Origin of the sequence: Pseudomonas sp. Irchel 3E20, from assembly GCF_900187645.1 — a bacterium.
GTDB lineage: Bacteria > Pseudomonadota > Gammaproteobacteria > Pseudomonadales > Pseudomonadaceae > Aquipseudomonas.
Genome location: NZ_FYEE01000006.1, coordinates 1 through 57,018, shown reverse-complemented (window position 1 = coordinate 57,018; position 57,018 = coordinate 1). Strand labels below are relative to the sequence as shown.

Genomic DNA, 57,018 nt, shown 5'->3' with positions numbered 1-57,018 from the left:
TGAGTGCTGCCCGTAGCAAGTGGGCAAGCCCGCTTGCTACGGGGCGGCGGTTTATTTATCCAGCTCTTCCACCGCTTCTTGCAGTTCCTTACGTGACTTGGCCAGTTTGTCCTTGAGCTTGTTGATCTTCTCCGGGTCGCCCTTCTTCATCGCCTTGTCCAGGTCGCCCTGACGGCGACTGACTTCGTGCTTGGCTTCCAGCACTTTGTTTTCCCGTTCCTTTTTCAGCGAGGCGTCGGTGCAGTGGGCGGTCACTTCGCTCAGGGCTTTTTCCAGGCCGGCGAGCTGGTCGCTGTTGCCGTGGGCCTTGGCGTGTTCGATCTGGGTGGCGATGGACTGGCGCTTGGCGGCGCAGCCCGTGAGTTCCTGGGCGGGTTCAGCGGCCAGCAGCGGGGTGGACAGGCTGCAAAGCGTGATAAGGGCGAGCGGTGCAAGAAATTTCATAAAAGCTCCGTACAAAAAATAGTCTGGTCGTCTGCCAATGGCGATTGGAGCCGGTTGGCGGATGCGGGTTCAATCCGGCGTCTAGAAGCCTTCAACGCCGGCCATACGTAAATGTTCGGCCAGGGCCAGGACCTGCGGGTCGCGAAAAAAAGCGCTCAGTTGCGCCGCGCGCCCCGGGCCGATGCCCGGCTCGGCCTGCCACTGTTCGGCCTCGCGGCTGGCCAGGGCCTGCCATTGCCGGGGCAGGTTGGCGCCAGCGGTCGGCGGCATGCCCAAAGCCTTGAGCCAGCGTTCGAACGGGCGTTGCCGGGCACTGTGGAAACTGTTGAGCAGGCGCGTGCTGCTACGTGCGCCGAAGCCGGCAATGTTAGCAAGCTCTTGGGCGTCGAGGGTCAACCAATCGAGCAGGTGGCCGATTCGCCCGGCCGCCAGCAATTTCTCCCAAGTCCCCGGGCCGACATGCGCCAGGCCCAAGCCTTGTTTGCCACTGAGCCAGGTCAAACGAGCCAGGAACTGGCTTTCGCACCCCGCGCTAGGTTGCCAGCAGCTGAGGGCGTGGAAGGCCTGCGGGTCGGGCACCGGCAGGGCTAGCCGTTGCGGGTTGCGCCACAGCACGTTGTCCAGGCGCGGGATGGTCAGCCCCGCCAGGCTGATGGCCACATGGTCGCCGGGGCGGATGTCCAGGGCTTGCCAGCGCGCGAGGGAGCCGGCGCTGACCCGTTTGATCTGGCGGTCGTCGAGCAGCACCGGGGTCAGTTCCAGCACCGGGGTGATGCGCCCGGTGCGCCCGACCTTGAAGTTGACCTTACGCACTTCGGCCAGGGCCTGGGCGAAGGGGTATTTCCAGGCCACGCTCCAGAACGGGCTGCTGGCCTGCCAGCGCTCGGCGGGCGGGCGCCGGCTCTGGCGCAGCACCACGCCATCGCTGGCGAAGGGCAAGGCTGTGCGATACCAATGCTCGCGCCATTGCCGGGCCTGGGCAAAATCCTTGATGGGTTGGCTGTATTCGACGCTATCGGTGAAACCCAGTTGCGCCAGGCCGGCCAAGCGCTCGGGCAGGGTGGCGGGGCCTTGGGGCCAGTCCCAGACAAACAGGCCGATACCGCTGGCCTCGTCGGCGCCCAGGGTTTTGCGCGCCATCAACCCGGCCACGCGGCCGCGGGCGTTGCGGCTGCCGGCCTTGGCCTGCACGTGTGCGTCGAGGCGCCAGTAGAGTTCGCCTTGCAGCAGCAGGTCTATGTCCTTGGGCAGTTGCCGGGGGATGGCCGCAACCTGCAAGGCGTTGGCGGTCCAGTCCTGGCCGGTGTTGCCGTCGCCACGGCTGATGGCCTGCTGGAGCAGGCCCTGGCGGTAGATCAGGGTGACCGCCACGCCATCGACCTTGGGTTGCACCCAGACGTCATCGCGCGGGTGCAACCAGGCGCGCACGGCTTCGGCGTCGTTGAGCTTGTCCAGCCCGGTATGGGCGATGGGGTGCGCCACCGGGCCGCCCGCCGTGCGCAGTGGGTGGGTGGGAATGTCGGCGGGGGCGGGGAAGCAGCGACGCCATTGGTCGAGGCGGATGCGGCTCTGGTCGTAGAGTTCGTCGGCTACCAGCGCCTGGCCCTGGCGGTGGTAGCTGTCGTCCCAGTGGGCGATTTGCGTTTGCAGGGCGCCGATCTGTTCCCGGGCCTGTTGGGGCGTCCAGGACGGGCAGTCGGCAAGGGCTGGCAGGCAAAAAAAGGCGAGCGCCAGGCTGGCGCAAAACCGCAGGGGGCGAGGCATGGTGAGCATCCTTGCTCGGCTTGGGGGAGCCTGAAGCCTAGACCCGTCGCCCACAAAAAAGCCCCGCACGGAGCGGGGCTTTTTTTGCAGCGTATGTCGGCTTACTTCAGCAGGCCGCCGAGGGCGCTAACGCCGCTCTTGTCAGCTTTGGCCTGGGTTTCTTGCGTGACGCCGTCAACCTTCTGGTTGGCTTCTGCGGTCTTGTCGCCGACCACTTTGCAGCCTTTGTTGGCTTGCTCCAGGGCAGCCTTGTAACCGGCGGCCTTAAGGGTGTTGCCGCTGGCTTCGGCTTCGTCGAACTTGGCTTGCAGTTCGGCGGTTTTCTCTTTGCAGTTGCCGTCGGCAACGCCGATGTGGCCGGTCACTTTCGAGGTCAGCGAGCCCAGGTCCACGGCTTGTGCAGGCAGGGAGAACAGCGCGAACAGGGCAGCAGCAGGAGCGAGCAAGGAAATACGCATGAAAAACCTCAATGTTCGATCGCGCGCGCACAAATGATCTCGGATAAGCGCGTCGCAATATCCAAATGGAATAAGGATCCGAGTTGGCGCGGATTCTATTGGGCCATCATTGGGCCTGCAAGTGAGACATGTCGTTTAGCCATTAAAAAACCCCGCGCGGCATGCCGGGCGGGGTTTTCGGTGCAGCGAAACGGCGTTTACAGGCCGGCGGCGGTGCGCAGGTCGTTGGCGCGGTCGGTTTTTTCCCAGGTGAAGGTGGTGAAGGTGTCTTCGCCCACGGTCTTTTGCTCCGGGGTGCGGCCGAAGTGGCCGTAGGCCGCGGTCGCCTGGTACATCGGGTGCAGCAGGTCGAGCATCTTGGTGATCGCGTAGGGGCGCAGGTCGAACACTTCGCGCACCAGTTTGATGATCTTGTCATCGCTGATCTTGCCGGTGCCGAAGGTGTTCAGCGAGATCGAGGTCGGTTGCGCCACGCCAATGGCGTAGGACACCTGGATCTCACAGCGCTCGGCCAGGCCGGCGGCGACGATGTTCTTGGCCACGTAGCGACCGGCGTAGGCTGCCGAGCGGTCTACCTTGGATGGGTCTTTGCCGGAGAACGCGCCGCCGCCGTGGCGGGCCATGCCGCCGTAGGTGTCGACGATGATCTTGCGCCCGGTCAGGCCGCAGTCGCCCACCGGGCCGCCGATGATGAACTGGCCGGTAGGGTTGATGTGGAACTGGGTGTCTTTGTGCAGCAGTTCGGCTGGCAGCACGTGCTTGACGATCAGTTCCATCACGCCTTCGCGCAGGTCTTTGTAGGAAACTTCCGGGTTGTGCTGGGTCGACAGCACCACCGCGTCAATGCCCACCACCTTGCCGCCTTCATAGCGGCAGGTGACCTGGGATTTGGCATCCGGGCGCAACCACGGCAGCAGGCCGGATTTGCGGGCTTCGGCCTGGCGCTGCACCAACTGGTGGGAGAAGGTGATGGGTGCGGGCATCAGCACGTCGGTTTCGTTGCTGGCGTAGCCGAACATCAGGCCCTGGTCGCCCGCGCCCTGGTCTTCCGGCTTGGCGCGGTCAACACCCTGGTTGATGTCGGGGGACTGCTTGCCAATGATGTTCATCACGCCGCAGGTCGCGCCGTCGAAGCCGACGTCGGAGCTGGTGTAGCCGATGTCGGTGATGACATCGCGCACGATCTGCTCCAGATCAACCCAAGCCGAGGTAGTGACTTCGCCGGCGATGATCGCAACGCCCGTTTTCACCAGAGTCTCGCACGCCACACGGGCGAACTTGTCTTCAGCAATGATGGCGTCCAGCACCGCATCAGAAATCTGGTCGGCGATTTTGTCCGGATGCCCTTCAGACACGGACTCGGAGGTGAAAAGGGAGTATTCGCTCATCTCGATGGTTTCCTACTGTTTACCGATGGTGAGTGTCGCCAGCCGGCCGCTGAAAATGGCGGACCTGGATCTGGAAACCATTACGTAAGCCTACATAGAGGCTGTCCCCGGGAACGAGTCCCGCAGCGGTGGCCCAATGGGCCAGATCGTCCTGTTCAAACCCCAACCAAAGATCACCGCAGGCCTCCCTGGCCCAACTTTGGTTGTGACTGCATAACTCTGTCACCAGCAGGCTACCGCCCGGTTGCAGCAGATCGGCCATGCGCTTGAGGGCATCGGCGGGCGCGGCGAAATGGTGTAGCACCATGTTCAGCACCACGCAATCGGCTTGCAGGGCGACGCCGTTCAAGGCGTCGGCCAGTTGCAGGCGCACATTGCCCAACGCCTGGCGCTGGCACACCTGGCGCGCCAGTTCGAGCATCGCCGGGCTGTTCTCCAGTGCGGTGACCTGGCTGAAACGCTGCGCCAGCTCCGGCAGGAAACCGCCGTCGCCGGGGCCGACTTCAATGGCCGTGGCGCCTTCACTGAAGCTCAACTTGTCCAGCAGCGCCAGCACGCTTTCCCGGTACTGGGGCAAGCCGGCGATCAAGTCTTGCTGGGCCCGAAACTTCTCCGCAACCCGTGAGAAAAAATCCTGGCTGGCGGCGGCCCGTTGCCCGTGGACCTGGCCTATCCGCGAGCGCACTTCGGCGGGCAGGGTCAGGTTGTCCACTTCATCGAGCAACGCCGCGTGCAACTTACCCCCCAGCAATTCGGTGTGGGGCAGGGCGCGGCGATAAAAAATCGCATTGCCCTCGCGCCGTGTTGCCACCAGGTCGGCTTGGGCCAGCACCTTCAAGTGGTGGCTCATGCCGGACTGGCCGATGGCGAAGATCTGCGCCAGTTCCAGCACGCCAAACGAGTCGTTGGCCAGCGCGCGCAAAACATTGAGCCGCAACGGATCGCCGCCAGCCTTGCACAAGGCTGCCAGCTCATCGCAATCGTCATGACGAATTGAAGGCACGCGTAAATTCATAAGGCCGGCAGTCTAGTGACGGGCCTGTCGCCCCGCAAGGTCAATATCAAAAAGTTTTGATATTGCTCGATAAATGGCACTCCGGCAGTGCTGGCGGGTTCTACTCAAAGGGTGCGCAATGGTTTCAGCAGGCCCGGGGGCGGTTATCCACAGGAAAAAGTCGCCCCAGCGACTATCTGTGATTGCCCCAGAGCCGCCCCGTGAGGGAAAATGCTCGCCTTTTTTCCGTTTCGTTTTATTCAAACCCCCAGGAGATCAGCGATGCCCAGCCGTCGTGAGCGTGCCAACGCCATTCGTGCCCTCAGCATGGATGCCGTGCAAAAAGCCAACAGCGGCCATCCGGGTGCCCCTATGGGTATGGCGGATATCGCCGAAGTACTTTGGCGTGACTTCCTCAAGCACAACCCGAGCAACCCCTCGTTCGCCGACCGTGACCGCTTCGTGCTGTCCAACGGCCATGGCTCGATGTTGATCTACTCGCTGCTGCACCTGACCGGCTACGACCTGTCGATCGACGACCTCAAGAGCTTCCGCCAACTGCACAGCCGCACCCCGGGCCACCCGGAATTCGGCTACACCCCAGGCGTCGAGACCACCACCGGCCCACTGGGCCAAGGCCTGGCCAACGCCGTGGGCTTTGCCCTGGCGGAAAAAGTGCTGGCGGCGCAGTTCAACCGCCCCGGCCACAACGTTGTCGACCACCACACCTACGTGTTCCTGGGCGATGGCTGCATGATGGAAGGCATTTCCCACGAAGTCAGCTCCCTGGCCGGTACCCTGGGCCTGGGCAAACTGATCGCGTTCTACGATGACAACGGCATCTCCATCGACGGCGAAGTCGAAGGCTGGTTCACCGACGACACCGCCAAGCGTTTCGAGGCCTACAACTGGCAAGTGATCCGCAATGTCGACGGCCACGACCCGGAAGAAATCAAGACCGCCATCGAAACCGCCCGCAAGAGCGAGCAGCCAACGCTGATCTGCTGCAAGACCACCATCGGCTTCGGCTCGCCGAACAAGCAAGGCAAGGAAGACTGCCACGGCGCCCCACTGGGTGACGCGGAAATCGCCCTGACCCGTGAAGCCCTGAAATGGACCCACGGCCCGTTCGAGATCCCGGCCGACATCTACGCCGAGTGGAACGCCAAGGAAGCCGGCCTGGCCGTTGAAGCCGAGTGGGACCAGCGTTTCGCCGCCTACAGCGCCGAGTTCCCGGAGCTGGCCAACGAACTGGTGCGCCGCATGGCGGGCGACCTGCCGGCCGATTTCGCCGAAAAGGCCTCGGCCTACATCGCCGAAGTGGCCGCCAAGGGCGAAACCATTGCCAGCCGCAAGGCCAGCCAGAACACCCTGAACGCCTTTGGCCCGCTGTTACCTGAGTTCCTCGGCGGCTCGGCCGACCTGGCCGGCTCCAACCTGACCCTGTGGAAAGGCTGCAAAGGCGTTTCGGCGCAAGATGCCAGCGGCAACTACATGTACTACGGTGTGCGCGAGTTCGGCATGAGCGCCATCATGAACGGCGTCGCCTTGCACGGTGGCCTGGTGCCTTACGGCGCGACCTTCCTGATGTTCATGGAATACGCACGCAACGCGGTGCGCATGGCCGCACTGATGAAGCAGCGGGTGATCCACGTCTACACCCACGACTCCATCGGCCTGGGCGAAGACGGCCCGACGCACCAGCCCATCGAGCAACTGGCCAGCCTGCGCTGCACGCCGAACCTCGACACCTGGCGCCCTGCCGACGCCGTGGAATCGGCGGTGGCCTGGAAGTCGGCCATCGAGCGCAAGGACGGCCCGAGCGCGCTGATCTTCTCGCGCCAGAACCTGCAGCACCAAACCCGCGACGCCGGCCAGATCGCCGACATCGCCCGCGGTGGCTATGTATTGAAGGACTGCGCGGGCGAGCCTGAGCTGATCCTGATCGCTACCGGTTCCGAAGTGGGCCTGGCAGTGCAGGCGTTCGACAAACTGACCGAGCAGGGCCGCAAGGTGCGCGTGGTGTCGATGCCGTGCACCAGCGTGTACGACGCCCAGGACGCCGGCTACAAGCAAGGCGTGCTGCCGTTGCAGGTCAGTGCGCGGATCGCCATCGAAGCGGCCCATGCCGACTACTGGTACAAGTACGTGGGTCTGGAAGGCCGCGTGATCGGCATGACCACCTATGGCGAGTCGGCTCCGGCTCCAGCCTTGTTCGAGGAGTTCGGTTTTACCCTGGAAAATATCCTGGGTCAGGCTGAAGAGCTGCTGGAAGACTGAGCCAGGTTCTGTACTGCCTGTTCTGACGCCATCGCGGGCGAGCCCGCTCCCACAGGGATATGCACCGCCCGCCCCTGTGGGAGCGGGCTCGCCCGCGATAGCGTTGGTCAACACAACGCAACGCTGACTGACTTACATCGGTAATCGAGAACCCCATGCTCCCACCGCGTCCCTACAAAGTTGCACTCAACGGCTATGGCCGCATTGGGCGTTGCGTCTTGCGTGCGTTGTTCGAGCGTGGGGCGGCGGCCGGGTTTGAAATTGTCGCGATCAACGACTTGGCCGACATGGCCAGCATCGAATACCTGACACGCTTCGACTCCACCCACGGGCGTTTTCCCGGTGAGGTAAAGGTCGACGGCGATTGTCTGCACATTAATGGCACCTGCGTGAAAGTCCTGCGCAGTGCCACCCCCGAAGGCATCGATTGGAAGGCCCTGGGCGTCGATCTGGTGCTCGAGTGCTCCGGTGCCTACAACACCCGTGCCGACGGCGAGCGCTTTTTGGCCGCCGGTGCGCCACGGGTGCTGTTCTCCCAGCCGATGGCCAGCGAGGCGGATGTCGACGCCACCATCGTCTACGGCGTCAACCAGGATTGCCTGACCGGCGCCGAGCTGCTGGTGTCCAACGCCTCCTGCACCACCAACTGCGGCGTGCCGCTGTTGCGCCTGCTGGACCAGGCCATCGGCCTGGAGTACGTGTCGATCACCACCATCCACTCGGCGATGAACGACCAACCGGTGATCGACGCCTATCACCACGAAGACCTGCGCCGCACCCGGTCGGCGTTTCAGTCGGTGATCCCGGTGTCCACGGGCCTGGCGCGCGGTATCGAACGCCTGTTGCCGGAACTTGCCGGGCGAATCCAGGCCAAAGCCGTGCGGGTGCCGACGGTGAATGTGTCGTGCCTGGATATCACTCTGCAAACCGTCAGCGACACCGATGCCGGCGAGGTCAACCGTATCCTGCGCGAGGCTGCCACCGTGGGCCCGCTCAAGGGCTTGCTGGCGTACACCGAGCTGCCCCATGCCAGTTGTGATTTCAACCATGACCCCCATTCGGCCATTGTCGATGCCAGCCAGACCCGCGTTTCCGGCCCCAGGCTGGTGAACATCCTGGCCTGGTTCGATAACGAATGGGGTTTTGCCAACCGCATGCTGGACGTTGCAGAGCACTACCTGCACGTCGCTTCCAAACCACCTCAACAGTAATTCAGGAACTGCCCCCCATGACCGTGTTGAAGATGACCGACCTCGATCTGCAAGGTAAGCGCGTACTGATCCGCGAAGACCTCAACGTCCCCGTCAAGGACGGTGTTGTCACCAGCGATGCGCGAATCCTGGCCTCGCTGCCGACCATCAAGCTGGCCCTGGAAAAAGGCGCGGCCGTGATGGTCTGCTCCCACCTGGGTCGCCCGAGCGAAGGTGAGTTCAGCGCCGAAAACAGCCTCAAGCCTGTGGCCGATTACCTGAGCCGCGCCTTGGGCCGTGACGTGCCGTTGGTGGCCGATTACCTGGGCGGCGTCGACGTGAAAGCGGGCGACATCGTGCTGTTCGAGAACGTGCGCTTTAACAAAGGCGAGAAAAAGAACAGCGATGAACTGGCCCAGCAATATGCCGCCCTGTGCGACGTGTTCGTGATGGACGCCTTCGGCACCGCGCACCGTGCCGAGGGTTCGACCCATGGCGTGGCCAAGTTCGCCAAAGTTGCCGCTGCTGGCCCGTTGCTGGCCGCCGAACTGGAAGCCTTGGGTAAAGCCCTGGGCGCCCCGGCCCAGCCGATGGCGGCGATCGTCGCAGGCTCCAAGGTGTCGACCAAGCTCGACGTACTCAACAGCCTGAGCCAGATCTGTAACCAGTTGATCGTCGGCGGCGGCATCGCCAACACCTTCCTGGCCGCGGCCGGGCACCCGGTGGGCAAGTCGCTGTACGAGCCGGACCTGCTGGACACCGCCCGCGCCATCGCCGCCAAGGTCAGCGTGCCGCTGCCGGTGGACGTGGTGGTAGCCAAGGAATTCGCCGAGAGCGCCGTGGCCACCGTCAAGCTGATCGCTGACGTCGCCGAAGACGACATGATCCTGGACATTGGTCCGCAAACCGCGGCCAACTTCGCCGAACTGCTGAAATCCTCCCAGACCATCCTGTGGAACGGCCCGGTCGGCGTGTTCGAGTTCGACCAATTCGGCAACGGCACCAAGGTGCTGGCCCAGGCCATCGCCGACAGCGCCGCGTTCTCAATTGCCGGCGGTGGCGACACCCTGGCGGCCATCGACAAATATGGCGTGGCCGAGCAAATCTCCTACATTTCTACCGGTGGCGGCGCATTCCTCGAATTCGTCGAGGGCAAAGTGCTGCCCGCCGTTGAAGTCCTGGAAAGCCGGGCCAAGGCATAAGGCCCCCGGTGCCCCGGCAAAGGAGTGTTCACATGGTCAAGACATGCGCATTGTTGCTCGCCCTGGGGCTGCTGGCCGGTTGCGCCGGCGCCCAGCAGGCCAAGCGTGAGGAGGCGCAAGCCACCGAGCCCGAAAGCCATTGCTACCAGGCCGATTGGCAAGCCGAGACGGCACCGGTGATTAACAAGCGAGCCGGGACCCAGGCGCTGGACAAATACGACACGCCGGCCAAGGCCAAGGAACGGGGCTGCCCATGACGGGTCAGAACCTCCACGCATCACGAGGAACACCGATGAAAGGTTTTATCGCCCTGGCGGCACTGGCGTTGCTCGCCGGTTGTTCCAGCCTCGGCCTGGGCACAGCGCCAGCGCCGGACAACTGGACCACCTGGACCTGCGACAGCCAGGCCCAAGTGCAGTGGCGCTACACCGACAGCAGCCGCGAGCAGGTAGATGTACGCCTGGGCGGCGACGACCAGGTGCAGCGCCTCAAGCTCGAAGCCAGTGGCTCCGGCGCGCTCTACAGCAACGACAGGCTGGCGTTTCATCAAAAAGGTGACGAGGGCCTGGTTTACTGGGTTGCCACCGACGACTTGATCGGCCGCGGCTGTAAAGCGCCGTAAACGCTTGTGGCCATACCCTGCGGGAGCGGGCAAGCCCGCTCCCGCAGAAGTTATGCACAGCCGTTGAGCATTTCGCACCACCCCATTCGCAGGTCCGGCCTTACCCCCGATCTGCAATCACTTGAATAGCAGCCGCCGCTCCGGCAGGCTTGCACGATTAACGACCCTCGACCGGGAGATACACGAACAATGGCACTTATCAGCATGCGCCAGATGCTGGACCACGCAGCCGAATTCGGCTACGGCGTTCCAGCCTTCAACGTCAACAACCTTGAGCAGATGCGCGCCATCATGGAAGCCGCTGACAAGACTGACTCCCCGGTGATCGTCCAGGCTTCGGCCGGTGCCCGTAAATACGCCGGCGCACCGTTCCTGCGTCACCTGATCCTCGCCGCCATCGAAGAGTTCCCGCACATCCCGGTGTGCATGCACCAGGACCACGGCACCAGCCCTGACGTCTGCCAGCGCTCCATCCAACTGGGCTTCAGCTCGGTGATGATGGACGGCTCCCTGGGCGAAGACGGCAAGACCCCGACCGACTACGACTACAACGTGCGCGTCACCCAGCAAACCGTCGCCCTGGCCCACGCCTGCGGCGTTTCGGTCGAAGGCGAACTGGGTTGCCTGGGCTCGCTGGAAACCGGCATGGCCGGCGAAGAAGACGGCATCGGCGCCGAAGGCGTGCTCGATCACAGCCAGATGCTCACCGACCCGGAAGAAGCCGCTGACTTCGTCAAACGTACCCAGGTCGATGCCCTGGCCATCGCCATCGGCACCAGCCACGGCGCCTACAAGTTCACCAAACCACCGACCGGCGACGTCCTGGCCATCGACCGCATCAAGGAAATCCACAAGCGCATCCCCAACACCCACTTGGTGATGCACGGCTCGTCCTCGGTGCCGCAAGAGTGGCTGGCGATCATCAACGAGTACGGCGGCGACATCAAAGAAACCTACGGCGTACCGGTTGAAGAAATCGTTGAAGGCATCAAACACGGCGTGCGCAAAGTCAACATCGACACCGACCTGCGCTTGGCTTCCACCGGCGCCATGCGTCGCCTGATGGCCACTCATCCGAGCGAGTTCGACCCACGCAAATTCTTCGGCGCCACCGTGACTGCCATGCGTGATGTCTGTATCGCCCGCTACGAAGCGTTCGGCACTGCGGGTAATGCCTCGAAGATCAAGCCGATCTCCCTGGAAGCCATGTACCAGCGGTATTTGAAAGGTGAGTTGAACGCCAAGGTTAACTAAACTTTGCGTATTTATAAAAACCCGCCGCGAGGCGGGTTTTTATTTTCTAGCAAGGGTTAGGCTGCACCAAGGTTATGGTAATGATATTGCGAGTGGTCGTTCCGTTTTGTGCGTCTTCCACACTGCCGGTAAACCGCTCAAGTCCGTCAGCATCAAGTAAGGCGTCGTGGGCGTCGCTTAAGAAACTGCTCAGGCCCTTTGGCGGATTCTTGGCATCAAGTTCGACCGTTATCTTAAGGTTTTTTGTTTCAATCTCTTCGGTGGTTTTGGGGTATGTTTTCGACGCTTCGCGATTCCATATCTTTAATGCTCTTTATGTTTGCCTCTGTGTTCGGCTTGTTGGATGTGTCCAATCAGTAAAATAGATATCTGGATAGCTGCTGATTTATCTTTGAATCGGATCACAGAGGCTAGGCTGCCCCGCTAAGACTAAATGGAGGGGCTTCTCGGCTTCCTTGCTCCCCATTGAAACTAGCATATGGTTGTGCGCAGTTTACCTGTCATATTTACCGGTTTTTTATAGAGTTTTAGACGGGTTGTTATTCCAGTTTTGACAGTATGGCAGCGCTCAGCCATGTAGGTTATAAGCAAGTTTTGTGGATGAAGAGTAGAACTCTATAAGCCGGATTGGGTCTTTGGGGGTTGCCGGACTCTTGCGTTGAATTGTCATCGCGGATGGAGTTAAAGGGTATGTTGGTTATGTGCTAACAATATTAAAAATGTTGTTTTTCGGTTCATATTATTTCGTGTTCTTCATATTATGTACTTCCTGCTCAACGTTAGCTTGTGAGCGAGACTTGGGTTGTTCGTTGTACTGTGTATTAGAGGAGTGCTTGAAATGGCAGATATCAAAGGCATGTACGGCCGTATGGGCCAGGAAATGTACTTGGATCTATCGAATCCAATTTTAGGGGAAGTTCATGGTTGGGTGATGACACGCACCAGCCAAGTGGGGTTGCAGTTCAAACCAACGGCAAATCCCATTACGCATGGCTGGGGGATGAAATTTACGACGGTGGAAGGCGATAGAACTTATTCATGGAGCCTCAGTTTAAGTGAGGTGAGGTTGGCAGGGACGCGGAGTTTTACTTACCCTGATGGACTCGTCGAAGTTGAAAATATCGACTTTGTCAGGATTAATAAATTGCCGTGGACTTAAGTGTGGTTTTGCCATGTCATGTTTGACAAAGGGGATGGGTAGGTTTTTTTAATATATCCATCCCTTTTTTGCATCGACTCGCTTGTTTCATTATCAAGTACCCAGCGTTGCCCCCCCCTCCACACACCCCCAGCGCTTTTGTCGCACGCCAACCCCGCGCCCCATTGACTCAAATCACCCACTCCGGCCCTTGGCTGACCCATGGTTGAAGCAGACCAAAAACAGCAAAGGGAGCAGTACCGTGTTTAGACCGATGATTTTCATGTTGGGCATGGGGTTGGTGGCGAGTGCCTCGGGGATGGTGGCGAGCAACGAGCCCATTGTGCCGGTGCAACCGGTGAAGGTGGCGGATGCGGGCAAGGTGGAGTTGGGCAAGCAATTGTTCTTTGACCCGCGCCTGTCCAAGTCCGGGTTTATTTCCTGCAACTCGTGCCACAACCTGAGCATGGGCGGCAGCGACAACCTGCCGACGTCGATCGGGCATAACTGGCACCAGGGGCCGATCAACTCGCCCACGGTGCTCAACTCGGGGATGAGCATCGCGCAGTTCTGGGACGGGCGCGCCAAGACCCTGGCCGAGCAGGCCGGCGGGCCGATTGCCAACCCGGGGGAGATGGGCTTTACCCACAACCTGGCGGTGGACGTGGTGGCGTCTATCCCGCAATACCGCGAAGCGTTCAAGAAGGTCTACGGTAAGAACGCGGTCGATATCGAGCAGGTGACCGACGCCATTGGCGAGTTCGAGAAAACCCTGGTCACCCCCAACGCACCATTCGACCGCTGGTTGAAGGGTGATAGCAAAGCCATCAGCGCCACGGCGCAAACCGGTTATCAACTGTTCAAATCCATCGGTTGCGTGGCCTGCCACAACGGCGAAGCCGTGGGCGGCGGTTCGTTCCAGAAGATGGGCGTGGTCGAACCCTACGCCACCAAGAACCCCGCCGAAGGCGTAGCTGGCCTGACCGGCAAGGACGCCGACCGCATGCGTTTCAAAGTGCCGACGCTGCGTAACGTCGAGCTGACCTACCCCTACTTCCACGACGGCGCGTACTGGAAACTCGAAGAAGCGGTGGACGTGATGGCCCGTCTGCAACTGGGGCGCAAGCTGAGCACCGATGAAGTGGGCCAGATCGTGGCCTTCCTCAAGACCCTGACCGGCGATCAACCGGACTTCAAACTGCCGATCCTGCCGCCCTCTTCGGCGCAGACGCCGCTGCCGGTGCCGTTCAACTAAAGGCCGCAGCCCAGGCAGTAAGCCAGGTAAAGGCCCGGGTGGCGACGCTCGGGCTTTTTTGTACCTGGCCATTGGCGTAGATCGCACATCTGGAAACGACAATTCCTGTCCTACAAGATGGCCATTTCCTACCGTTAGTCGGCTGCCCACGGGTTTGGGCCCTTGAGGGCCGGGGCTTTCCTATTGCTTTCCCATAACCGGGTCTAGAGTGAAGGCTCAGTATTTGCCCGGTTTTCCGTTCGATCGCCGGCAGGACGCTCCGACAAGAGAAGCAGCATGGAATGCGCGCAGCCCAAGCCTGGTGACAGCAGTTCGGTCCTTTTGATAGTCGATGACTATCCCGAGAATTTGGTCAGTATGCGCGCGCTGTTGCAGCGCCAGGACTGGCAGGTAATGACTGCGGCCTCCGGGGTTGAAGCCTTGGGACTGCTGCTCGAGCACGAAGTCGACTTGGTGCTGCTGGATGTGCAGATGCCCGGCATGGACGGCTTTGAAGTTGCCCGCTTGATGCGCGGCAGCCAGCGCACGCGGTTGACCCCGATCATTTTCCTCACCGCCAACGAGCAGTCCCAGGATGCCGTCATCAAGGGCTATGCCAGCGGCGCGGTGGATTACCTGTTCAAACCCTTCGACCCGCAGATCCTCAAGCCCAAGGTGCAGGCGTTGCTGGAACATCAGCGCAACCGCCGTGCCTTGCAGCGCCTGAGCCATGACCTGGAGGTGGCGCGGGCGTTCAACGCCTCGGTGCTGGACAACGCCGCCGAGGGCATCCTGGTAGTGGACGAGGACGGCGTGATCCGCTTCGCCAACCCGGCGATCTGCCGTTTGCTCAACGCCACTGTTGGCGAGTTGCAGGGCACGGAGTTCATCGCTTTCCTGCAAAACCCCCACGTGCCGAATTGGGCGGATTCCCTGCTCTACGAAACCTACCGCCGAGGCGAAACCTGGCGCCTGCACGATGCCTTACTGCGTACCGCGCCAGGGCAGTTGCTGCCGGTGGCGCTGTCGTGTGCGCCGCTGCCGGCCGAGCAGAAGGCTATGGTGGTGACGGTGCTGGACATGTCGGTGGTGCGCCACCTGCACCAGCAACTGGAGTATCAAGCCGTCACCGACCCGCTGACCGGGTTGTTCAACCGCCGCGGTTTTTATCAGGCCGCAGAAAACCAATTGCTGCGCAACGAGCGCACCAGCACCACCTCGGTGCTGCTCTACCTGGACTTGGACGGTTTCAAGCGGGTCAACGATTGCCTGGGCCACGACGCCGGCGACCGGGTGCTGCGCTGGGTGTCGGAGCAGTTGAAAGGCAGCCTGCGCTCATTCGACATTTTGGCGCGCATGGGCGGCGATGAGTTCACCGCGTTGCTGGATCTGGAGTTCCCGGAGCAAGCGGCGAAAATCGCTGAAAAGCTCATCGAACGCCTGTCCATCTGCCAGCAAATCGAAGGCCTGGACATGACCCTGGGGGCGAGCATCGGCATCGCCACCTACCCCGATTGCGGCGCCAACCTCGATGGCCTTTTGCGCGCGGCGGATATCGCCATGTACGAGGCCAAGCGCGCCGGGCGCCAGCAATACCGCTTCTACGATCACGAAATGAACGGCCGCGCCCGCTCGCGCTTGATGCTCGAAGAAAGCGTGCGCACGGCCATCGAAAGCAAGGATTTCAACCTCGTCTACCAGCCCCAGGTGTCCATCACCGATGGCCGTTTGCGTGGTTTTGAGGCTTTGTTGCGCTGGCAGCACCCCAGCGTTGGCGATGTGCCGCCGGGGCTGTTTTTGCCGTTGCTGGAAGAGGCACGCCTCATCAGCCGCCTGGGCAGTTGGATCTACCAGCAAAGTACTGCCCAGCGCCGCGCGTGGAGCACCGTGTTCAACGATGACCTGGTGCTGGCCGTGAGCCTGAGCAGCACCCAGTTCGGCATGCCCAACCTGGTCACTGAGCTGCGCCAGGTGTTGGAGCGCCACGGCCTGCGCCCCGGGCAACTGGAGGTGGAGGTGACCGAGGACACCCTGGTGCGCAACCTGGACGAAACGCGCAAGCAACTGCGCCTGTTGCGCAACCTGGGGGTGCGGGTGGCGCTGGATGATTTCGGCTCGGGGGATTGCTCCCTGGCCCATCTGCGCGACCTGGACCTGGACACCCTCAAACTCGATCGGCACTTGGTGGCGCGGCTACTGGAATCGCCCCGCGACGCAGCCATGGCCCGCGGTGTCATTGAGTTGTGCAAGCAGTTCGGCCTGCTGGTGGTGGCCGAAGGGGTGGAAACCCTGGCGCAGTACGAGTGGCTGCACGCCCATGGCTGCGAGTACGTGCAGGGCTACTTGGTGGCGCGGCCGCTGCTCGCCGGGGACGCCAGCCAATTTCCCCTGGCCTTTGACTGGAGCGCAGTACGCGACTGAATTGGGTACACTGGCGACCTTTTACGCCCCGTTGCCGTCCCATGACCGCCCTTAAATACCTCCAGGCCTACCCTTTTGCGTTGCAGGAACAAGTGCGCCAGATGATCGCGCAGGATCGTCTTGGCGATTACCTGCACCAGCGCTACCCCGACAAGCATGCGGTGCAGAGCGACAAAGCGTTGTACAACTTCGCCCTGGCCCTCAAACAGGAGCATCTGCGCAACGCACCGGCCATCGACAAAGTGCTGTTCGACAATCGCCTGGACCTGACCCACCGCGCGTTGGGCCTGCATACGGCCATTTCCCGGGTGCAAGGCGGCAAGCTCAAGGCCAAGAAAGAGATCCGCATCGCCTCGTTGTTCAAAGACGCGGCGCCGCAGTTTTTGAGCATGATCGTGGTGCATGAGCTGGCGCACTTCAAAGAGTCGGACCATAACAAGGCGTTCTACCAACTCTGCGAGCACATGCTCCCCGGCTACCACCAACTGGAGTTCGACCTGCGGGTGTATTTGACGTACCGGGATCTGCCGCCAAAAACCATTCAGGAATAAGCCGATGGACGTGAGCAAGACCAAAAGCAGCTTTTACCGACGCCTCTACGTGGCGTACCTGATCGACAGCCAACTGGCCAGTAGCGTGCCAGCCCTCACCGAAGCCACCGGCATGCCCCGGCGCACCGCCCAGGACACCATCGCCGCCCTGGCAGACCTGGACATCGTCTGCGAGTTCGAGCAACAGGACGGTGCCCGCAACCACGCCGGGCGCTACCGCATCCGCGACTGGGGCGCCATCGACAAAGGCTGGATCACCCTGCACCTGGGGCGGATCAAGGCTGTGTTGGGCTACCCCTGAGCCCTACCGCTTGCTACAACGACGACACCCTGCGCATGCCGATATGGGGAATGCCGTCTTCGACATACGGCTCGCCTGCTACTTCAAAGCCGTAGTTGGCGTAGTAACCCTGCAAATGGGCCTGGGCCGAGAGGTAGATCGGCACTTCGGGCCAGTATTTTTCGGCCTGTTTGAGGCCCTGTTTCATCAGCTCATGGCCAAGGCCCTTGCCGCGGGTCGATTCGGCGGTCACCACCCGGCCAATCACCACGTCGCCGCCCTGGGACGTGGGGTCGAGCAGGCGCAGGTACGCCACCAACTCATCGCCCTCCCAGCCCATCAGGTGGCAGGTGTCGCCGTCCAGGTCCAGGCCATCGAGGTCTTGGTAGGCACACTTCTGTTCCACGACAAATACCTCGTCGCGCAGTTTGAGGAGGGCGTAGAGCTGTTCCTTGCCCAAGTCGCTGTGGTGTTTGCACACCCATTCAATGGTCATCGCTTCGTCCTGTAGGAAAACTTCCCTGGATACTAAGCGCCCCGTCGCGCCTTGTCTGCCGCTGCGGGGCGTCTGTTTTTGTGAGAGCAATCAAATTGCCATCATTCATTTTGCGCGGGGCTGACTTCTTTGTGTAATCTGCTGTGCAGCTTGCAAATAGCTGTGATGAGCTAAGGTTAAGGCCGCAGATGGGCCCGGCCACCGACGCATCGGTCTTCGGTTTGAGCTAAAAACACGCAGGGCACCCGCCCGCTAAGGACGTTTTAGCATGTCGCGATTGCATCGAGCCTTTGCTTTGATCGGATTGCTCTTGCTAGGGCAGCACGCGCACGGGGAAAAACTGCGCCTGGTGGCGGATGCCTGGCCCCCCTTTACCGACGCCACGCTGCTCAACGGCGGCTTGGCCACCGACATTGTCAGCACCGCCCTGGCGCGGGCGGGGTATGCCAGCGAGTTCGAGCAAGTACCCTGGGCCCGGGCGTTGCTGGGCATCGGCGAAGGTCGCTATGACGTGCTGGTCAACGCTTGGTTCAACGAGGCCCGCACCCATCTGGGGCAGTTCTCCGGCGAGTACCTGCTCAACCGCGTGCGCTTTCTCAAGCGCAAGGACGCGCCCATCGAATACAAGAACCTGCAGCAACTGCACGAGTACCCGGTGGCGGTGGTGCGCGGCTACGCCTATTCCCAGGCATTCGACGAAGACCCGGGGTTGCAGAAGGTGCCGGTGCACAACTTTTCCATGGCGGTGCGCATGCTCGCCGCCGACCGGGTCAAGCTGACCCTGGAAGACGAGTTCGTGGCGCGCTATCACCTGTCCCGCGAATCCCCTCGGGTGCGCAATGCGGTGGAGTTTTTGCCCAAGTCCTTGAGCGAAAACAGCCTGCACATTCTGGTCAGCCTGAAAAACCCCGAGCACCAGCAGATCGTCGCCGGTTTCGACCGCGAGATCGCGGCCATGAAGGCCGATGGCAGTTATCAGCGCCTCTTGCGCCAGCATGGGATGGCGCACTGAACCATCTCCTTGCAGGCGAGCCTGTGGGCGCTAAACCTCGCTCGTATCCTTGATGAGATGCGCCGCCAAGGTGCGCAGCGGCCCCAGTTGCCGGCAGATCAGCGCCAACTGGCTTTGCACCAGGCGCTGGCTTTCGTCGATGTCGTCGCTCATCTGTTCCAGCTCATTGGCCAGGGCTTCTTCGGCGTCGCTCTGGATGGCGATCGGTTGTTTGCTGGCCAGGCCCTGGGCGATTTCGTCGATGCTGGCCGCCAGGCGCACGCCCGCGCCTTCGATCAGGTGTTCGCGCACCTCGCCGGGCAGTTGGGTGTCGCGGTGCGCGCCCAGGCCCGAGAGGTAGCTGAGCAGGGTGTGGGACAGCACCAAAAAGCGAAAACCGACGTCCGCTTCCTTACGAAAATGCCCCGGCTCCATCAGCATGTTGGCCAGGGTGGTGGACAGTGCCGCGTCGGCGTTGTGGGCGTTGCGCCGGGCGAGGCGGTAGGCCAGGTCGTCGCTTTTGCCGTTGGCGTACTGCTGCATGATCTGGCGCAGGTAGATGCTGTTGCAGGTCAGGGTGTTGGCCAGCACCTTGTTCAGGCGCCGGCCCTGCCAGTCCGGCAGGAACAGGAACACCGCCAGCCCGGCGATCAGGCTGCCCAACAGGGTGTCGAACAGGCGCGGCAGGAACAGCCCATAACCGTCGCCCACTTGGTTGAAGCAGAACAGCACCATCAGGGTGATCGCGGCCGTGGCCAGGGTGTAGCGCGAGGTGCGGTAGATAAAGAACACCACCCCGGCGGCGATGGCGAAGCACGACTGCACCAGCGGGTTGGGGAACAGGTCGAACAGCGCCCAGGCCACGGTCAGGCCGATGGCGGTGCCGATGATCCGCTGCCCGAGTTTTCGCCGCGTGGCGCCGTAGTTCGGCTGGCAGACGAAGAGCGTGGTGAGGATGATCCAGTAGCCCTGGGACGGGTGGATCAAATGCACCATGCCGTAGCCGATGCTTAGCGCCAGCGGCAGGCGCAAGGCATGGCGGAACAGCAGCGAGGTGGGCGTCAACTGAGTGCGCAGGCGCGTCCACACGTCCTTGAGGTTGCGCGGCGAGCGGTCCAGCAGGCTGCTGTCGGTGGCGTCCGCCAGGCTGTCGGGGTTGCTGGCGTCGCTGAGCAAACGGTCGAGGGTGGCCAGGTTGGCCGCCAGGGCGCGCAGCGAGCGCAGCAGGCCGCGCCAGGCCGGGTTGCTCTGTATGCGCAGGTGTTCCAGGGACGCATCCAGGTCGCCCAGGGCCTGGGCGAAACTGGCGTCGTAGACGAACGGCTGGCGCAACTGGATCGACTCGGCCAGGGCCTGGCAGGCCTTGCCCTGCTGGCGCAACAGGCGCTGGCAGCGGAACAGCACGTCACTGTGGAAGAACGCCTCGGCCAGGGCGTTGTACGGGTAATGGGAAGAGCTGGCGCGTTCGTGGATGTCCTGGGCCAGGAAGTACAGCTTGAGGTAGCGGCTGACCTTCGACCCCGGCCGGCCATTGCCTACACGGTGCAGGATGATTTCCTTGGCGGCATTGAGCGCCGCCACCACTTTGCCGTTTTGCTGCGCCAGCTCCAGGCGCCGCGCCTCCACGTCCATCTGCCGGATCGGCTCGAACAGCGACGACTTGAGCTTGAGGTAGTAACCCAGTTCGCGAAACAAGCGCGCCAGGCTCTGCTGCACCGGTTGGTTGGAAAACAGCGCCTGCCACAGCACCGACAGCAACCCGTACCACGCCGCGCCCGCCACCAGCAGCACCGGCTCGTGCCAGAAATCGGTGACCGCGCCGCCGCGCTGATCGACGCCGATCATGGTGTACACCGACAAAATCAGCGTGGCCGAGGCAATCGCCCCATAGCGCTCGCCCAGGGCGCCGAGCATGGTCAGGGCGAAACTGGCCAGGGCCAGGGCGATCACGAAAACCCACGGGTAGGGGAACAACCACTCGACGGCGAATGCGGCGATGCTAAAGCACACCAGGGTCACGGCCAGGGCATTGAGGCGGCCCTGCCAACTGTCGTCGGTTTCGGCCAGGGCGCTGGCGATAATCCCCAAAAACAGCGGGATCAGCAGGCCCATTTCATCCTGATACCAGCACAGCGCCATGCTGCCGGTCAGGGCAATGAACACCCGCACGCTGTAGCTGAACTTATCCAGGGCCCAGAGGCGCCGCAGGGAGTGACGGAACGAGGTCGATGACATGAAGGGCAAAAGGCCTTGGCGGGCGGTGGGCTAAATTGGGCCAGTATGGACGCTGGCGCAATACTGGCAATCACATCCAACAAGCAAAATATGTTCCTGGGGTGGTTTTCTAGGGGAGGGTGTGTGGGAGCAACTGTCTTACCCCTACTCTTCGGCCATCGCGAGTAGGCTCGCGCCCATAGAAAAAAATGAAAACCCCACCCACACCACCGTTCAACTGTGGGAGCGGGCCCTGCCCGCGATGAGGCCATTACAGCCAACACCTGTCTACCCAGCAGTCATGCCGTTATCGCGGGCGAGCGCAGCGCCCCCCGGCTCGCGCCCACAGGGTTGGTGCTGCGCTTGCACCGGTGTCAGGCGTACTGCGCCGCCGCATACCCCGAGGCCCACGCCCACTGGAAGTTGAAACCGCCCAGGTGGCCGGTGACGTCCAGCACTTCGCCGATAAAGTACAGGCCAGGGCTTTTCAGCGATTCCATGGTCTTGGACGACACTTCGCGGGTGTCCACGCCGCCCAGGGTCACTTCCGCCGTGCGGTAGCCCTCGGTGCCGGCCGGCGCCAGGCGCCAGTTCGCCAGTTTCTCGGCGATGGCCGCCAGTTCGCCGTGGGTGTACTGCTTCATCGGTTTGGAGACGAACCAGTGGTCGGCCAGCAGGTTGGCCATTTTCTTGGTGAAGAGCTCCCCCAGCAGGGTCTTGAGTTCGCTGTTGGGGCGTTGGGCCTGTTGCTCGTTGAGCCACTGCGCCGCGTCGTGGTCGGGCAGCAGGTTGATTTCCACGCAGTCGCCCGGTTGCCAGAACGAGGAAATCTGCAAGATCGCCGGGCCGCTGAGGCCGCGGTGGGTGAACAGGATATTTTCGCGAAAGCTCTGCTCGTTGCAGCTGACCAGGCAATCGACTGAAGTGCCCGACAGCTCGGCGCACAGGTCTTTGAGTTGGTCGGTGATGGTGAACGGCACCAGGCCGGCGCGGGTCGGCAGCAGTTCGTGGCCGAACTGGCGCGCCACTTGGTAGCCGAAACCGGTGGCGCCCAGGGTGGGGATCGACAGCCCGCCCGTGGCGATCACCAGGGATTGGCAGCGCACCTCGCCCAGGGTGGTGGCGAGTTGATAGCCGCCGTCGAGTTTTGCGATCTGCTCGATGCTCGTGTCCAGATGCAGCTTGACGCCCGCCTGTTCGCATTCGTCCAGGAGCATGGCGAGGATGTCGCTGGCCTTGTTGTCGCAGAACAGTTGGCCGAGTTTTTTCTCGTGGTACGGCACGCCGTGCTTGGCCACCAGGGCGATGAAATCCCATTGGGTGTAGCGCGCCAGGGCGGATTTGCAGAAGTGCGCGTTGTGGGACAGGAAATTGCCCGGCTCGGTGTACATATTGGTGAAATTGCAACGCCCGCCGCCGGACATGAGGATCTTCTTGCCGGCCTTGTTGGCGTGGTCCAGCAACAGCACCTCGCGCCCGCGCCCGGCGGCGGTCAGCGCGCACATCAGGCCTGCGGCGCCAGCGCCGATGATGACGACTTGGGTAGAGCGCAAAGCGGTGTCCTCTTGGTGTCTGACTACAAACCTGACTGTGGCAGCGGGCGTGCTCCCACAGGGAAGGGGTTTTGCTATTACAAGATGCGCACGCGCAACGAGCGGCCCTTGATCTTGCCGTCGTTGAGGCGTTGCAGGGCCTGTTTGGCGATGCCGCGTTCCACGGCGACGAAGGCCTGGAAGTCGAAGATCGCGATTTTGCCGACCTGGGCGCCGGGGATGCCCGCGTCGCCGGTCAGGGCGCCGAGGATGTCGCCGGGGCGGACTTTGTCCTTGCGCCCGGCGCCAATGCACAGGGTGCTCATCTGCGGCAGCAGCGGTGCGCCGCCCTGGGACGGCAGGTTGTCCAGTTGGTCCCAGCTCAGGGGGGCTTTTTGCAACTGCTCGATGGCCTGGGCGCGGTGCGCTTCGGACGGTGCCACCAGGCTGATGGCGATGCCTTTTTCGCCGGCGCGGCCGGTACGGCCAACGCGGTGGATGTGGATTTCCGAGTCGCGGGCCAGCTCAACGTTAATGACCATGTCCAGGGCATCGATGTCCAGGCCGCGGGCCGCGACGTCGGTGGCCACCAGCACCGAGGTGCTGCGGTTGGCGAACATCGCCAGGACCTGGTCGCGGTCACGCTGCTCCAGGTCGCCGTGCAGGCCGACGGCGCTGATGCCCTTGGCGCTCAGGTGGTCGACGGTTTCCTGCACTTGCTGCTTGGTGAAGCAGAACGCCACGGTGGACACCGGGCGGAAATGCGCCAGCACCCGCACCACCGCGTCCATGCGCTCCTCGGGGGAGATTTCGTAGAAGCGCTGTTCGATCTGGCTGTCGTCGTGGAACGCTTCGGCCTTCACTTGCTGCGGGTCGCGCATGAACTTGGAGGCCAACTGCTTGATGCCCACCGGGTAAGTGGCGGAGAACAGCAGGGTCTGCCGGCGCTCCGGGCATTGGGCGATGATTTCTTCGATGGAGTCGTAGAAACCCATGTCGAGCATGCGGTCGGCTTCATCGAGGATCAGCTTATTGAGGCCGTGGAGCACCAGCGAACCCTTGCGCAGGTGCTGCTGGATGCGCCCCGGCGTGCCGACAATGATGTGCGCGCCATGCTCCAGCGAGGCGATCTGCGGGCCGAACGACACGCCGCCGCACAGGGTCAGGACCTTGATGTTGTCTTCGGCGCGGGCCAAACGGCGGATTTCCTTGGCCACCTGGTCGGCCAACTCGCGGGTCGGGCAGATCACCAGGGCCTGGCAGCCGAAAAAGCGCGGGTTGATCGCGTTCAACAGGCCGATACCAAAAGCGGCGGTTTTGCCGCTGCCGGTCTTGGCCTGGGCAATCAGGTCCATCCCTTTGAGGATCACCGGCAAGCTCTGCGCCTGGATCGGCGTCATCTGGGCATAACCGAGGGAGTCGAGGTTAGCCAGCATGGCGGCGGACAGCGGCAAAGTATTAAAAGCGGTGGCGATGGTGGTCACGGGACGGGCCTGCAAAACAAAATGTCGCGCAGTGTAACAGCCCCCCCGCGAACTTCTCGCATATTCCTGACGAGGGGAGAGGGGGCAGCCGCAAGCACTGAGCGACAAGCTCACCCCTTGCCGCTGCTGCTAATGCTCTATGTGCTCCTGAGCCGGCCGGGCGCGTTTTCCGTCCGTCGGCGAGAGTTGCAGGAATATCGCTGCCGCGAGCATGGCCATCACGCCGACGGTGAGGAAGGTCAACTGGAACGCGCCGAGCACGGTGCTGACTTCACCGCTGCCACTTTGCCCGGTAAAGCCGCCCAGCAGCGCCCCGGCGCAAGCCACGCCCAGGCTCAGGGCCAATTGCGCCACTACCGACAACAGGCTGTTGCCGCTGCTGGCGCTGGCGTCGTCGAGGTCGATCAGGGTCACGGTGTTCATCGCGGTGAATTGCAGCGAGTTGATCGCCCCCAGCACCGCCAGTTGCAGGAGCAACAGCCAGTAAGGCGTTTGCTCACTCACCAGGCCCATGCTCGCCAGCATCAGGCCCAGGGCCAGGGTGTTGCCGGTGAGCACCACGCGGTAGCCCAGGCGCTCGATCAACGGCCGTGCCACGGACTTGGCCAGCATCGCGGCGGCGGCCAGGGGCAGCATGCTCATCCCCGCCTGGGACGGCGAGTAGCCCAGGGCTATTTGCAGCAACAGCGGCACCAAAAACGGCAGTGCGCCGCTGCCCAGGCGTGCGAACAGGTTGCCCAGGATGCCCACGGCGAAGGTGCGGGTTTTGAACAGCGCCGGGGCGAACAGCGGCGTGTCCACGTGCCCGGCCCGCAGCCAGTACGCCGCCAGGCACGCCAGGCCGGCGAACAGCAACAGCATCACCCGCAGGTGGGGCAGGTGCAGTTCCCCCAGGCCTTCCATGGCGATGGTGATAAGCACCATGGCAGCACCAAACAGCAAAAAGCCGAAGCCGTCGAAGCGGGTGCGTTCGCTGCCGCGCAGGTCCGGGATAAAGCGCCACACCGCGTAGCAGCCGATCAGCCCCACGGGCAGGTTGATAAGGAAAATCCAGTGCCAGGACAGGTACTGCACCATCCAGCCGCCCGTGGTGGGCCCAAGTAACGGCCCGAGCAAACCGGGGATGGTGATGAAGCCCATGATGCGCACCAACTCTGAGCGCGGGTAGGCGCGCAGCACCACCAGCCTGCCGACCGGCAACATCAGCGCCCCGCCCAGGCCCTGCACCACCCGCGCGCCGATCAGCATGCCGAGGCTATTGGACAGCGCGCACAGCAACGAGCCGAGGCTGAACAGCAAGATGGCGCCGAAGAAAATCTTTTTGGTGCCAAAGCGGTCGGCGATCCAGCCCGAGGCCGGGATCAACAGGGCCACGGTGAGCATGTAGGCGATGATGACGCCCTGCATGCGCAGCGGGTCTTCGGCCAAGTCCCGGGCCATGGCCGGCAGCGCGGTGTTGAGGATGGTGCCGTCCAGGGACTGCATGAAAAACGCAATGGCCACCACCCACGGGATCCAGCGGGCGGTGGTGGCATCAAGGGCTGGGCGGTTGGGCATGGGGCCTCGCTGTTATCGGGAGTGTGATGCGCCGCCAATCTCCTGTGGGAGCGAGCCTGCTCGCGATAGTGGAGTGTCAGCCACCTAAGCGATCGACTAGCAGGCTGCTATCGCGAGCTGGCTCGCGCCCACCGTGCGGATCTTTCATGGAAATAGTGGTTTACAGCGTCAACGTCAACCGGCTCACCAGTGCCCCCGGCAGCAGCGCCGAGTCGGTGTGGCGCTGGCTGTAGGTGCTGGCCGACAGCAGCAGTTCGCGCTCGCGGGTCAGCGCCAGCAGGTGCGAGCCGAGCAGGCTGTAGGCGCTGTCGTCAAAACGCATGGTGCTGACCGGCGCCTGGATCTGGCCGTTTTCCACCCAGAACGTGGCGAAGCGGGTCATGCCGGTCATGCGTGCGGCCGGTTGGTCCGAGTAGTTCAAGTACCACAGGTTGCTGATGTACAGGCCGGTGCCCAATTGCTCCAGGATATCAGCCTGGGCCAGGGTGCCGGGGGCCATGCTCAGGGCACCGGGGCTTTCACCGCCGCCCGCGCCGTTGGCGCTCAAGCCGTACTCGGCGGCGCTGCGCGAGCTGACCAGTTGCGCTTCGGCCAGGCCTGCGCGGATCAGGGTCAGGTCGCTGCGCGGGTAGCCTTCGCCGGAAAATGCCGGGCTGAGGGAACCGCTGACCTTCTCTTCCAGGCTCAGCAGCGGGCTGAACGCCTGCTCACCGCCATACAGGCGCTGCAACGGGCTGCTTTTGCTGGCGATGGCCTGGGCGGAAAAACCGCCCCAGGCCAGCAGGCCGATGATTTCTTCCATGGCCGCCGGCGCCAGGTAAGCGCGGTATTGGCCCGGCGCCACGGCGTGCAAGGGCCGGCCCAGGTAGTCCAGTTGCTGGCGCGCCAGGGCAAAGCGCTGGGCGAAGGCCTCGTCGCTCCAGGCGTGGCCGGCGTAACTGGCCTTTACCGCTTCGCCATTGGCGTGGAACAGGCTGAAATCGAAGTTGAAGCTATTGGCCTCGTGCCAGCCAAAGGCCCCCGCCGAACTGGCGAAGCCACGGCTGACCGGCCCGGCGGCGTAGATGCCGACCAAATCCAGGCCAGCGGCGGCGCGGCTGATCTGCTCGACCACATGGCCGACGTCCGGCAGCAGCTGCGCCTGCACAGCTTGGCTGTGCCAGCCGTCGTGGTTGAGCAGTAGGTACGGGTCCGGCGCCAGCAGCGGCAAGGTTTCGCGCAGTTGCTGCAAGCCCTCGGCGAGGCGCTGGCGGTCCACGGCGGGGTCACCGGCCAGGGTGATCTCCAGGTCGGCGTGGCGCCCGCCATCAATCAGTTTCAGCCCTACGCTGGCCTGCTGTACCTGCCCGGCCTGGCGCACCTTGGCGTGGTTGAACCGCACGAAGGCCGAGGTTTCGGCGCTGTAGCTCAAGGTGAACTGCTCGGGTTCGCGCAGGGCACCGCGCAGCCAGGTCACCAGGTGGTTGAATTGTTCGGCCATCAGGCATCTCCTCCAAATACATCCACCTGGCTGAACACGCAGGCCGGCGAAGCATGGCCCACGCGGATCACCTGGTTCGGCTCGCCTTTGCCGCAATTGGGCGTGCCCAACACCTTGAGGGTGCTGGCATCGCCCACGGCGCTGAGGTTGCGCCAGAACTGCGCGGAAACGCCCCGGTAGTTGGGGTTTTTCACCACGCCCTTGAGTTCGCCGTTTTCGATCAATTGGCCCCATTCGCAACCGAACTGGAATTTATTGCGCGCGTCGTCGATGGACCAGGAGCGGTTGGTCGACATCAAAATGCCGCGCTCGATGCCCGCCACCAGTTGCGCCATGGAGTGCTCGCCCGGCTCGATGTTGAGGTTGGCCATGCGGTCGATGGGCGCACGGTTCCAGCTACAGGCGCGGCTGTTGGCCACCCCGTCGAGGCCAGCGCGAAACTGCGACAGCGCCCCGCCCATGGGCCGCAGCAGGCGCCCTGCGCGGATCAGGAATTCCTTGCGCGCCGGGGTGCCATCGTCGTCATGGCGGTAGCTGGCCAGTTGCTCGGGGATCAGCGGGTCGAAGGTCACATTGAGCAGTGCGGAGCCATATTGCAGGGTGCCGAAGTCATCGGCTTTGACGAAACTGGTGCCGGCGTAGTTGCGCTCGTCGCCCAGGATGCGGTCCAGCTCCAGCGGGTGGCCGATGGACTCGTGGATTTGCAGGATCATCTGGTCGGGGGTCAGCAGCAGGTCGCGCGGGCCGTGTGGGGTGTTGGGCGCGAGCAGCAGTTGCAGGGCCTGGTCGGCGATCCGCGGCGCGGCGCCGATCAGGCCGGCGCGGCCGAGCACTTCGGCGCCGCCCTGCTGGCCGAAGTTCTCGCGGCCCAGGGTGCGGGTCTGGCTGTCGCTGCCGTCATAGGCGGTGACTTCCAGGCCCGGGAAGATAAAACGCTGTGCCTGGCGCAACTCGGCGCCGGCGCTGTTGAGGTAGATCTGCTCGACGTGGCGGATACCCAGGCTCGCCTCCCAACTCACCAGGCGCTCGTCGCGGGGCACGGCGGCGGATTCGTCGGCCAGCACCTGGTAGCAGTCCTTGAGGGATGGAAAGGCCTGGTCGAGGTTGGGCGACAGGTAGTCGGCGCGCTCACTGGATACCGCCTGCTGGCGCAAATCGAGCAAGGCATGGGCGGCGATGGCGCGGGCCTGGTGCTCGGCACGGTCAAGGGCGGCTTGCAGCCCGGCCAGGGATAGGTCGTTGGTGGCGGCATAGGCTTCGACGCCGTTGACCCGGGCGGTGAGCATGGCGCCTTCATCGCGGCTCAGGCTCGGCGGTGCGGCGACGTTCTTGCGCACCGCCAGGTACTGGCCGGCCTCGCACACATGGCGCAGGGAAAAGAACTCGGCACCGGTGCGCAGGGCGGCGAAGTGCTTTTTGAGAGTAGGGTGGGCGGTGAACATGGGGCCTCCTTGGGGCTTTGGCGGCCTTGGGGGCCTTATCGCGGGCCAGCGGCGCTGCGCTGCGCTGGCCCGCGATGCTTTTTAGCATCAGACCGGGCAACCCTTGGCGCGCAGGATGGCGTCGAAGCGGTCCGGGTCCAGGGTGCCAGCCTCGATAGCGGCAAGCGTAGCCTGTTCGCGGGCCAGCAGGTCGTGGCAGCGCACCAGCAGCTCCGGCAACTCGGCGCGGGCGGCGGCGACTACGCCATCGCCGTCACCGATCATCAAGTCGCCCGGTGCTACCAGCATGCCGGCGCAAGAGATCGGTACGTTGATTTCGCCGCCGCCATCGGTGCTTGGGCCACGGTGCACGCCGCCGATGGCGTAGGCCGGTAGTTCGCCGGTCTGCCATTCGTCGAGGTCGCGCAGGGCGCCGTTGATGACCACGCCGACGATCCCGGCCTTGAGGGCCATGGCACGCATGATGCCGCCGAACACGGCGCGGGTCAGGTCGGCGCTGCCGTCGATCACGAGCACGTCACCGGGGCGGGCCATTTGCATGGCCTTGAGGATCATCAGGTTGTCGCCGGGGCGCACCCGCACGGTCAGGGCGCTGCCGAGCATCGGCGCATTGCCGTGGAAGGCTTTGAGGCCCAGGCCGCCGACATTGCGGCCCAGGCAGTCACTGACGGCCGCGGCGGGGATCTTGCTGAATTCTTTCAACCACTTCGGGTCCAGGGGCTCGACATTGGGGTTGATGAGATAGCCGGTGGGCCATTTGCTCGAAGAGACGACATCAAACATGAGAAAGCCTCGTGGCGGGGGTATTGGATGGGGCGGGGGTGAAGCGTGTGTGCGGCCTAGAGTAGGCCGGGGGAGGTTGTGGGATCAAGGGTGGTGGGGTGTGGGAATTAGGCGAGTGCTTGAGTGGGCCTTATCGCGAGCGGGCTCGCTCCCACCAGGAAATGGAGATTCCTGTGGGGCGAGCCCGCTCGCGATAGCCGCAACGCAATTACTGCGCGGTACGGCTCACTTCCCGCAACGGCTTGCCGCGCACCGGCGCGTCGCCTGCCACGTAATAGGCGGCGGTGCTGCGTGGCAGGGGCTGGCGGCCGCGGATTTTGTCGGCGATTTTCTCGGCGATCATGATCGTCGGCGCGTTCAGGTTACCAGTGGTAATCAGCGGCATGATCGAGGCATCCACTACGCGCAGGGCCTGCAAACCGTGCACACGGCCTTCGCCATCGACCACGGCCATCTCGTCGGTGCCCATCTTGCACGAGCAGGAAGGGTGGAACGCGGTTTCGGCGTGTTCGCGGATGAAGGTGTCCAGTTGCTCGTCGGTCTGCACGTCGATGCCGGGGCTGATTTCGCGGCCACGGAAGGCGTCCAGCGCGGGCTGTTGCATGATTTCGCGGGTCAGGCGGATGCCATCGCGAAACTCTTGCCAGTCCTGCTCGCTGGCCATGTAGTTGAACAGGATGCTCGGGTAGTCGCGTGGGTTCTTGGACGTGAGCTGGATGCGCCCGCGGCTGGGCGAACGCATGGAGCCCATGTGCGCCTGGAAGCCGTGTTCCTTCACGCCGTTGCTGCCGTTGTAGTTAATCGCCACCGGCAGGAAGTGGTACTGGATGTTCGGCCACTCGAAGTCCGGGCGGGTGCGGATGAACCCGCCGGCCTCGAACTGGTTGCTGGCGCCGATGCCGGTGCCGTTGAACAGCCATTCGGCGCCGATGGCCGGTTGGTTGTACCAGAGCAGCGAAGGGTACAGCGACACCGGTTGGGTGCAGGCGTATTGCAGGTACAGCTCCAGGTGGTCCTGCAGGTTTTCGCCGACGCCTGGCAGGTCGTGGACCAGCGGGATGTCGAGGCTTTGCAGCAGTTGCGCCGGGCCGACACCGGAGCGCTGGAGGATCTGCGGCGAGGCGATGGCGCCGGAGCACAGCAGCACTTCCTTGCGGGCGCGGGCTTCGACGCGCTCCTCGGCCGAACCCACCAGGTAGCGCACGCCGGTGGCGCGCTTGCCGTCAAACAGGATCTTGTCGGTCAGGGCGTGGGTGACGATGGTCAGGGTGTCGCGTTTCTTGGCGGTGTCCAGGTAGCCGCGGGCGGTGCTGGCGCGCCGGCCGTTGGGCGTGACGGTGCGGTCCATCGGGCCGAAACCTTCCTGCTGGTAGCCGTTGAGGTCTTCGGTGCGCGGGTAACCGGCCTGCACGCCGGCCTCGACCATGGCGTGGAACAGCGGGTTGTTGCCCGGTTTAGGCGTGGTCACGCTGACCGGGCCTTCGCCGCCGTGGTAGTCGTTGGGGCCGATGTCGCGGGTTTCCGCTTTGCGGAAATACGGCAGGCAATCCAGGTAGCTCCAGTCTTCCAGGCCCGGGTTTTTCGCCCAGCCGTCGTAGTCCAGGGCGTTGCCGCGGATGTAGCACATGCCGTTGATGAGCGACGAACCGCCCAGGCCCTTGCCACGGCCACATTCCATGCGGCGCCCGTTCATGTGCGGCTCGGGGTCGGTCTCGTAGGCCCAGTTGTAGCGCCGGCCTTGCAGCGGGAACGCCAGGGCCGCCGGCATCTGGGTGCGGAAGTCGAAGCGATAGTCGGGGCCACCGGCCTCCAGCAGCAGGACGGTGACGCCTTCGTCTTCCGTCAGGCGCGTGGCCAGGGTGTTACCGGCCGAGCCGGCACCGATGATGATGTAGTCGAATTCTTGGGACATGGGAACTCCGGGGGAGCTTTAAGCGGCAAGCTCCAAGCTTCAAGCTGCAAGAAAGAGCAGCGCGCTGTGCGTCAGGGATTACGGCAAGCCAAGCTGCGGTTACTGGCAGCTTGAAGCTTGCCGCTCAAGGCTGTTTAAAACACCGACGCGTAATCGCCCAGCTCGACCTGTACCGATTTGATGCGGGTGAAGTTGTTCAGCGAGCTGATCCCGTTTTCACGGCCCACGCCCGACTGCTTGTAGCCGCCGACCGGCATCTTGGCGTCGGATTCGCCCCAGGCGTTGATCCAGCAGATGCCTGCTTCCAACTGGTGAATCACGCGGTGGGCGCGGTTCAGGTCCTTGGTCACCAGGCCCGCGGCCAGGCCGAAGTCGGTGTCGTTGGCGCGGCGGATCACTTCTTCTTCGGTGTCGTAGGTGAGGATGCTCATCACCGGGCCAAAGATTTCCTCGCGCACGATGGTCATCTCATCGGTGCAGTCGGTGAACACGGTCGGGGCGACGAACGCACCCTTGGCCAGTTCGCCTGTGCTCAGGCGTTCGCCGCCGCACAGCACGCGGGCGCCTTCGGCCTTACCCTTGGCAATGTAGCCAAGCACGCTTTCCATGTGGGCGAAGCTGACCAGCGGGCCGAAGTTGGTGTTTTCGTCTTCCGGGTTGCCGATGCGGATGCGCGCCACGCGCTCGACGATCTTGGCCTCGAACGCGGCTTTGAGGTGGGTCGGCACGAACACGCGGGTGCCGTTGGTGCACACCTGGCCCGAGCTGTAGAAGTTGGCCATCATCGCGGTGTCGGCGGCGCGGTCCAGGTCGGCGTCGTCGAAGATAATCAGCGGCGACTTGCCGCCCAGTTCCATGGTCACGTCCTTGAGCGAGGAGCTCGAAGCGCTGGCCATGACCTTCTTGCCGGTGTCGGTGCCGCCGGTGAAGGAGATTTTTTCGATGCGCGGGTGCTCGGTCAGCCAGGTGCCGACTTCCCGGCCGCTGCCGGTCAGTACGTTGAACACGCCGTCGGGCAGGCCGGCTTCGGTGTAGATCTCGGCCAGTTTCAGGGTGGTCAGGGAGGTCACTTCGCTGGGCTTGAAGATCATCGCGTTGCCCGCGGCCAAGGCCGGTGCGGATTTCCACAAGGCGATCTGGATCGGGTAGTTCCACGCGCCGATACCGGCCACCACGCCCAGGGGTTCGCGGCGGGTGTAGACGAACGAGGTGGTGCGCAGCGGGATCTGCTCGCCTTCGATGGCGGGCACCAGGCCGGCGTAGTATTCCAGCACGTCGGCGCCGGTGACGATGTCGACGTATTTGGTTTCGGAGAAGGATTTGCCGGTGTCCAGGGTTTCCAGGGCGGCCAGTTCATCGTTGCGCTCGCGCAGGATGTCCACGGCGCGGCGCAGGATGCGCGAGCGCTCCATGGCGGTCATGGCGGCCCAGATTTTCTGGCCTTTCTCGGCCGAAACCACGGCGCGTTCGACGTCGTCGAAGGTTGCGCGTTGCACTTGGGCAAGGACTTCACCGTTGGCCGGGTTGATGGCGTCGAAGGTGGCATCGCTGCCAGCGTCGGTGTAGCCGCCGTCGATGTAGAGTTTTTGCAGTCCGAAACGGGCCATTTTTAAGTCCTCGCAAGTGCATAAAGTGGTTGGCGTTGACCGCACCGCGTGGGGCCACAAGGTTGTGGCAACAACGCGGCGCGGCAGTTCAGGGGTTGAGCGTTTTGTGTGGGCTCTAACTCACCTGCTTGGCCAATTGGAAATCCATGTATTCGTAAGCGATCCGCTGCGCCTGCACGGTGTCGAAAGCGTCTCCCGACAGCGCGCCGCGCAACCACAAACCGTCGATCAAGGCAGCCAGGCCCCGGGCGGCGCTGCGTGCCTCGGGCAATGGCAGGACGCGGCGGAACTGGCAGCACAGGTTGGAATACAAGCGGTGATCGTTGATCCGCTGCAACCGGTGCAATGACGGTTGGTGCATGCTGCTGGCCCAGAAGGCGAGCCAGGTTTTCATGGCCGGGCCATTGACCTGGCTGGCGTCGAAGTTGCCTTCGATAATCACCTGCAGATGGGCCCGCGGGCTGTCATCTGTCAGCGCCTGTCGGCGCTCGGCGACGTTCTCGATCAGGACATTCATCAGGTACCGCATGGTGGCGGCGATCAGGCCATTCTTGTCCTGAAAGTAGTGGCTGATGATGCCATTGGAGACACCGGCCAAACGGGCGATCAGCGCAATGCTGGCGTCCCCCATGCCGACTTGATCGACCGCCGTCAGCGTGGCTTCGATCAACTGCTGGCGGCGAATGGGTTGCATACCGACCTTGGGCATCTTGCACATCTCCTTAGGCCTTCCGGTGGGCGACAAGCGGCAACCGGAGTGAAGGCCAGTCTATTTTGTTTTGATTGAACGTTCAATCAACAAAGAATAAGCTCTGCGACAATTCGTCGCTGCCTACGGGTATTTCCTACTCGTGAGCGATGAAAAAAACGGCACCCTCAAACGCTCGAAACCCCGCCAGGGCAGGCGCGCACCGTTGCAACCCCGCTGCTTAGCGCTGCGCGGCCTCAAAGGCCCGGCAGTGGTGAGGTGGGCTTTCAACGTCGCGGGTCTGTGCCTATCGCATGGGTTCGGGCTTTTTTTCGGGGTGCCTTTATATCACCTGCCCGCCGGCTGCCAACTGACCGGTGGCGCAGGAGAAGCAATGCCTTGCGTCTTTCTCTCGCACTGCCTGGAGCATCTGTGCAATGAGTTCTGCCTCTCTTATAAAGACCCCGCCCCAGAAGGTGACGGTCAACGGTTGGGTGTTCTACACCTCCACCGCGCTGATTCTGCTGCTGACCGCCATTCTCATTGCCGCGCCGCAAGAAGCCGGGAGAGTGCTGGGGCTTGCCCAGGACTGGTTGTCGCGCAGCTTCGGCTGGTACTACATGCTGGTGATCGCCGCCTACTTGGTGTTCGTGGTGGGCCTGGCGTTTTCCTCCTACGGCAAGCTCAAGCTGGGGAGTAAGGACGACACGCCGGACTTCAGCTACGGCGCCTGGGCCGGCATGTTGTTTTCCTCGGGGATCGGCATTTCGCTGCTGTACTTCGGCGCGTCCGAGCCCCTGGACCACTTCTTCAACCCGCCCGAAGGCGTGGCCGGCAGCAACCTGGCGGCACGCCAAGCGGTGCAATTGACGTTCCTGCACTGGGGCCTGCATGGCTGGGCGATCTACGCCCTGGTCGGGCTGGCCGTGGCCTATTTCGCCTATCGCCATAACCAGCCGCTGGCCTTGCGTTCGGCGCTGTACCCGCTGGTGGGCGAGCGCTGGGTCAAGGGCGCGGCCGGGCACGCGGTGGACGGTTTCGGCATGTTCGTGACCCTGCTGGGCCTGGTGACCAACCTGGGCATCGGGGCGATGCAGGTGTCTTCGGGGTTGGAAAACCTGTTCGGCATGGAACACAGCAACACCAACCTGCTGATCGTCATCATTGTCATGAGCACCGTGGCCACCATCGCCGCCGTATCGGGTGTGGAAAACGGCATCCGCCGCCTGTCCAACCTGAACATCGTGCTGTTCAGCGGCTTGCTGATCTTCGTCTTGCTGTTCGGCCCCACCCTGCACTTGCTCAATGGTTTCGTGCAGAACGTGGGGGACTACCTCAACGGCGTGGTGCTGAAAACCTTCGACCTCTATGTGTACGAGGGCGACAGCGACAAGTCCGACCGCTGGCTGGGCCTGTGGACCCTGTTCTATTGGGCGTGGTGGATTTCCTGGGCGCCATTTGTCGGCATGTTCATTGCGCGTATCTCCCGTGGCCGCACGGTGCGTGAACTGGTGGCGGGGGTGCTGCTGATTCCCCTGGGCTTCACCCTGGCGTGGCTGTCGATCTTCGGTAACTCGGCCCTGGACCTGGTGATGAACCACGGGGCGGTGGAGCTGGGCAAGACGGCGCTGGAGCAGCCGTCCATGGCCATTTACCAATTGCTTGAGCATTACCCGGCGTCGAAAGTGGTGATCGGCGTATCGATCTTCGTCGGCTTCGTGCTGTTCCTCACCCCGGCCGACTCCGGCGCGGTGATGATGGCCAACCTGTCGTGCAAGGGCGGCAACGTGGACGAGGACGCGCCCCATTGGCTGCGCATCTTCTGGTCGGCGGTGATTACCCTGGTGACCATCGGGCTGTTGTTCGCCGGTAACTTCCAGGCCATGCAGACCATGGTGGTGCTGGCGGGGCTGCCGTTCTCGGTGGTGCTGGTGTGCTTCATGTTCGGCTTGCACAAGGCCATGCGCCAGGACGTGCAGATCGAACAGGAGCAGGCGCAACTGGCTGAACGTGGGCGCCGTGGTTTCAGCGAGCGCCTCAGCGCCCTGGACCTGCACCCCACGCAAGCGGTGGTGCAGCGCTTTATGGACCGCAAAGTGACCCCGGCGCTGGAAGAGGCCGCGACCCTGCTGCGCGCCCAGGGCCTGGATGTGCAGACGTTGTTGGGCAAGTCCAAGCGCTGCATGGGCTTGCGCCTGGAGATGGAAGAGGGCAATCCGTTTGTTTATGAAGTGAGCCTGGACGGCTACCTGGCGGCGCCGAGCGATTCGGCTGATGTCGCAGAAGACCGCGCCCGCTACTACCGCGCCGAGGTGTACCTGCACAACGGCAGCCAGGAGTACGACTTGATGGGCTTCACGGCCGAGCAGATCACCCGCGATGTGCTCGACCAGTTCGAAAGCCATCGCCAGCTCCTTGGGCGGGTTTACAGCTAAGGCCAACGCTGTGGGGCTTGCCCGCGATGGGGGCGTCAGTCGGTACGCCAGTGACTGATCGACGGCTATCGCGAGCGGGCTCGCTCCCACACAAGCAGCTCCCACACGGCTGCACATGGATTTTTGGGCGGGTTGTCAGCCCAGGTTCTTGCCCAGCAGCGCGTGGTACAGCTCGCTGTCGCCGAGTATCCCGACCACATGGTGGTTGTCGTGCAGCACCAGTTTGTTGCCGGTCTGGTAGCGGATCTGCAGGGCATCGCGCATGCCGATGTTCGAATCCACCAGGGTCGGGCGCCGGTCCAGGGCTTCGACCGCTTGGCCCGGGGCCCAGTTTTGCAGGTCCAGGCTCGCACCGTTCTGGCGCGCGCCCTTGATGGTGTTGCCTTCGGCCAGGTCGAGCCAGGAGTCGCCGCCCGGGTCCAGGCACACTGAACCGTTGATGCGTTTGCAGTTGTCCAGCGTGCGCATCAGGCTGCGCCCGCACAGCACGTTGAGCGGGTTGGTGTGGGCGACGAAGGTGCGTACGTAGTCGTCGGCGGGGTTGAGCACGATCTGCTCGGGCTTGCTGTACTGGATGATCCGCCCGTCCTTCATGATGGCGATGCGGCTGCCCAGTTTCAGGGCTTCGTCCAGGTCATGGCTGACGAACACGATGGTCTTGGCCAGCTTGCGTTGCAGCTCCAGCAATTCGTCCTGCAAACCCTGGCGAATCAACGGGTCGAGGGCTGAGAAGGGTTCGTCCATCAGCAGGATATCGGCGTCCATCGCCAGGGCGCGGGCCAGGCCGACACGCTGTTGCATGCCCCCGGACAGTTCATCGGGCTTCTTGTTGCGCCATTGGGTCAGGCCCACCAGTTCGAGTTTTTCATCCACCAGTTTCTTGCGTTCCTTTTCCGGGCGGCCCTGCATTTCCAGGCCGAAGCTGATGTTCTCGCGCACCGTCAGCCAGGGCATCAGGGCGAACTTCTGGAACACCATGGCGATGCGTTGGGTGCGCATCATTTTCAGCTCGGCGGGGGTGCAGGAGGCGATATCGATCTGGCGGCCTTCATGTTCGACGAACAGGTGCCCGCGGCTGACGGTGTTCAAGCCGTTGATGCAGCGCAGCAGGCTCGACTTGCCGGAGCCGGAGAGGCCCATCAGCACGCAGATCTCACCTTTGTCGATATCCAGGCTGGCTTTTTCGACGCCGACAATCTGCCCGGTCTTTTTCAGGATTTCGTTGCGCGTCATGCCCTGGTCCAGCAGTTTCAGGGCCTCGCGCGGGTCTTTGGAGAAGATAACGTCTACGTTATCGAAGCGGATGATGCTCATGCGTCAGCCCCTACTTTGGCGTCGGGTTGTTTGCAGATACGGTCGAGCATGATGGCCAGCAGCACAATCGCCAGGCCCGCCTCGAAGCCCAGGGCGATATCGGCTGTGTTCAGTGCGTTGACCACGGGTTTGCCCAGGCCATCGGCCCCCACCAGCGCGGCGATCACCACCATCGACAGCGACAGCATGATGCACTGGGTGATGCCGGCGGCGATGCTCGGCATGGCGTGGGGCAGTTCGATGCGCGACAGCAGTTGGCGGCGCGAACAGCCAAAGGCCTTGCCCGCGTCGAGCAGTTCCTGGGGCACGTCGCGGATGCCCAGGTAGGTCAGGCGGATGGGCGCGGCAATCGCGAACACCACCGTGGAAATCAGCCCCGGCACCACGCCCAGGCCGAACAGGGTCAGGGTGGGGATCAGGTAAACGAAGGTCGGTACGGTCTGCATCAGGTCCAGCACCGGGCGCATCGCGGTGTAGAACATCGGTTTGTGGGCGGCGAGGATGCCCAGCGGCACGCCGATCACCACGCACACCAGGGTGGCGAACAGCACCTGGGCCAGGGTTTCCATGGTTTCCTGCCAGTAACCCAGGTTGAGGATCAGCAGGAACGAGGCGATGACGAACACCGTCAGGCCCCACTTGCGTTGGATGAAATGAGCCAGTAGCGCGACCAGACCGATCAGCGCTAGCGGGTTGAACCAGGTCAGCGCAAACGTCACGCCGTGGATCATCGTTTCCAGTGTCACGGCGATTGCGTCGAATACGTTGGCGCCGTGTTGCGTCAACCATTCGACGAATGCCGCGATGTGCTGGCCTAGGGGGATTTTCTGATCGATCAGCATGGTAGTGAACGTCCGCATGCAAGGAAAAAACAGCCCGGGCGGGCAAGCCCACCCGGCATAAGCGTTTTATTGTTTGGCCAGGTCGGCTTTTACCGCGTCCAGGCCTGGTTTTCCGTCAAGGGTGGTGACGCCAGCCAGCCAGGTGTCGAGCACCTGCGGGTTGTTTTTCAGCCACGCGCGGGCGGCGGCCTCGGGTTTCATTTTGTCGTCCAGGACATTGCCCATCAGGGTGCTTTCCATGTTCAGGGTGAACGACAGGTTTTTCAGCAACTGGCCCACGTTGCTGCATTCCTGGGCATAGCCCTTGCGGGTGTTGGTGTAGATGGTGGCCTGGCCGTAGTTGGGGCCGAAGAACGCGTCGCCGCCGCTCAGGTACTGCATCTTGAAACGGGTGTTCATCGGGTGCGGTTCCCAGCCCAGGAACACCACGTCCGTGCTGCGTCGCTGGGCGCGTTCGACCTGGGACAGCATCCCCGCCTCGCTGGATTCGACCACCTTGAAGCCGGCGTCTTTAAGGCCGAAGGCGTTTTTGTCGATCATGCTCTGGATCACGCGGTTGCCGTCGTTGCCCGGCTCGATCCCGTAGATCTTGCCGTCCAGCTCCTTCTTGAACTTGACGATATCGGCGAAGTCCTTGAGGCCCTTGTCGTACAGCGCCTGGGGCACCGCCAGGGTGTACTTGGCGTTCTCCAGGTTGGCGCGCACGGTTTCCACGGTGCCGGCCTCGCGGTAGGGCTTGATGTCGTTCTCCATGGTCGGCATCCAGTTGCCCAGGAACACGTCCATGTTCTTGCCGTCGGCCAAGGACTTGTAGGTCACGGGCACGGAAATCATGGTGGTCTTGGTCTTGTAGCCGAGGGCGTCGAGGATGACGCTGGCGGTGGCCGTGGTGACGGTGATGTCGGTCCAGCCGACATCGGAGAAGTTGACGGTACTGCATTGCTGCGGTTCGGCAGCCTGGGCCAGCGCGGGCAGACTCAGCATGGCGGCCAGCAACAACGACGGGGAACCTTTCATGGGTGGACTCCTGGGTGTTTTGTGGCGGTTGTCCGACGGGATCACCGCGCTTGTTCTGTTGCGGTTGGCGGGCGTTCTGGAACGGCTTTGCCACGGCGCCTTGCAATCGAGTCGAGACCGATCATGTAACAGTGAAAATCAAACGCCTACAGGGTGCGTCGTATCCAGTACAGGCAGGGTCGTATCCAGTGTCGGTGAGGTCGCTTACAGAATTTTCCCCCCCTGCAACAGGGCTTTTACCCGATCTGCGCCGCAAATAACGGCCGCAGATCACTGCTTTGGCCTGGCGGCGCTGGTGAGCATGGGTGCGTCGGTGTCAGACGTCGCGCTGGCGCCTGAAAACCGGATGATGCGGCCATTGCGGCTTGAGCGTAGCAGTTGCGCCGACAGGCGTTTCTGCGCGCGATAGCACGTCCATCAGGAGGTTCGCGGTAATGGCTATCAGCGTGTTTGACCTGTTCAAGATCGGTATCGGCCCGTCCAGCTCCCACACCGTCGGGCCGATGCGCGCCGCCGCGTTGTTCGTCCAGGTGCTGGGGGAGCGGGGCCTGCTGGAGCAGGTGCGGCGCGTCGAGGTGCAGCTCTACGGCTCGCTCTCGGCCACCGGCATCGGCCACGGCAGCGACAACGCGGTCATCATGGGCCTGATGGGCGAATGGCCCGACGCAATCGACCCGGCGCAGATCGGCGTGCGCATCCAGGCCCTGCGCGAAACCCAGACCCTGCTGCTGAATAACCGCTGGCCGCTGCCGTTTGTCTGGGCGCGGGACATGCGCCTGATCGACGAGAACCTGCCGTTCCACCCCAACGCCATGACCCTGGTGGCCGAGGGCGAGCAGGGCGAGTTGCACCGCGACACCTACTATTCCATCGGTGGCGGTTTTGTCGTCGACGAGCAACAGGCCCGCAGCGGCGTCGCGGACTTGGACCGCACCGTGCTGCCCTACGATTTCTCCAGCGCCGAAGAGCTGCTGCAACTGTGCGAAAAGCACAACTTGCGGGTGGCGCAACTGATGCTTGCCAACGAAAAAACCTGGCGTTCGGAAGAACAAATCCGCAGCGGCCTGATGACTCTCTGGCGCGCCATGCAGGACTGCGTGGAGCAGGGCCTCAAGCACGAAGGCATCCTGCCCGGCGGGCTCAATGTGCGCCGCCGCGCCGCCCGCCTGCACCGCAGCCTGCAAGAACTGAACAAGCCCAACGTGATCGGCTCGACCCTGAGCGCCATGGAGTGGGTCAACCTGTTTGCTCTGGCGGTCAACGAAGAAAACGCCGCGGGCGGGCGCATGGTCACGGCACCGACCAACGGCGCGGCGGGGATCATCCCGGCGGTGCTGCACTACTTTATGAAATTCAGCGAAGTGGTCACCGAGGCCAATGTGGTCGACTATTTTCTCGGCGCCGCGGCGGTGGGCATTTTGTGCAAGAAGAACGCCTCTATCTCCGGCGCCGAAGTGGGTTGCCAGGGCGAGGTCGGTTCGGCCTGCGCCATGGCGGCGGCGGGGCTGGCGGAGATCCTCGGTGCCACCCCGGAGCAGGTGTGCAATGCAGCGGAAATCGGCCTGGAACACAACCTCGGCCTGACCTGCGACCCGGTGGGCGGCCTGGTGCAAGTGCCCTGCATCGAGCGCAACGCGATTGCCGCGGTCAAGGCCATCAACGCCGCGCAAATGGCCTTGCGCGGCGACGGCCAGCACTTTATTTCCCTCGACCGGGTGATCCGCACCATGCGCGACACCGGCGCCGACATGCACGACAAATACAAAGAAACCTCCCGCGGCGGGTTGGCGGTGAGTGCGGTGGAGTGTTGAGCCGCATTTGCTACGGCGCAGGGCTCGCCACCTTTTAGCGCGTCGCAATCAGATAACTCCTCAATAAGGCGCACTCGCCACTGATCCCGTGCCAGGGGTGACACCGTGGTTCAAGGGGCGTGGAGGCGCTTCCCACAAGTGCTACCGAACTGCTCAAACGCAGCGGGGCAGGGCCTTTGCGGGCCATGCTGGCACTTTATTCCGCACGGGCCGTGGGGGCTTGTGTAGACGCATCGCGACGTCGCTTTTAGGAGTTATTGAATACCCATTCAACTTTAGGCATGGCAATTGCTCTGTCCTCACAAAGCCCGTTTGCGCAAGCCAACGCCGGCAATAACAAGAGCCTCCGCCTGAGGCCATCACCTGCTTTGTGTGAGGAGATACCGCGATGACGTCGTTCAACTCCGGGGCCCAACCCCAGAACCGTGCGCCTCAATCCATCGGCTTTTTGCTGCTGGACAATTTCACGCTGATTTCCCTGGCCTCCGCCGTAGAACCCCTGCGCATGGCCAACCAATTGTCCGGTCGCGAGTTGTATCGCTGGACCACCCTCACCGCGGACGGCAACCAGGTCTGGGCCAGCGACGGCCTGCAAATCACCCCCGACGCCTCAATGCACAAGGCCCCCGCCCTGGACACCGTGATCGTCTGCGGCGGCGTCGGCATCCAGCGCACCGTCACCCGCGAACACGTGTCGTGGCTGCAAAGCCAGGCGCGCCAGTCGCGCCGCCTCGGCGCGGTGTGCACCGGCAGTTGGGCGCTGGCGTGCGCGGGCCTGCTGGACGGTTTCGATTGCAGCGTGCACTGGGAATGCCTGGCCTCGATGCAGGAAGCCTTCCCGCGCGTGTCCATGAGCACCCGCCTGTTCACCCTCGACCGCAACCGCTTCACCAGCTCCGGCGGCACCGCGCCCCTGGACATGATGCTGCACCTGATTAGCCGCGATCACGGCCGCGAGTTGTCGGCGGCGATTTCCGAGATGTTCGTTTACGAGCGCATCCGCAACGAACAAGACCACCAGCGCGTGCCGCTCAAGCACATGCTGGGCACCAACCAGCCGAAGTTGCAGGAAATCGTCGCGCTGATGGAAGCCAACCTGGAAGAACCCATCGACCTCGACGAACTGGCGGTGTACGTCGCCGTGTCGCGGCGCCAGCTCGAACGCCTGTTCCAGAAGTACCTGCACTGCTCGCCGTCGCGTTACTACCTCAAGTTGCGCCTGATCCGCGCACGGCAACTGCTCAAGCAAACGCCGATGTCGATCATCGAAGTGGCGTCGGTTTGCGGCTTCGTGTCCACGCCGCATTTCTCCAAGTGCTACCGCGAATACTTCGGCATTCCGCCGCGTGACGAGCGCGTAGGTTCCAACACTGCCCAGCAGGTGGCCATGCTGCCGCTGCCCCAGGCCCTGGGTTTGGCGCCGTTGTCCGGGCCGCTGTCGGCGTTGAGCCAGGCGCGCAATGAGTCGACCTTTGCCAGTGTGAGGCTCTAGACCGAGTTGGCTTTGATCGCGGGCGGCGTTGCGCTCGCCCGCGATAGCTATTTATCCAGCGCTACAGCTCTTGAACTCAGGCGCTACGACTCTGCTGATAAGCCGCCAACGCCGGCAGTAACTGCTTATCGATCGCCTGGCGCACTGCCGGCAAAAGCGTTGCGCTGCCGGTGTACAGCTTCTCCACCATGCCCTTGAGGGCCTTGGCCCGTTCGTCGCTCAAGCCGCGTACGGCGCACTCGCAGGCTTGTTCGGCGCTGGCGCCGCTGGCCACTTCAAACCCCAGGGCGCGCAACTGGCCCAGCAGGTCATCCAGATCAATCAAATCGGCGTGCATCATGGGGCTCTTCCTTATTCGAGGGCGCGTGGTGGGCTTGATTCTGGGAGGGGTGTCGAAGCAGGGCAAGGCTGACTTGCCGCAATGGCCGCCATACCTATGAACAGGTCGTTTTCGGCTAACTCGCTGGCTCCCGGGCTGGGCACACTGGCTTTACGCTTGAACCGCGAAGGTTTGGTCACCCTCGCTTCGGCTCCTCGCAAAACTCTCTGCGCCCCGATCCTGTCACGGCTTGATCGGGGCTTTTTTGTGTCGGTTTCAGGGCTTGCGCGGCACCAGGGCGATGACCCGGCCCAGGTTGGCGGGCGCGGGCAAGTCGCGTTGCTCGGCCATCAGCTTGTGCAACGCGGCCAACGCTTGCTCGCTGAACGGTGCCGCGTGGGGCCCGGCCAGGTCAACGTGCAGGAGCATTTGCTCATTGCCCGCCAGGGCTTGCTCGGCGCCCGCCAGGTGCAGGCTGTGATACAGGTGCAGGCGTTTGGCATCGTGGCCGATGAGTTGCGTGCGTACCTCGACCTGGGCACCGAGCTTGACCTCATGCAGGTAGTTCAGATGCAGCTCCAGGGTGAACAGTGAATGGCCGCTGGCGCCCCGCTGGGCGCTGTCCATGCCCAGGCGATCCATCAGGGCATCGGTGGCGTAGCTAAAAATCAGCAGGTAAAAGGCATCGCGCAGGTGGCCGTTGTAGTCGACCCAGTCGGGTTGAACCTTGGTGGTGTAGGTGGTCAGTGCGGGCATGGCAGCGGTTCCAGGCATGTGTACTCGGTCAAAAGTGGGAGCTGGCTTTGCGATGACGGTGGTGCATCTTGCATCGCCATCGCAGGCAAACCAGTGCCCCCAGCGGTTACTCGGCAAAGCCCATCCCATGCCGGGCCTTGGTGGCTGTTACCGCGTCCAGCACCGCCAGCAGGCAGTCATCACGATAGCGCTCCAGGGCCGCAATGCTGCGCTGGCCCAGTTGTTCGGCGGTGCCTTGGACCACGTCGTCGATCAGTTTGTCCGTCAGTGGCGGCGCGGGCAGGTGGGTCCAGGGCAGTTGTAGCGCCGGGCCGAACTGGGCCATGAAGTGGCGCATGCCGGCGTCACCGCCGGCCAGGGTGTAGGTCAGGAACGTGCCCATGAACGACCAGCGCAACCCGGCGCCAAAGCGGATGGCGTCGTCAATCTCGCCGGTGCTCGCCACCCCGTCGTTGACCAGGTGCAACGCCTCGCGCCACAGCGCTTCGAGTAGGCGATCGGCGATGAACCCAGGCACTTCCTTGCGCACATGCAAGGGGCGCATGCCCAGGCGTGTGTAAACCTGGATCGCCGCTTGCACGGCCTCGGGCGCGGTGTGGCGGCCGCCCACCACTTCCACCAGCGGCAGCAGGTAAACCGGGTTGAACGGGTGGCCGACCACGCAGCGCTGCGGGTGGGTGGCGCCCTCGTAGAACTCGCTGGGCAGCAACCCCGAGGTGCTGGAGGCGATCAAGGCCTCGGGCTTGGCTGCTGCGCTGATTTTGCTGTGCAGGTCGAGCTTCAGTTGCAGGCGTTCGGGGGCGCTTTCCTGAATAAAGTCGGCGTCTTTCACGCAATCTTCGATCGTGGCGACAAAGCGCAGGCGCGCCTGCGATGCATCGGGGGCCAGGCCCTGCCTCTGCAGGGCGCCCCAGGCGTTGGCGACCCGTTGGCGCAGGGCCGCTTCGGCGCCGGGCGCCGGGTCCCAGGCGACGACGTCCAGGCCATGGGCGAGGGCGCGTGCCACCCAGCCACTGCCGATGACGCCACTGCCCAGGGCAGCGAAGGTGTTGATATGGGTGATAAAGGGCATGGGCAACTCCTGAAAACAGTGATGAACCCCTGTGGGGGTGAGCTTGCTCGCGATGAGGGCGGTAGAGACGGCGTTTTTTTATGCCTGGAGCACTGCCATCGCGAGCAGGCTCGCTCCCACATGGGGGGTTAGTGGCGCTGGGCCAAGCCCATTTTCGTGCGCCCTTCGGCCGGGCTGAGGATGCGGGCGCCGAGGCGGCTGAGGATTTCGCTGGCCCGTTCCACCAGTTGGCCGTTGGTTGCCAGCACACCCTTGTCCAGCCATAGGTTGTCTTCCAGCCCGACCCGCACATTGCCGCCCAGCAGCACCGCTTGCGCGGCCATGGGCATTTGCATGCGGCCGATGCCGAACCCGGCCCACACGGCGCCTGCGGGCAGGTTATCGACCATGGCTTTCATGGTGGTGGTGTCGGCCGGGGCGCCCCAAGGAATGCCCAGGCACAGTTGGAACAGCGGGTCGTCGAGCAGGCCTTCGCTCATCATCTGCTTGGCGAACCACAGGTGGCCGGTGTCGAAAATCTCCAGCTCGGCCTTCACCCCCAGTTCCTGGATGCGCTTGGCGCCGGCGCGCAACTGGGCCGGGGTGGAAACGTAGACGGTGTCGCCATCGCCGAAATTCAGGGTGCCGCAATCGAGGGTGCAGATCTCCGGCAGCAGTTCCTCAACGTGGGCCAGGCGCGTCAGCGGGCCCACCAGGTCAGTGTTCGGGCCGAACGCCATGGGCCGCTCGCCGGCGCCGATCTCCAGGTCGCCGCCCATGCCGGCAGTGAGGTTGACGATGATGTCGACGTCCGCCTCGCGGATGCGCTCCATCAGCTCGCGGTACAGCGCCACATCGCGGCTGAACCGGCCGGTGGCGGGGTCGCGCACGTGGCAATGCACCACGGTGGCGCCGGCCTTGGCCGCTTCCACGGCGGCGGCGGCGATTTGTTTGGGGGTGACCGGCACGTGGGGGCTGCGGCCGCTCGTGTCGCCAGCACCGGTGAGTGCGCAGGTGATGATGACGTCGTGGTTCATGGTGCGGGTTCCTTCAGGCGTGAGGGTTCGCTGCGCAGCCGTGTGGCGCTGCGCAGGTGGGCTTTGTGGCTCAGTTGCCGGTCAGTTGCAGGTGTTGGGCGGCGGGTTTGCCATCGAAGGTCGTCACCCCCTCGAGCCAGCGCTGGCGGTCTTGCGGATGGTCCTTGAGCCACTGGCGGGCGGACTCGAAAGCGTCCTTGTGGTCGAGCAGCGGTTGCATCATGCGGCTCTCGTCCTCGGCGGTGAACGTCAGGTTGCTCAGCAAGCGGCCGACGTTCGGGCACTTTTGCCCGTAGTCGGGGGCGGTGACGGTCCAGACCGTGGCCTGGCCTTCGTTCGGCCCTAGCGCGCCCTCGCTGCCGGACAGGTACGTCATCTTCTGGTTGACGTTCATCGGGTGCGGTGCCCAGCCGAAAAACACGATGGCTTCGTTGCGCTTCACCGCCCGGGACACTGCCGAGAGCATGCCCGCTTCGCTGGATTCCACCAGTTGGAATTTGCCCAGGCCGAACTGGTTCTTGGCGATCATCGCCTTGATTTGGGTGTTGGCGCCCGAACCCGGTTCGATGCCGTAGATCTTGCCGTCCAGTTCTTTCGCGAACCTGGCGATGTCGGCAAAGGTTTTCAGGCCCTTGTCCGCCAGGTACGTGGGCACGGCCAGGGTGGCGCGGGCGTCCTTGAGGCTGGGCGTGTCGAGGACCTGAACCTGCCCGGCATCGATGAACGGGGTGATGGTCTGGGTCATGATCGGGTTCCAGTAGCCCAGGAACAGGTCCAGGCGCTGGTCGCGGATGCCGGCGAAGATGATTTGCTGGGAGGCGCTGGTTTGTTTGGTCTTGTAGCCGAGGCCGTCGAGCAGTACCTGGGTCATGGCGCTGGTGGCGATCACGTCGGTCCAGTTGACCACGCCCATGCGCACGTTCTGGCACGCGGCAGGCTCGCCCGCCTGGGCGGTGGCGAGGGAAACCGTGCCGCTCAGGGCAAGTAAGCAACTACCAATCAATCGTTTCATGGAGGGTTCCTCGGCAGGTCGTTATTGTCGGTTCCGGCGTCTCGCGCACCGGTATGGCCACGTTACGCAGACTGCCCGCGGGCAAAGCGCACAGGGGCGACCGGCTCTTGCACTGGAGCGACCTGGCGGTTGTCACTGCGGCGCAACTGGCGTATCAACCTGCACAGGCTAGCCGCGACCCGAGCAGGTGCCATGACCCAGGATTTCCACTTCTTGCTGATGCCGGGGTTCTCGGCCCTGGGCTTTATCTCGGCCCTCGAACCGTTGCGGGTGGCCAACCGCTTTCGCGGCGAGTTGTACCGCTGGCAGGTGTTGAGCAGCGATGGCGGCCCGGTATTGGCCAGCAACGGCATGTCGGTCAATGCCGACGCGGGGCTTGAGGTTTTGGGCAAAGGCGCAACGCTGCTGGTGGTGGCCGGTTTCGAGCCCCTCGCCCACGCCACGCCAGCCCTGGGCCACTGGCTGCGCCGCCTCGACCTGGAGGGCGTGACCCTGGGCGGCATCGACACCGGCAGCGTGATCCTGGCCGACGCTGGCCTGCTCGACGGCCACCGCGTGACCCTGCACTGGGAAGCCATCGAGGCGTTCAAGGAGACTTATCCACAGCTGCGGGTGACCCAGGAGCTGTTCGAGATCGACCGGCGCCGCATCACCTCGGCCGGCGGCACGGCCTCCATCGATTTGATGCTCGACCTGATCGCCCAGGCCCATGGGGCGGAGCTGGCGGTGCAGGTCAGCGAGCAGTTTGTGCTGGGCCGCATCCGCCCGCGCCAGGACCACCAGCGCATGCAGGTCGCCGCGCGCTACGGGATCAACAACACAAAGCTGGCCCAAGTGATCGGCGAGATGGAGCGCCACAGCGAACCGCCGCTGACCACCCTGCAATTGGCCGACGCCATCAAGGTCACCCGGCGCCAACTCGAACGCCTGTTTCGCCTGCACCTGGGCGACACGCCAAGCCATTTCTATCTGGGCCTGCGCCTGGACAAGGCCCGGCAACTGCTGCGCCAGACCGGCCTGAGCGTGCTGCAAGTGAGCATTGCCTGCGGCTTCGAGTCACCGTCGTACTTCACCCGCAGCTACCGGGCACGCTTCGCCAAATGCCCGCGGGAAGATCGGCGCGGCGTGGAGGAGGGGCGGGAGAAGAGCTGACCTGTAGGCGCCAGCCTGCTTGCGATAGCGGCAGTAGAGCCACTGCCCATGGTGACTGTGGTGCTGCTACCGCGAGCAGGCTCGCTCCCACCGTGAGGGTGGCGGGTGATTATTTTTTCAGCAGCGCCGCACAGGCTGCCTTGTACGCCTCGTGCTGATACTTGTTCAGCGTCGCCGGCAGCTCGACGTTGTGTTTTTTGCTTTGTGCGCTGAGGGTCTGGGGCGAGAGCAGGGTCACCTCGCAGCCGTCGAGCAACTGGAACACGCCCTCGATCTTGAAAGTGGTCGGCCCGCCCGCGAACTCACCCTTCTTACTGCGCTTCTTGATGGTGATGCGTTCGATGGCGTTGTCGCGTACAAACGCGGCCACCTCACGGGCGAAGGCCTTGACGTTGGCCGCGTCGTCATCGTCTTGCAGGGCGATTTTCTTGGTGGCCAAGGCCACGTGCCCCAACGCCTGGCCGTCTTGGCGGGCAATGGCGAAGATCGCTTCGCTGCCTTTGATTTCGATACCGCAGATATTCATGGCGATCCTGGAAAGAAGAGAGGGCGTGCAGCTTACAGCTCCAACTGCACGGCGTTGATGCCGAACGCAGCGGCAATTTTCTCGCGGGTGGCGCGCCGGGGCTTGGCAACCGCTTCCTGCTGGGCAAAGGCCGGTTGGGAAATCCCCAGGCGCTGGGCCACTTCGTCCTGGGTCAGGTTCAAATGCTCGCGCCAGGCACGGATCGGCGTGGCGCCATCGACGATGCGGCTGACCACTTCGTGGGGGAACGAATAGTTGCTCATGGGTTGTCTTTACTGCTGCCCAATCGACTCCAAAAACTCTGACCGCTCGTCGCTCATGCGCGCCAGGCAGTCGTTGTGGGCGATGGTGTAGGCCTTGCTGCCGGGTTTGGCGGGGAAGGTTTCGACGGCGCAGTCGGCGTCGCGCTGTTTTTGCCACAGGGCCTGGGCGGCCTGGAGTTTGCCGGTGATGTCCATCAGTTGCGCGCTGTTGTTGCCGTAGAGGGCGCCCAGGCGTTCGGTCAGGCCTTGCAGGTTTTCGCTGAGCAATTGCTCGGCGGTGGTTTTGTTGAAGGTTGCGCATTCGAGGGTCTGCTGGTCGTTTTCGACCGCGTCGCACGGGGTGTCGCCGCCTTCTTCGGCCGCGTGCACGGTGCCGGCAACCAGTGCCAAAGCCAGGAGAATCATTTTCATTGCGCTGCCCCAGATCCAGTGATGGCGCGAATTCTGGCGCAAGCGCCGGGGCTTGGATAGATGGGGGCTCGCAGGCGGTGGTCGAGCATTGCCGGCGATTGACGCTTTCGGCAATTGCGCTGTCGTTTTTGCACCCGGCCATCACGGCCCTCAGGCATATGCTGGCCCCAAAGCGCCGGCAGACGATTCGGCGCATGGATCGCCAAAAGGGGACAGCCTGATGAGCCCAGCCGAACTGCACGCCGACAGCATCGTTATCGACGGGCTGATTATTGCCAAGTGGAACCGTGAGCTGTTTGAAGACATGCGCAAGGGCGGCCTGACCGCCGCCAACTGCACGGTGTCGGTCTGGGAGGGCTTCCAGGCCACGGCCAATAACATTGCCGCCAGCCAGAAACTGATCCGCGAGAACAGCGACCTGGTGCTCCAGGTCAAGACCACCGCCGACATCCGCCGCGCCAAGGAGCAGGGCAAAACCGGGATCTTCTTCGGCTTCCAGAATGCCCATGCCTACGAGGACCAGATCGGCTACGTCGAGCTGTTCAAGCAGTTGGGCGTGGGCATTGTGCAGATGTGCTACAACACCCAGAACCTGGTGGGCACCGGTTGCTACGAGCGCGATGGCGGGCTGTCGGGTTTTGGCCGCGAGATCGTCGCCGAGATGAACCGCGTGGGGGTGATGTGCGACCTGTCCCACGTCGGCTCCAAGACCAGCGAAGAGGTCATCCTCGAATCGAAGAAACCGGTCTGCTATTCCCACTGCCTGCCCTCGGGGCTCAAGGCGCACCCGCGCAACAAGTCCGATGAAGAACTGAGGTTCATCGCCGACCACGGCGGTTTTGTCGGCGTGACCATGTTCGCGCCCTTCCTGGCCAAGGGCATCGATTCGACCATCGACGACTACGCCGAAGCGATCGAATACACCATGAACATCGTCGGCGAGGATTCCATCGGCATCGGCACCGACTTCACCCAGGGTCACGGCCAGGACTTCTTCGAGTACCTGACCCACGACAAGGGCTACGCCCGGCGCCTGACCAGTTTCGGCAAGATCATCAACCCCCTGGGCATCCGCACCGTGGGCGAGTTCCCCAACCTCACCGAAACCCTGCTCAAGCGCGGCCACCCCGAACGTGTGGTGCGCAAGATCATGGGCGAGAACTGGGTCAATGTCCTGAAGGACATCTGGGGCGAATAGGCCACCGATCCGCTGAGTCTTTTCCCGCCGCAACCCGCGCGGTGGGTCATCTACAGAATTTTTTGGAGTTAAGTTTCCATGGCCAAGATCGCCCCGCAACTGCCCATCGAAGTCGACAGTGAAACCGGTGTCTGGACCTCCGACGCCCTGCCGATGCTTTACGTACCACGGCACTTTTTCGTCAATAACCACATGGGCATCGAAGAAGTCCTGGGCGCCGAGGCCTACGCCGAAATCCTCTATAAGGCCGGCTACAAATCCGCCTGGCATTGGTGCGAGAAAGAGGCCCAGTGCCATGGCCTGGAAGGGGTGGCGGTGTTCGAGCACTACATGAAGCGCCTGTCGCAGCGCGGCTGGGGCCTGTTCAAGATCCAGGCTATCGACCTCGATAAAGGCACCGCCAGCGTCAAGCTCGAACACTCGGCGTTCGTCTATGTGTACGGCAAGGTCGGGCGCAAGGTGGACTACATGTTCACCGGTTGGTTTGCCGGGGCCATGGACCAGATTCTGGCCGCGCGCGGCAGCCCCCTGCGCACCGTCGCCGAACAAGTTTACGGAGGCTCCGAAGAGGGCCACGAAGACGGCTTGTTCACCGTCAAGCCGTTGTAAGCCGAGGACCCTGCCATGGCTTTTGAAGCAATGTTCGCGCCGATCCAGATCGGCAAGTTGACCATCCGCAACCGCGTGCTCAGCACCGCCCACGCCGAGGTGTATGCCACCGACGGCGGCATGACCACCGACCGCTACGTCAAGTACTACGAAGAAAAGGCCAAGGGCGGCATCGGCCTGGCGATTTGCGGTGGCTCCTCGGTGGTCGCCATCGACAGCCCGCAGGAATGGTGGAGCTCGGTCAACCTGGCCACCGACCGCATCATCCCGCACTTCCAGAACCTGGCCGACGCCATGCACAAGCATGGCGCCAAGATCATGATCCAGATAACCCACATGGGCCGTCGCTCGCGCTGGGACGGCTTCAACTGGCCGACCCTGATGTCGCCCTCCGGCGTGCGTGAGCCGGTGCACCGCGCCACCTGCAAGACCATCGAACCGGAAGAAATCTGGCGGGTGATCGGCAACTACGCCCAGGCCGCGCGCCGGGCCAAGGCCGGGGGCCTGGACGGCGTCGAACTGTCGGCGGTGCACCAGCACATGATCGACCAGTTCTGGAGCCCTCGGGTCAACAAGCGCACCGACGAATGGGGCGGCAGCTTCGAGGGCCGGATGAAGTTCGGCGTGGAAGTGCTCAAGGCCGTGCGCGCCGAAGTCGGCCCGGACTTTTGCGTGGGCATCCGCCTGTGCGGCGACGAGTTCCACCCCGATGGCCTGAGCCACGAGGACATGAAGCAGATCGCCAAGTATTACGACGACACCGGCATGCTCGACTTCATCGGCGTCGTCGGCTCGGGCTGCGACACCCACAACACCCTGGCCAACGTCATCCCCAACATGAGCTACCCGCCGGAGCCGTTCCTGCACCTGGCCGCCGGCATCAAGGAAGTGGTCAAGGTGCCGGTACTGCACGCGCAGAACATCAAAGACCCGAACCAGGCCACGCGCATCCTCGAAGGTGGCTATGTGGACATGGTCGGCATGACCCGCGCCCACATCGCCGACCCGCACCTGATCGCCAAGATCAAGATGGGCCAGATCGACCAGATCAAGCAGTGCGTGGGCGCCAACTACTGCATCGACCGCCAGTACCAGGGCTTGGACGTGCTGTGCATCCAGAACGCCGCCACCTCGCGCGAATACATGGGCGTGCCCCACATCATCGAAAAAACCACCGGGGTGAAACGCACCGTGGTGGTGGTCGGTGCCGGCCCGGCCGGGATGGAAGCCGCCCGCGTGGCCGCCGAACGGGGCCATCAGGTGACCTTACTGGAGAAGAAGGAATTTATCGGCGGGCAGATCACCACGGCGTCCAAGGCGCCGCAGCGCGACCAGATCGCTGGCATCACCCGTTGGTACCAACTGGAGCTGGCGCGGCTGAAAGTTGACCTGCGCCTGGGCGTGGCCGCCGACACGGCGACCATCCTCGACCTGCGCCCCGACATCGTCGTGCTCGCCGTGGGCGGGCACCCCAACCTTGAGCAGAACGAACATTGGGGCGCGGCCGAAGGCCTGGTGGTCAGCAGTTGGGACGTGCTCGACGGCAAGGTCGCGCCAGGTAAGAACGTGCTGGTCTACGACACCATTTGCGAGTTCACCGGCATGTCGGTGGCCGACTTTCTCGCCGACAAGGGCAGCCAGGTGGAAATCGTCACCGACGACATCAAGCCCGGCGTGGCGATTGGCGGCACGTCCTTCCCCACCTACTACCGCAGCATGTACCCCAAGGAGGTGGTCATGACCGGCGACATGATGCTGGAGAAGGTCTACCGCGAAGGCGACAAGTTGATCGCCGTGCTGGAGAACGAATACACCGGCGCCAAGGAGGAGCGGGTGGTGGACCAAGTGGTGGTGGAAAACGGCGTGCGCCCCGACGAGGCCCTGTACTACGGCCTCAAGCAAGGCTCGCGCAACAAGGGCCAGATCGACGTCGAAGCCCTGTTCGCCATCAAGCCGCAGCCGTGCCTGAGCGAGGCGGGTGATGGGTACTTGTTGTTCCGCATTGGCGACTGTGTCGCCCAGCGCAACACCCATGCCGCCATCTACGACGCCTTGCGCCTGTGCAAAGACTTTTAAGAGCGGTTGTTAGCGACAAGCGACAAGCGGCAAGCAGAGCACCGAATGACCGGCTCTGGCTTGTCGCTTGCAGCTTGAAGCTTGCCACTCAGAGGCTACCCCCATGCTGAACACCCTTCTTCCCCTCCTGCTGTTCACTGCCTTGGGCCTCACGGTCCTCGGCGCTTTGCGGCGGATGAACCTGTGGCGCCGGGGCCGGGCCTCGAAGGTCGACCTGCTTGGCGGCCTGCTGGCCATGCCCAAGCGCTACATGGTCGATTTGCACCATGTGGTGGCCCGCGACAAGTACATCGCCAACACCCACGTCGCCACCGCACTGGGCTTTGTTCTGTCGGCGTTGCTGGCGATTGTGGTGCACGGTTTCGGCCTGCACAGCCGCGTGCTCGGCTACGCCTTGCTGGCGGCCTGCGGGCTGATGTTCGTGGGCGCGATCTTCGTTTACCTGCGCCGGCGCAACCCGCCCGCGCGGCTGTCCAAAGGCCCGTGGATGCGCTTGCCGAAAAGCCTGATGGCGTTTGCCGTGAGTTTCTTTTTACTGACCCTGCCGGTGGCCGGCGTGTTGCCGGCGAACTTCGGCGGCTGGGTGCTGGTGGTGTTGCTGGGCCTGGGCGTGCTGTGGGGCGTGGCGGAGATGTTCTTTGGCATGACCTGGGGCGGGCCGATGAAACACGCCTTCGCCGGCGCCCTGCACCTGGCCTGGCACCGACGCGCCGAGCGTTTCGGCGGCGGGCGCTCCACGGGCCTCAAACCCCTGGACTTGAACGACCTGGCGGCGCCCCTGGGGGTGGAAAAACCCAAGGATTTCACCTGGAACCAACTGCTGGGTTTTGACGCCTGCGTGCAGTGCGGCCGCTGCGAAGCGGCGTGCCCGGCGTTTGCCGCGGGCCAGCCGCTGAACCCGAAAAAACTCATCCAGGACATGGTGGTTGGCCTGGCCGGCGGCACCGATGCCAAGTTCGCCGGCAGCCCCTACCCGGGCAAAGCTATTGGTGAACACGGTGGCAACCCGCACCAGCCTATCGTCAACGGCCTGGTGGACGCCGAAACGCTATGGTCATGCACCACGTGCCGCGCCTGCGTGGAAGAGTGCCCGATGATGATCGAGCACGTAGACGCCATCGTCGATATGCGCCGCCACCTGACCCTGGAAAAGGGCGCTACGCCGAACAAGGGCGCCGAAGTGCTGGAAAACCTGATCGCTACCGACAACCCCGGCGGCTTCGCCCCCGGCGGGCGGATGAACTGGGCGGCGGACCTGAACCTCAACCTGCTCAACGACAAGCAGGCCTGCGACGTGTTGTTCTGGGTTGGCGACGGCGCCTTCGACATGCGCAACCAGCGCACCCTGCGCGCCTTCGTCAAAGTGCTCAAGGCTGCCGGCGTGGACTTCGCCGTGCTCGGCCTGGAGGAGCGCGACAGCGGCGACGTGGCCCGGCGCCTGGGCGATGAGGCGACCTTCCAACGGCTGGCCCGGCGCAATATCCAGACCCTGGCCCAATACCGCTTCAACCGTATCGTCACCTGCGACCCCCACAGTTTCCACGTGCTGAAAAACGAGTACGGCGCCTTCGACGGCAACTACCGGGTGCAGCACCACAGCACCTACATGGCCGAGTTGATCGCGGCGGGCAGCCTCAACCTGGGCCGGCACAAAGGCGCCAGCGTGACTTACCACGACCCGTGCTACCTGGGCCGCTACAACGGCGAATACGAAGCACCGCGCCAAGTGCTGCGCGCCCTGGGCATCGAGGTCCAGGAGATGCAGCGCGCGGGGTTTCGCTCGCGCTGCTGCGGCGGCGGTGGCGGCGCGCCGATCACCGATATCCCAGGCAAGCAGCGCATCCCCGACATGCGCATGGACGACATCCGCGAAACCGGCGCCGAGCTGGTGGCAGTGGGCTGCCCGCAATGCACGGCGATGCTTGAAGGGGTGGTCGAACCGCGCCCAGCCATCAAGGACATCGCCGAGCTGGTGGCCGAGGCCCTGCTCGAAGACGCCGCGCCGAACCCGGCTGCGGCCCGCCGCGAACCCATGGAGGTGCACTGATGAGCGACATCATCCGCCGCGACCCTCACGCTGAGTGGATTGCCCGCAACCGCTTGCACCCGCTGCACGCGGCCCTGCAACCGGCGCAACACAGCTGGATGGGGCCCAACGGCGTGCTGCGCAAGAACCCCCACGGCATCGGTTTTATCGGCCCCAACGGCGTCAAGCGCATCGACCGCAGCGGCGCCCAGCAGGGCGGCACGGCCAAGCGCACGGCGGCGGTGCAGGTGCAATTGCCGCTGCACCGGGTGGTGCAACCGGCGTTTTACATCGCCGTGGTGCCGGACATGGTCGGCGGCCGCTTGAGCAGCCACGACCGCGACTTGCTGGGCCTGGCCCGACAACTGGCCGGTACGGACGGCGCGGTGCTGGCGCTGGTGTTCGGCGAGCACAAGGAAAACACCTTCGCCACGGCGGGAGTGGATCGCCTGTTGCAGCTCGACGGCGAGCAGTTCAGCGGTTATGCACCGGAGCAACGGGTGCAGGGTCTGCGGGCTGTGGATAACCAATTCGCGCCACGCCATTGGCTGCTGCCCGACAGCCGCAGCGGTGGCGGCGAACTGGGCCGGCGCTTTGCCGCTGCCCTGGGCGAACGCCCGGCCACACGGGTGTGGCAGGTTAAGGACGAGGCCTGTATCGGCCGCGCCGGCGCGGGTTTGCAAGACCTCGCCCGGCCGCTGGCGCGGGTGATTTTGGCCGGCGCCGAATGCGCCGAACCGGTCAGCGAAAGCCGCCACGAAGCGTTGCCCGTGGAGTTATCCACAGCCGTGGCGCGCAGCCTCTCGCGCATCGAAGACCTGGGCGCGGTGGCCGTGGACCCGGCGGCGATTCCCATGGCCGAGGCCGAGTTCATTTTTTCCGGCGGCAACGGGGTCAAGGACTGGGCGCTGTTCCATCAGGCTGCCGCCGCGCTGGGGGCCACCGAAGGCGCTTCGCGGGTGGCGGTGGACGACGGCTTCATGGCCCGCGATCGCCAGGTCGGCGCGTCCGGCACCTGGGTCACCGCACGGGTGTATGTGGCGGTGGGGATCAGCGGCGCGATCCAGCACCTGCAAGGCATCGCTGCCTGCGACAAGGTGGTGGCGATCAACCTCGACCCCGGCTGCGACATGATTAAACGCGCCGACCTGTCGGTGATTGGCGAGAGCGCAGCGCTGCTCACCGCCCTGATTGAAGCGGTCGCCGCTTACCACAATGAAACCCGGCGCGATGCGGCCTAACCCGAGGACGAAGGCAATGAGTACACACGTGATTAGCCTGGTGTCCATCGGCGCCCACCCGACCTCCGGCCGGCCCCGGCGCGCCGAGCAGGATGCACGGGCCGTGGAGCTGGGCCTGCAACTGGCTGGGGATAACTTGCAGGTGTTGCACGCCGGCGACGCCGCCGAACGGGCCCTGCGCGCCTACCTGGGCATGGGCCTGGCGCAACTGCATGTGCTGGAACAAACCCCGGGCAGCGACGCCTTGCCGGCCCTGGCCGACTACCTGCGCGGCGCCGGCGCCCAAGTGGTGCTCACCGGCAGCCAGGCCGAAACCGGCGAGGGCTCGGGCATGCTGCCCTTTTTGCTCGCCGAAAGCCTGGGCTGGCCGCTGGTGGTGGGGCTGGCCGAGGTCGAATCCATCGAAGGCGGCGCAGCCCTGGTGCTGCAAGCCTTGCCCCGGGGCCAGCGGCGGCGCTTGAAGGTCAAGCTGCCGTTCCTCGCCACCGTTGATAACGCCGCGCCCAAACCCCGGCAAAGCGCCTACGGCCCGGCGCGCCGGGGCCTGCTAGCCACCGAGGCAGTGCCGTTAACGGCCGACGCACTGCTCGCCAGCGCCACCCTGCAACCGGCCAAACCGCGGCCCAAGCGCCTGAAAGTCATCAAAGCCAAAAGCGGCGCCGACCGCATGAAGGCCGCCACCGCCAAAGCCAGCGGCGGCGGTGGCCAACTCCTGAAAAACCTCAGCCCTCAGGAAGGCGCACAGGCCATCCTCAAACTGCTGATCGAAGAGGGCGTAGTGCGCTGAACCCCCCCTAGCTTAGCCAGGTGTGAGCGGCCTCTGTGGGAGCGGGCTCTGCCCGCGATGGGTGCCCCCATGCGGCCTCGCCTGCCGCTATCCCCTCAAGGGTCTTTATCGTCGTAGGCCGATTCCCACTTATCGCGTCCGTTTAGTCTGATTTCTAGCCGGAATCGGCGTCGTTACCATCGCGCCTTGCTTGTTTGCGAGGTTGAAATGATGGAGACACTCCTATGGCGTGAGCTG

At 63.6% G+C, this 57,018-nt stretch carries 49 protein-coding genes and 1 pseudogene (1 of these 50 only partly in view); 23 read left to right on the top strand and 27 right to left on the bottom strand.

The genetic code is table 11. From position 1 onward, the window contains the following. A protein-coding gene (locus CKW13_RS13155) for a cytochrome c (RefSeq protein WP_095109056.1) crosses the window boundary here: on the top strand, window positions 1–3 show its 3' end. 447 nt of this gene lie to the left of the window's left edge; 3 of the gene's 450 nt are visible here — the last part of the coding sequence; its start codon lies off the left edge, out of view; the stop codon is at window positions 1–3. Window positions 4–51: 48 nt separating this feature from the next. Here the strand turns inward: CKW13_RS13155 and CKW13_RS13150 are convergent, their stop codons facing one another. The 5 genes from CKW13_RS13150 to CKW13_RS13130 form a co-directional block, all read right to left on the bottom strand. Then, window positions 52–444, bottom strand: a complete 393-nt coding sequence (locus CKW13_RS13150; protein WP_095109055.1) for a DUF1090 domain-containing protein — start codon at window positions 442–444, stop codon at window positions 52–54. 81 nt (window positions 445–525) lie between these two features. Then, a complete protein-coding gene (gene ligB, locus CKW13_RS13145; RefSeq protein ID WP_095109054.1) occupies window positions 526–2,208 on the bottom strand; it encodes an NAD-dependent DNA ligase LigB in 1,683 nt (560 codons plus the stop codon). A 101-nt stretch (window positions 2,209–2,309) separates the two neighbouring features. Then, entirely contained in the window at window positions 2,310–2,666 is a 357-nt protein-coding gene (locus CKW13_RS13140; RefSeq protein ID WP_095109053.1) for a DUF1090 family protein, read from the bottom strand. A 197-nt stretch (window positions 2,667–2,863) separates the two neighbouring features. After that, complete coding sequence (gene metK, locus CKW13_RS13135) at window positions 2,864–4,054, bottom strand: methionine adenosyltransferase (RefSeq protein WP_095109052.1); 1,191 nt, start codon at window positions 4,052–4,054, stop codon at window positions 2,864–2,866. A gap of 19 nt (window positions 4,055–4,073) precedes the next feature. Beyond that, a complete protein-coding gene (locus CKW13_RS13130; protein WP_095109051.1) occupies window positions 4,074–5,069 on the bottom strand; it encodes a metalloregulator ArsR/SmtB family transcription factor in 996 nt (331 codons plus the stop codon). A gap of 261 nt (window positions 5,070–5,330) precedes the next feature. Between CKW13_RS13130 and tkt the strand changes: the two genes are divergently transcribed. The 11 genes from tkt (at window position 5,331) to CKW13_RS13075 (ending at window position 17,241) form a co-directional block, all read left to right on the top strand. Continuing rightward, on the top strand, window positions 5,331–7,328 hold the full coding sequence (gene tkt / locus CKW13_RS13125; protein ID WP_095109050.1) for a transketolase: 1,998 nt from the start codon (window positions 5,331–5,333) through the stop codon (window positions 7,326–7,328). 155 nt (window positions 7,329–7,483) lie between these two features. Further along, on the top strand, window positions 7,484–8,539 hold the full coding sequence (epd, locus tag CKW13_RS13120) for an erythrose-4-phosphate dehydrogenase (protein WP_095109049.1): 1,056 nt from the start codon (window positions 7,484–7,486) through the stop codon (window positions 8,537–8,539). Between the two features lie 17 nt (window positions 8,540–8,556). Then, on the top strand, window positions 8,557–9,720 hold the full coding sequence (locus CKW13_RS13115) for a phosphoglycerate kinase (RefSeq protein ID WP_095109048.1): 1,164 nt from the start codon (window positions 8,557–8,559) through the stop codon (window positions 9,718–9,720). 32 nt (window positions 9,721–9,752) lie between these two features. Continuing rightward, a complete protein-coding gene (locus CKW13_RS13110) occupies window positions 9,753–9,977 on the top strand; it encodes a hypothetical protein (RefSeq protein ID WP_095109047.1) in 225 nt (74 codons plus the stop codon). Between the two features lie 35 nt (window positions 9,978–10,012). Beyond that, window positions 10,013–10,342 carry an MliC family protein gene (locus CKW13_RS13105; RefSeq protein WP_095109046.1) on the top strand — a complete coding sequence of 110 codons (330 nt, stop codon included), beginning with the start codon at window positions 10,013–10,015 and terminating at the stop codon, window positions 10,340–10,342. Between the two features lie 189 nt (window positions 10,343–10,531). Further along, window positions 10,532–11,596: a class II fructose-bisphosphate aldolase gene (gene fba / locus CKW13_RS13100; protein WP_095109045.1), complete on the top strand. Its 1,065-nt coding sequence runs from the start codon at window positions 10,532–10,534 to the stop codon at window positions 11,594–11,596. An 838-nt stretch (window positions 11,597–12,434) separates the two neighbouring features. After that, window positions 12,435–12,755 (top strand): hypothetical protein, encoded by a 321-nt coding sequence (locus CKW13_RS13095; RefSeq protein WP_095109044.1) that lies wholly within the window; start codon window positions 12,435–12,437, stop codon window positions 12,753–12,755. Between the two features lie 241 nt (window positions 12,756–12,996). Further along, window positions 12,997–13,989 carry a cytochrome-c peroxidase gene (locus CKW13_RS13090; protein ID WP_305886494.1) on the top strand — a complete coding sequence of 331 codons (993 nt, stop codon included), beginning with the start codon at window positions 12,997–12,999 and terminating at the stop codon, window positions 13,987–13,989. A gap of 276 nt (window positions 13,990–14,265) precedes the next feature. After that, complete coding sequence (locus CKW13_RS13085) at window positions 14,266–16,389, top strand: bifunctional diguanylate cyclase/phosphodiesterase (protein ID WP_095109042.1); 2,124 nt, start codon at window positions 14,266–14,268, stop codon at window positions 16,387–16,389. A 41-nt stretch (window positions 16,390–16,430) separates the two neighbouring features. Further along, entirely contained in the window at window positions 16,431–16,940 is a 510-nt protein-coding gene (locus tag CKW13_RS13080; protein WP_095109041.1) for a M48 family metallopeptidase, read from the top strand. Between the two features lie 4 nt (window positions 16,941–16,944). Continuing rightward, window positions 16,945–17,241, top strand: a complete 297-nt coding sequence (locus CKW13_RS13075; protein ID WP_095109040.1) for a helix-turn-helix domain-containing protein — start codon at window positions 16,945–16,947, stop codon at window positions 17,239–17,241. A gap of 13 nt (window positions 17,242–17,254) precedes the next feature. On the opposite strand, the gene CKW13_RS13070 is transcribed toward CKW13_RS13075, so the two are convergent. Beyond that, window positions 17,255–17,716, bottom strand: a complete 462-nt coding sequence (locus tag CKW13_RS13070; protein WP_095109039.1) for a GNAT family N-acetyltransferase — start codon at window positions 17,714–17,716, stop codon at window positions 17,255–17,257. A gap of 268 nt (window positions 17,717–17,984) precedes the next feature. On the opposite strand from CKW13_RS13070, the gene CKW13_RS13065 reads away from it, so the two are divergent. Further along, window positions 17,985–18,728 carry an ABC transporter substrate-binding protein gene (locus tag CKW13_RS13065; protein WP_095109038.1) on the top strand — a complete coding sequence of 248 codons (744 nt, stop codon included), beginning with the start codon at window positions 17,985–17,987 and terminating at the stop codon, window positions 18,726–18,728. A gap of 30 nt (window positions 18,729–18,758) precedes the next feature. On the opposite strand, the gene yccS is transcribed toward CKW13_RS13065, so the two are convergent. The 10 genes from yccS to betI all read right to left on the bottom strand — a co-directional run bounded on the left by yccS (window position 18,759) and on the right by betI (window position 33,427). Next, window positions 18,759–20,942 carry a YccS family putative transporter gene (gene yccS, locus CKW13_RS13060; protein WP_095109037.1) on the bottom strand — a complete coding sequence of 728 codons (2,184 nt, stop codon included), beginning with the start codon at window positions 20,940–20,942 and terminating at the stop codon, window positions 18,759–18,761. Between the two features lie 353 nt (window positions 20,943–21,295). Next, window positions 21,296–22,474 carry an NAD(P)/FAD-dependent oxidoreductase gene (locus CKW13_RS13055; protein ID WP_095109036.1) on the bottom strand — a complete coding sequence of 393 codons (1,179 nt, stop codon included), beginning with the start codon at window positions 22,472–22,474 and terminating at the stop codon, window positions 21,296–21,298. A 77-nt stretch (window positions 22,475–22,551) separates the two neighbouring features. After that, on the bottom strand, window positions 22,552–23,937 hold the full coding sequence (gene dbpA / locus CKW13_RS13050; RefSeq protein WP_095109035.1) for an ATP-dependent RNA helicase DbpA: 1,386 nt from the start codon (window positions 23,935–23,937) through the stop codon (window positions 22,552–22,554). A gap of 129 nt (window positions 23,938–24,066) precedes the next feature. Next, window positions 24,067–25,494 (bottom strand): multidrug transporter subunit MdtD, encoded by a 1,428-nt coding sequence (gene mdtD / locus CKW13_RS13045; RefSeq protein WP_095109034.1) that lies wholly within the window; start codon window positions 25,492–25,494, stop codon window positions 24,067–24,069. Between the two features lie 160 nt (window positions 25,495–25,654). Beyond that, the gene (locus CKW13_RS13040) at window positions 25,655–26,974 is read right to left on the bottom strand and encodes a TldD/PmbA family protein (RefSeq protein ID WP_095109033.1); all 1,320 of its coding nucleotides are present in this window, start codon (window positions 26,972–26,974) and stop codon (window positions 25,655–25,657) included. Then, the gene (locus CKW13_RS13035) at window positions 26,974–28,416 is read right to left on the bottom strand and encodes a TldD/PmbA family protein (RefSeq protein ID WP_095109032.1); all 1,443 of its coding nucleotides are present in this window, start codon (window positions 28,414–28,416) and stop codon (window positions 26,974–26,976) included. Before CKW13_RS13035 ends, CKW13_RS13040 begins: the two co-directional genes overlap by 1 nt. An 87-nt stretch (window positions 28,417–28,503) precedes the next feature. Beyond that, complete coding sequence (locus CKW13_RS13030; protein WP_095109031.1) at window positions 28,504–29,199, bottom strand: RraA family protein; 696 nt, start codon at window positions 29,197–29,199, stop codon at window positions 28,504–28,506. A 208-nt stretch (window positions 29,200–29,407) separates the two neighbouring features. Then, entirely contained in the window at window positions 29,408–31,111 is a 1,704-nt protein-coding gene (betA, locus tag CKW13_RS13025) for a choline dehydrogenase (protein WP_095109030.1), read from the bottom strand. 134 nt (window positions 31,112–31,245) lie between these two features. After that, window positions 31,246–32,718, bottom strand: a complete 1,473-nt coding sequence (gene betB, locus CKW13_RS13020; RefSeq protein ID WP_095109029.1) for a betaine-aldehyde dehydrogenase — start codon at window positions 32,716–32,718, stop codon at window positions 31,246–31,248. 115 nt (window positions 32,719–32,833) lie between these two features. After that, a complete protein-coding gene (betI, locus tag CKW13_RS13015) occupies window positions 32,834–33,427 on the bottom strand; it encodes a transcriptional regulator BetI (protein WP_095109028.1) in 594 nt (197 codons plus the stop codon). Window positions 33,428–33,900: 473 nt separating this feature from the next. On the opposite strand from betI, the gene CKW13_RS13010 reads away from it, so the two are divergent. Continuing rightward, complete coding sequence (locus tag CKW13_RS13010; protein WP_256576590.1) at window positions 33,901–35,841, top strand: BCCT family transporter; 1,941 nt, start codon at window positions 33,901–33,903, stop codon at window positions 35,839–35,841. Window positions 35,842–35,976: 135 nt separating this feature from the next. Here CKW13_RS13010 and choV read toward each other — a convergent pair whose 3' ends face one another. From choV to CKW13_RS12995, 3 genes are all read right to left on the bottom strand, one after another. Continuing rightward, window positions 35,977–37,155 (bottom strand): choline ABC transporter ATP-binding protein, encoded by a 1,179-nt coding sequence (gene choV, locus CKW13_RS13005; RefSeq protein ID WP_095109026.1) that lies wholly within the window; start codon window positions 37,153–37,155, stop codon window positions 35,977–35,979. Further along, window positions 37,152–37,997 (bottom strand): choline ABC transporter permease subunit, encoded by an 846-nt coding sequence (gene choW / locus CKW13_RS13000; RefSeq protein ID WP_095109025.1) that lies wholly within the window; start codon window positions 37,995–37,997, stop codon window positions 37,152–37,154. Before choW ends, choV begins: the two co-directional genes overlap by 4 nt. A gap of 66 nt (window positions 37,998–38,063) precedes the next feature. Then, a complete protein-coding gene (locus CKW13_RS12995; protein ID WP_095109024.1) occupies window positions 38,064–39,014 on the bottom strand; it encodes a choline ABC transporter substrate-binding protein in 951 nt (316 codons plus the stop codon). A gap of 434 nt (window positions 39,015–39,448) precedes the next feature. On the opposite strand from CKW13_RS12995, the gene CKW13_RS12990 reads away from it, so the two are divergent. Together CKW13_RS12990 and CKW13_RS12985 are read left to right on the top strand one after the other, a co-directional pair. After that, entirely contained in the window at window positions 39,449–40,825 is a 1,377-nt protein-coding gene (locus CKW13_RS12990; protein WP_095109023.1) for an L-serine ammonia-lyase, read from the top strand. Between the two features lie 388 nt (window positions 40,826–41,213). After that, on the top strand, window positions 41,214–42,317 hold the full coding sequence (locus CKW13_RS12985; protein ID WP_095109022.1) for a GlxA family transcriptional regulator: 1,104 nt from the start codon (window positions 41,214–41,216) through the stop codon (window positions 42,315–42,317). A gap of 76 nt (window positions 42,318–42,393) precedes the next feature. Here the strand turns inward: CKW13_RS12985 and CKW13_RS12980 are convergent, their stop codons facing one another. The 5 genes from CKW13_RS12980 to choX all read right to left on the bottom strand — a co-directional run bounded on the left by CKW13_RS12980 (window position 42,394) and on the right by choX (window position 46,492). Further along, entirely contained in the window at window positions 42,394–42,657 is a 264-nt protein-coding gene (locus CKW13_RS12980; RefSeq protein ID WP_095109021.1) for a hypothetical protein, read from the bottom strand. A gap of 255 nt (window positions 42,658–42,912) precedes the next feature. Further along, window positions 42,913–43,392, bottom strand: coding sequence for a thioesterase family protein (locus CKW13_RS12975; RefSeq protein ID WP_095109020.1), 480 nt, complete (start codon window positions 43,390–43,392; stop codon window positions 42,913–42,915). Between the two features lie 106 nt (window positions 43,393–43,498). Beyond that, window positions 43,499–44,464: an L-carnitine dehydrogenase gene (locus CKW13_RS12970; protein ID WP_095109019.1), complete on the bottom strand. Its 966-nt coding sequence runs from the start codon at window positions 44,462–44,464 to the stop codon at window positions 43,499–43,501. A gap of 128 nt (window positions 44,465–44,592) precedes the next feature. Beyond that, window positions 44,593–45,480, bottom strand: a complete 888-nt coding sequence (locus tag CKW13_RS12965) for a 3-keto-5-aminohexanoate cleavage protein (protein ID WP_095109018.1) — start codon at window positions 45,478–45,480, stop codon at window positions 44,593–44,595. 70 nt (window positions 45,481–45,550) lie between these two features. Further along, window positions 45,551–46,492 (bottom strand): choline ABC transporter substrate-binding protein, encoded by a 942-nt coding sequence (gene choX / locus CKW13_RS12960; protein ID WP_095109017.1) that lies wholly within the window; start codon window positions 46,490–46,492, stop codon window positions 45,551–45,553. A gap of 192 nt (window positions 46,493–46,684) precedes the next feature. On the opposite strand from choX, the gene CKW13_RS12955 reads away from it, so the two are divergent. Next, on the top strand, window positions 46,685–47,644 hold the full coding sequence (locus CKW13_RS12955) for a GlxA family transcriptional regulator (RefSeq protein WP_095109016.1): 960 nt from the start codon (window positions 46,685–46,687) through the stop codon (window positions 47,642–47,644). A gap of 109 nt (window positions 47,645–47,753) precedes the next feature. Here CKW13_RS12955 and CKW13_RS12950 read toward each other — a convergent pair whose 3' ends face one another. The 3 genes and pseudogenes from CKW13_RS12950 to CKW13_RS12940 all read right to left on the bottom strand — a co-directional run bounded on the left by CKW13_RS12950 (window position 47,754) and on the right by CKW13_RS12940 (window position 48,844). Then, complete coding sequence (locus CKW13_RS12950) at window positions 47,754–48,170, bottom strand: DUF3010 family protein (RefSeq protein ID WP_095109015.1); 417 nt, start codon at window positions 48,168–48,170, stop codon at window positions 47,754–47,756. 32 nt (window positions 48,171–48,202) lie between these two features. After that, window positions 48,203–48,415: pseudogene (locus CKW13_RS12945) on the bottom strand (helix-turn-helix domain-containing protein); the annotation flags it as partial. A gap of 27 nt (window positions 48,416–48,442) precedes the next feature. Then, entirely contained in the window at window positions 48,443–48,844 is a 402-nt protein-coding gene (locus tag CKW13_RS12940; RefSeq protein WP_095109014.1) for a lysozyme inhibitor LprI family protein, read from the bottom strand. 220 nt (window positions 48,845–49,064) lie between these two features. Here CKW13_RS12940 and CKW13_RS12935 point away from each other — a divergent pair, with 220 nt between their 5' ends. From CKW13_RS12935 to CKW13_RS12910, 6 genes are all read left to right on the top strand, one after another. Next, window positions 49,065–50,042 carry a dipeptidase gene (locus CKW13_RS12935; protein WP_095109013.1) on the top strand — a complete coding sequence of 326 codons (978 nt, stop codon included), beginning with the start codon at window positions 49,065–49,067 and terminating at the stop codon, window positions 50,040–50,042. A gap of 78 nt (window positions 50,043–50,120) precedes the next feature. After that, on the top strand, window positions 50,121–50,651 hold the full coding sequence (locus CKW13_RS12930) for a DUF5943 domain-containing protein (RefSeq protein ID WP_095109012.1): 531 nt from the start codon (window positions 50,121–50,123) through the stop codon (window positions 50,649–50,651). Window positions 50,652–50,666: 15 nt separating this feature from the next. Further along, the gene (gene dgcA, locus CKW13_RS12925) at window positions 50,667–52,727 is read left to right on the top strand and encodes a dimethylglycine demethylation protein DgcA (protein WP_095109011.1); all 2,061 of its coding nucleotides are present in this window, start codon (window positions 50,667–50,669) and stop codon (window positions 52,725–52,727) included. A gap of 103 nt (window positions 52,728–52,830) precedes the next feature. Continuing rightward, window positions 52,831–54,774, top strand: coding sequence for a dimethylglycine demethylation protein DgcB (gene dgcB / locus CKW13_RS12920; protein WP_095109010.1), 1,944 nt, complete (start codon window positions 52,831–52,833; stop codon window positions 54,772–54,774). Further along, window positions 54,774–55,994 (top strand): electron transfer flavoprotein subunit alpha/FixB family protein, encoded by a 1,221-nt coding sequence (locus CKW13_RS12915; RefSeq protein ID WP_095109009.1) that lies wholly within the window; start codon window positions 54,774–54,776, stop codon window positions 55,992–55,994. Before dgcB ends, CKW13_RS12915 begins: the two co-directional genes overlap by 1 nt. A gap of 16 nt (window positions 55,995–56,010) precedes the next feature. Beyond that, a complete protein-coding gene (locus tag CKW13_RS12910) occupies window positions 56,011–56,781 on the top strand; it encodes an electron transfer flavoprotein subunit beta (protein ID WP_095109008.1) in 771 nt (256 codons plus the stop codon). Window positions 56,782–57,018 lie beyond the last annotated feature (237 nt).

What these genes read in the sequence shown, in the direction of transcription:
- CKW13_RS12970 (WP_095109019.1), bottom strand. Translation starts at nt 44,464, where the DNA reads ATGCCCTTTATCACCCATATCAACACCTTCGCTGCCCTGGGCAGTGGC.
- yccS (WP_095109037.1), bottom strand. Translation starts at nt 20,942, where the DNA reads ATGTCATCGACCTCGTTCCGTCACTCCCTGCGGCGCCTCTGGGCCCTG.
- betI (WP_095109028.1), bottom strand. Translation starts at nt 33,427, where the DNA reads ATGCCCAAGGTCGGTATGCAACCCATTCGCCGCCAGCAGTTGATCGAA.
- epd (WP_095109049.1), top strand. Translation starts at nt 7,484, where the DNA reads ATGCTCCCACCGCGTCCCTACAAAGTTGCACTCAACGGCTATGGCCGC.
- dgcB (WP_095109010.1), top strand. Translation starts at nt 52,831, where the DNA reads ATGCTGAACACCCTTCTTCCCCTCCTGCTGTTCACTGCCTTGGGCCTC.
- CKW13_RS13105 (WP_095109046.1), top strand. Translation starts at nt 10,013, where the DNA reads ATGAAAGGTTTTATCGCCCTGGCGGCACTGGCGTTGCTCGCCGGTTGT.
- CKW13_RS13035 (WP_095109032.1), bottom strand. Translation starts at nt 28,416, where the DNA reads ATGTTCACCGCCCACCCTACTCTCAAAAAGCACTTCGCCGCCCTGCGC.
- betA (WP_095109030.1), bottom strand. Translation starts at nt 31,111, where the DNA reads ATGTCCCAAGAATTCGACTACATCATCATCGGTGCCGGCTCGGCCGGT.
- CKW13_RS13150 (WP_095109055.1), bottom strand. Translation starts at nt 444, where the DNA reads ATGAAATTTCTTGCACCGCTCGCCCTTATCACGCTTTGCAGCCTGTCC.
- CKW13_RS13040 (WP_095109033.1), bottom strand. Translation starts at nt 26,974, where the DNA reads ATGGCCGAACAATTCAACCACCTGGTGACCTGGCTGCGCGGTGCCCTG.
- CKW13_RS12965 (WP_095109018.1), bottom strand. Translation starts at nt 45,480, where the DNA reads ATGAACCACGACGTCATCATCACCTGCGCACTCACCGGTGCTGGCGAC.
- CKW13_RS12935 (WP_095109013.1), top strand. Translation starts at nt 49,065, where the DNA reads ATGAGCCCAGCCGAACTGCACGCCGACAGCATCGTTATCGACGGGCTG.
- choV (WP_095109026.1), bottom strand. Translation starts at nt 37,155, where the DNA reads ATGAGCATCATCCGCTTCGATAACGTAGACGTTATCTTCTCCAAAGAC.
- CKW13_RS13030 (WP_095109031.1), bottom strand. Translation starts at nt 29,199, where the DNA reads ATGTTTGATGTCGTCTCTTCGAGCAAATGGCCCACCGGCTATCTCATC.
- CKW13_RS12910 (WP_095109008.1), top strand. Translation starts at nt 56,011, where the DNA reads ATGAGTACACACGTGATTAGCCTGGTGTCCATCGGCGCCCACCCGACC.
- CKW13_RS12985 (WP_095109022.1), top strand. Translation starts at nt 41,214, where the DNA reads ATGACGTCGTTCAACTCCGGGGCCCAACCCCAGAACCGTGCGCCTCAA.
- CKW13_RS12940 (WP_095109014.1), bottom strand. Translation starts at nt 48,844, where the DNA reads ATGAAAATGATTCTCCTGGCTTTGGCACTGGTTGCCGGCACCGTGCAC.
- CKW13_RS13115 (WP_095109048.1), top strand. Translation starts at nt 8,557, where the DNA reads ATGACCGTGTTGAAGATGACCGACCTCGATCTGCAAGGTAAGCGCGTA.
- CKW13_RS13130 (WP_095109051.1), bottom strand. Translation starts at nt 5,069, where the DNA reads ATGAATTTACGCGTGCCTTCAATTCGTCATGACGATTGCGATGAGCTG.
- CKW13_RS13085 (WP_095109042.1), top strand. Translation starts at nt 14,266, where the DNA reads ATGGAATGCGCGCAGCCCAAGCCTGGTGACAGCAGTTCGGTCCTTTTG.
- CKW13_RS13070 (WP_095109039.1), bottom strand. Translation starts at nt 17,716, where the DNA reads ATGACCATTGAATGGGTGTGCAAACACCACAGCGACTTGGGCAAGGAA.
- choW (WP_095109025.1), bottom strand. Translation starts at nt 37,997, where the DNA reads ATGCTGATCGATCAGAAAATCCCCCTAGGCCAGCACATCGCGGCATTC.
- CKW13_RS12980 (WP_095109021.1), bottom strand. Translation starts at nt 42,657, where the DNA reads ATGATGCACGCCGATTTGATTGATCTGGATGACCTGCTGGGCCAGTTG.
- tkt (WP_095109050.1), top strand. Translation starts at nt 5,331, where the DNA reads ATGCCCAGCCGTCGTGAGCGTGCCAACGCCATTCGTGCCCTCAGCATG.
- CKW13_RS13095 (WP_095109044.1), top strand. Translation starts at nt 12,435, where the DNA reads ATGGCAGATATCAAAGGCATGTACGGCCGTATGGGCCAGGAAATGTAC.
- CKW13_RS12995 (WP_095109024.1), bottom strand. Translation starts at nt 39,014, where the DNA reads ATGAAAGGTTCCCCGTCGTTGTTGCTGGCCGCCATGCTGAGTCTGCCC.
- fba (WP_095109045.1), top strand. Translation starts at nt 10,532, where the DNA reads ATGGCACTTATCAGCATGCGCCAGATGCTGGACCACGCAGCCGAATTC.
- CKW13_RS12990 (WP_095109023.1), top strand. Translation starts at nt 39,449, where the DNA reads ATGGCTATCAGCGTGTTTGACCTGTTCAAGATCGGTATCGGCCCGTCC.
- CKW13_RS12950 (WP_095109015.1), bottom strand. Translation starts at nt 48,170, where the DNA reads ATGAATATCTGCGGTATCGAAATCAAAGGCAGCGAAGCGATCTTCGCC.
- CKW13_RS12930 (WP_095109012.1), top strand. Translation starts at nt 50,121, where the DNA reads ATGGCCAAGATCGCCCCGCAACTGCCCATCGAAGTCGACAGTGAAACC.
- CKW13_RS13065 (WP_095109038.1), top strand. Translation starts at nt 17,985, where the DNA reads ATGTCGCGATTGCATCGAGCCTTTGCTTTGATCGGATTGCTCTTGCTA.
- mdtD (WP_095109034.1), bottom strand. Translation starts at nt 25,494, where the DNA reads ATGCCCAACCGCCCAGCCCTTGATGCCACCACCGCCCGCTGGATCCCG.
- CKW13_RS13080 (WP_095109041.1), top strand. Translation starts at nt 16,431, where the DNA reads ATGACCGCCCTTAAATACCTCCAGGCCTACCCTTTTGCGTTGCAGGAA.
- CKW13_RS13110 (WP_095109047.1), top strand. Translation starts at nt 9,753, where the DNA reads ATGGTCAAGACATGCGCATTGTTGCTCGCCCTGGGGCTGCTGGCCGGT.
- metK (WP_095109052.1), bottom strand. Translation starts at nt 4,054, where the DNA reads ATGAGCGAATACTCCCTTTTCACCTCCGAGTCCGTGTCTGAAGGGCAT.
- ligB (WP_095109054.1), bottom strand. Translation starts at nt 2,208, where the DNA reads ATGCCTCGCCCCCTGCGGTTTTGCGCCAGCCTGGCGCTCGCCTTTTTT.
- CKW13_RS12975 (WP_095109020.1), bottom strand. Translation starts at nt 43,392, where the DNA reads ATGCCCGCACTGACCACCTACACCACCAAGGTTCAACCCGACTGGGTC.
- CKW13_RS13140 (WP_095109053.1), bottom strand. Translation starts at nt 2,666, where the DNA reads ATGCGTATTTCCTTGCTCGCTCCTGCTGCTGCCCTGTTCGCGCTGTTC.
- CKW13_RS12915 (WP_095109009.1), top strand. Translation starts at nt 54,774, where the DNA reads ATGAGCGACATCATCCGCCGCGACCCTCACGCTGAGTGGATTGCCCGC.
- CKW13_RS12955 (WP_095109016.1), top strand. Translation starts at nt 46,685, where the DNA reads ATGACCCAGGATTTCCACTTCTTGCTGATGCCGGGGTTCTCGGCCCTG.
- dgcA (WP_095109011.1), top strand. Translation starts at nt 50,667, where the DNA reads ATGGCTTTTGAAGCAATGTTCGCGCCGATCCAGATCGGCAAGTTGACC.
- choX (WP_095109017.1), bottom strand. Translation starts at nt 46,492, where the DNA reads ATGAAACGATTGATTGGTAGTTGCTTACTTGCCCTGAGCGGCACGGTT.
- CKW13_RS13075 (WP_095109040.1), top strand. Translation starts at nt 16,945, where the DNA reads ATGGACGTGAGCAAGACCAAAAGCAGCTTTTACCGACGCCTCTACGTG.
- betB (WP_095109029.1), bottom strand. Translation starts at nt 32,718, where the DNA reads ATGGCCCGTTTCGGACTGCAAAAACTCTACATCGACGGCGGCTACACC.